Consider the following 57,671-nt stretch of genomic DNA (forward strand, 5'->3'; position numbering starts at 1 on the left):
AAACGTTCACAGGCGGTCACCGAACAGGAATTCCGCCGCCCGGTCCAGCCGGATATGGGGCGGCCCCTCGCCCGGACGCAAGGTCAGGGGCTGCGGCGCGAACCGCATCGCGGCATAGCTGCCGTCAAGCCAGCGTTCTGCCCCCTGTCGCGCCGGTGTCAGCAGTTGGCTCGGATCCTCGGGCAATCGGCCCGGATACAAGGCCGCCGGTCGCTGGGTGTCGGCCAGAAGGCCCCGCACACAGGGAAGATCCTCGCCGTTGTGCGTCCGCATTTCCTCGGTTGTGGCCCGCAGTGACGCAAGCGACAGCGCCGCCGTCTGCGCACCGGCAAAGCGTGCACGATCCCGCGCGTCCTGCGTCAGCGCCTCTATGATCGCTGTCATTTGCGGGTGTTGCTGGTGGTGCAGGTGATCCGCCTTGGTGGCGGCAAACAGAATTTTCTCCACCCGCTTGCCGCGCAACAGCCGGTTGAGGAAGCCATTGGTGCCGGGCCGGAAGGCGGCAAGGATATCCCCCATGGCGCGGCGCAGGTCCTCCATCGCCGGGGGGCCGGAATGAAGCGCGCCGAGCGCATCCACCAGCACCACCTGCCGGTCGATACGGGCAAAATGGTCGCGAAAGAAGGGGCGCACGACCTGTGCCTTGTAGGCCTCGAACCGGCGGGCCATCTCGCGGGCCATACTGCCACGCGGGGCAGCGCTTTCGGGCAGTGGGGCAAAGGTCAGCACCGGCGACCCCGCCAGATCGCCGGGCAGCAAGAACCGGCCCGGCGTGCAATCGGAGTATCCCTCGGCGCGGGCCGCCTGCAGATACGCAGCAAAAGCCTTGGCCAGGGCCTGCGCCACAGGTTCTGCGTGGGGGGCATCGGGATCGGCCTCGTCCAGCGCCGCCAGAAACCCGGCCGCCGCGCTGCGCGATTTGATCCGGCGCAGCACATCCGCCGACCAATCGGCATAGTCCTTGTCCAGAAGCGCCAGATCCAACAACCATTCGCCGGGATAGTCGATGATATCGAGATGCAGGATGCGCGGACCGGTCAGCCCGCCGAACATCCCCGCCGGACGTATCCGCAGGCTCAGCCGCAGTTCCGACACCGCGCGGGTGCTGTCGGGCCAATGCGGCGCCGGGCCGGTCAGCGCGCCAAGGTGGTTTTCAAACTCGAACCGGGGCACTGTGTCGTCTGGCTGCGGCTGCAGATAGGCGGCTTCGATCCGGCCTTCCCGCGCGGCGCTGAGCTGCGTCATACGCCCCCGCTGCATCAGGTTTGCCACCAGCGACGTGATGAAAACCGTCTTGCCCGCCCGCGCCAGACCGGTCACCCCTAGCCGCAGGGTCGGTTCCGAAAACGGGCTGGCGACCACGCCGCCCAGGGTCTCTGCGCTGCGCAGCACACCTTCGGCCACGTCGGCGGCCAATCCCGTTACCCCTGAACCTCGCGCCACGTTCTGCCTCACTTCTGTCGATGTCTTTGGTTTCGTTTCGATCTTCGTGCCATCGCCTGCCGGGTCAACATAGGCATCAGAGGGCCCTGTTGCCAGCCCGGTGGCGCGACATCCTGCATCCGGGGGCTTGCCAGTTTCAGCGCGCCGCGCTACGCCGCGCCTCATGCCGCGCATCGCTTTGAAAGTCGAATATAACGGAAAACCCTTTGCCGGCTGGCAAAGGCAAAAAGATCAGCCTTCCGTGCAGGGCGCGATCGAGGCCGCCTTGGCGCGCCTTGAGCCGGGCGAACACACAATCGCCGCCGCCGGGCGCACCGATACTGGCGTTCACGGGTTGGGTCAGGTGGCCCATTGCGACCTGCAAAAAGACTGGGATCCCTTCCGGCTGAGCGAGGCCCTGAACTATCATCTGAAACCCTTGCCGGTTGCCATCGTCAACGCCGCCCGGGTCGATGACGACTGGCACGCCCGCTTCAGCGCGGTGGAGCGGCAATATCTGTTCCGCATCCTGATGCGCCGCGCGCCCTCGGCCCATGAGGCAGGACAAGTCTGGCAGATCAATCACCAGCTTGATGTCGAGGCGATGCAGGCCGGGGCGAACTATCTGCTGGGGCAGCATGATTTCACCACCTTCCGCTCCTCCATCTGTCAGGCCGCCAGCCCGGTCAAAACCCTGGACGCACTGCGGGTGGAGCGGGTGCAGGGACTGTCCGGCCCAGAAATCCAGTTCCACGTCCGCGCCCGCAGTTTCCTGCACAATCAGGTTCGCAGCTTTGTCGGCACGCTGGAACGGGTGGGCACCGGGGCCTGGTCGCCCGAAGACGTGCGCGACGCGCTTGCCGCGCAGGATCGCGCCCGCTGTGGCCCGGTCTGTCCCGGACATGGGCTTTATCTGGCACGGGTTGTCTATCCCTCGGCCGTTTTTGCCAGCGACCCGGACTGAGGTCGCCGCCCCTAGCCCGCCGGAAACAGCGATAAGGTCTGCAGCGCGGTGCCAACCGGCCCCTCGGTGTCAAACAACACCGCCTGAGACATACCGATCCCGTTGGAATGCCAATGCGAGATCGCATCGGAGGCATGCCATCCCGGTTTCGGTGCCCGGTGGATCTGCAGCGTCAGATCGGTGTTCATAAACCCCATCTCGGTCGCCGGCAGGTTCCACGATATGCCATTGCCACAGTCCGCCAGCGCGCAAATGCCCTGGATGGGCGAGGTTTCCTCCCCCGCCACCAGATCCGGGGTCCGCAGCCAGATCATCTTGGGCCCCGGACCAAAGCCATGCCCCGGCGGGTACCGCGTTTCCAAGAGCCGGGCAAAATTCGGCAGATCGTGCCGCGCCGCGCCGATGGCAAATTCCCCCGGCGTCGCCTCGTCAAATGCGGGCGACGGCAGCATCGGCGACGGCAGCGGCCCAAGGTCGCGTTCGGCCAGATGCATGGTGGTGGCCTGCACCAACAGCGTATCCTCGAGGTCATGCACAGTGACCCGGGTGGCCGCGACGGATCTTGTGTGGCGCGTGGTTTCCGCCGCCACCCGCACGCCTTCGACCGGCACCGGGCGCAGCACATCCATCGTCAGCCGGGTCAGCATCTTCTCCGGTCCGACCTCGACCTCGGCGGCGCGGGCCACCAGCCCGGCCACCGGCCCCGCGTGGCAATGATCTGGCGACCAGGGGCCACGGGCGGCATCATTGCCCACAAAAACGCCGTCGGCCCGTTGATGAAAGAAAGCAGCGAGAGGCTCTGTCACGTGTTCTCCTGTGTGTAGCGTTTGAGTTCCGCCCGCGCCACCTGCCGCCGGTGCACCGCATCCGGCCCGTCCGCCAGCCGCAATGTCCGCACATGGGTCCAGGCCCGCGCCAGCGGCGTTTCCTGGCTGATGCCAGCGCCGCCATGCATCTGAACAGCCTCGTCAATCACCTTGAGCGCGACGCGCGGCGCGACCACCTTGATCTGGCTGATCCAGGGGGCGGCCGCCCGCGCGTCGCCCTGATCCATGTACCACGCCGCCTTGAGGCACAGCAGCCGCGCCATTTCGATCTCCATCCGGCATTCGGCGATGATGTCGTAGTTCGCCCCCAGCTGCGCCAGCGGCTTGCCAAAGGCCTCCCGCGCCAGGGACCGGCGGCACATCAGCTCCAGCGCCGCCTCGGCCTGACCGATGGCGCGCATGCAGTGGTGAATGCGGCCGGGGCCCAGCCGCCCCTGGGCGATCTCGAACCCGCGCCCCTCGCCCAGCAGCATATCCGCCGCCGGCACCCGCACGTCGGTGAACCGCAAATGCATGTGGCCATGGGGGGCGTCGTCGTGACCATAGACCTGCATCGGGCGCAGCACTTCGATGCCGGTGGCCTCTGCCGGGACCACGATCATGGAATGTCGCCGGTGTTTCGGCACCTCCGCGTCGCCGGTGCGCACCATGGTGATATAGACCCGACAGCGCGGATCGCCGGCCCCGGAAATCCACCATTTTTCACCGTTGAGCACATAGTCATCGCCGTCGCGCACGCAGGACATTTCGATGTTTGTCGCGTCAGAGCTCGCCACCTCTGGTTCGGTCATCAGATAGGCGGAGCGGATCTCCCCCGCCAACAACGGCTTCAGCCAGCGCTCCTTCATCGCGTCGGTGCCATAGCGTTCGAACACTTCCATATTGCCGGTGTCGGGCGCCGAGCAGTTGAACACCTCGGCCCCCAGCGGCGTTTTCCCCATTTCTTCGGCGAAATAGGCGTATTCGACCGTGCTCAGGCCAATGCCACGTTCCGAATCGGTCAGCCAGAAATTCCACAACCCCTCGGCCTTGGCGCGGGTCTTCAGCCCTTCGAGGATCTCCGCCTGGCGTGGCGTATAAGCCCAGCGATCGCCCTTGCCGATCTCGGCGTGATACTCGGCTTCCAGCGGCGTGATCTCATCGCGCACCATCGCCGCCACCCGGTCGAGCAACACACGCACCTCCGGCTTCAGTCCCAAGTTCATGTCCATGGCCGTTCTCCCTCTTTCGTCGCGCAGCATGGCTTGGCAAAGCGCGCCCTGTCCAGCACAGTGACGGCACGTAACTGACATAGGCAACGGAGCATCAAATGGCATTGCTGATCGAGATCGGGCACAACGGCTGGTATAGCGAAGAAGAGCTGGCGGCCGAGTTGCTGAAACTCGACCCCAAGGCCGATATCCGCACCATGGCCGACCCTGGCGATCTGGCGGAGGTGACGATGATGGCGGTGTCCACCCTGAAATCGGACCTGCCGACGCGGTTGCCGAACCTGCAGCTGGTCCAGAAACTGGGCGCGGGCGTGGAAACCATCGTCGCCCATCCCGCATTGGGCCCGGATGTCCGCGTCGCCCGGCTGAAACCCGAAGAGCCCGCGCGCGAGATTGCCCAGTATTGCCTGGCCTATGTGCTGCGTGGCACCCGCAATATGCGGTATCATGAAACCGCACAGGCCCGCGCGATCTGGGATCCGGTGGCGCCGCGCCGCCCGCAAGACATCAGCGTCGGCGTGCTGGGGCTGGGGCATATCGGTGGGCTGACGGCGGCGTTGATGCGCGACATGGGCTTCGACACCTATGGCTGGAGCCGCACCCAAAAGGACATCGACGGCGTGACCTGCCTGACAGGCGACCATGGCCTGAACGGCGTGCTGGCCTCCTGTGACTACGTCTGCGCCATCCTGCCCTCCACCGATGACACCCGCGACCTGCTGAATGGCGACAGGCTGGCCCGGATGAAAGAGGGCGCGACCCTGATCAACGCCGGGCGCGGTGATCTGATCGACGAGGCGGCGCTGATCTCGGCGCTGTACCAGCGACGCCCGGGCCACGCGGTGCTGGATGTGCTGCGCAAAGAACCGTTGCCAGCTGACAATCCCCTGTGGAAACACCCCTGCGTGACGATCACGCCGCATGTCTCCGGCTGGCATCTGGGCGACGCGCTTGGTGATGTGGTTGAAAACCTGCGCCGCCTGCAGGCCGGCAGCCCGCTGTTGCACGAAGTTGACCGCGCGCGCGGATACTGATCCCGGGGCGGCGATGGATCCGGCGCCCCGGCGTTTCTTTGCACCCCCTGTCCGGTCAACTCAGGTTGCGGCCAAAGAACTCCATCGTGCGCGCCCAGGCCAGCGCGGCGGCGGCCTCGTCAAAGCGGGGGGTGGTGTCATTGTGAAAGCCGTGGTTCACATCCGGGTAGAAATGCACCGAGAACGCTTTTTGATGCGCTTGCAGTGCCTCGGAATAGGCCGGCCAGCCTGCGTTGATCCGGTCATCGAGACCGGCATAATGGATCATCAGCGGCGCCTCGATTGCCGCCACATCGGCAGCGGCCGGCTGGCGACCGTAAAACGGCGCCGAGGCTCCCATCTCCGGATAGGCCACCGCCAGCGCGTTACACACCCCGCCGCCATAGCAAAAGCCGACCGCGCCCACCTTGCCAGTGGATCCGTCGTGATCGCGCAGGAATTCAAAAGCAGCGAAAAAGTCGTTCATCAGCTTTTCACCGTCCATCGAACGCTGCATCTCGCGCCCTTCCTCATCGGTACCCGGATAGCCGCCGAGCGGCGACAGACCGTCCGGGCCAAAGGCGAGATAGCCCGCCTTGGCAGCGCGGCGAACCACGTCTTCGATGTAGGGATTGAGCCCTCGATTTTCGTGCACCACCAGAACGGCAGGCAGTTTTCCAGTGGCCCCGGCCGGTTTGGCCATCAGGCCCTTGATCGTGCCATGGCCCGCCGGGCTTTGGTAGTCCGCCACCATCGTTTCAATCTCGGGATCATCAGGCGCGACCTGCTGCGCCAGGGCGTAATCCGGTTTCAGCTGATCCAGCAACATTGCCCCGGTCACACCCGCAGCGGCATAGCGCCCCGCCTGGGTCATGAATTCGCGCTTGGAGATCTTGCCATGCACATAGCCGTCAAAAATCTCAAGGATGCGCGGATCGAAATCCTTTGCCGTTTTCCGGCCCGTTGTCGGTGTCTTGGTCATCCTGTGGTTCCCCTGCTGTTGACGCACACAAGGTAATCCAGAATGCAGGTTGGACAACGACGGAGTGCGCCGCTCCAACAGAATTGAACGCTTCACCAAAAAGGGCCCCCGCTTGCGGGAGCCCCTGGTATCATCAACATCTGGTGGTTTACTCGGCCGCCTCGGCGTAGTCTTCCATCGGCGGGCAGGTGCAGATCAGATTGCGGTCGCCGTAAACATTGTCGACGCGGTTGACCGGCGGCCAGTATTTGTCGACGCGGAAGGCACCGGGCGGAAAACACCCCTGCTCGCGCGTGTAGGGGCGATCCCAGTCCTTGACCAGATCCTCCATCGTGTGCGGCGCGTTCTTCAGCGCGTTGTTCTCGCGCGGCATTTCGCCCGTCTCCACGGCCTTGATCTCGGCGCGGATCGACAACATCGCATCGACAAACCGGTCCAGCTCGGCCTTGGTTTCCGACTCCGTCGGCTCCACCATCAGCGTGCCCGCCACCGGCCAGCTCATGGTGGGCGCGTGAAACCCGCTGTCCATCAGCCGTTTGGCCACATCATCCACGGTCACATCGGCGCTGTCGGCAAAGGGGCGCGTGTCGAGGATGCATTCATGCGCGACCCGGCCCGTCGGCCCTTTGTACAGCACGTCATAGGCCCCCTCAAGCCGCTTGGCGAGGTAGTTGGCCGACAGGATCGCCACCTTGGTCGCCTGCGTCAGCCCGGCCCCGCCCATCATCAGGCAATACGCCCAGGAGATGGTCAGGATCGAGGCAGAGCCAAGCGGTGCGGCAGAGACCGGCCCCTCGACGCCACCGGTTTCCGGATGGCCGGGAAGATGCGCAACCAGATGCGATTTCACCCCGATTGGCCCCATGCCGGGACCGCCGCCGCCATGCGGAATGGCAAAGGTCTTGTGCAGGTTCAGGTGGCTGACGTCACCGCCCAGATCGCCCGGACGGCTGAGGCCGACCATCGCGTTCATATTGGCCCCGTCGATATAGACCTGACCGCCGAACTGATGGGTGATCTTGCAGACCTCATGCACGGTTTCCTCGAACACACCGTGGGTCGAGGGATAGGTGATCATGCAGCCCGCCAGAGCGGCCGCGTGTTTTTCCGCCTTGGCGCGGAAATCCTCAAGGTCGATGTCGCCCTTGTCGTCGGATTTCACCGGCACCACCGTCCAGCCGACCATTTGGGCCGAGGCCGGGTTGGTGCCATGGGCCGACATCGGGATCAGGCAGATGTTGCGATGGCCCTCGCCCTGCGCGCGGTGATAGGCGGCGATGGTCAGAAGACCCGCATATTCCCCCTGCGCGCCCGAATTCGGCTGCATGGAGATCGCGTCATACCCGGTGATATCGCAGAGCTTTGCCGACAGATCCTGCACCATCTCACTATAGCCCGCCTGCTGGTTTGCCGGGGCAAAGGGGTGGATGGTCGAGAATTCGGGCCAGCTGAGCGGCATCATTTCGGCCGCCGCGTTCAGCTTCATCGTGCAGGAGCCAAGCGGGATCATCGCCCGGTCCAGTGCCAGATCGCGATCCGCCAGACGACGCATATAGCGCATCATCTCGGTTTCGGCCCGGTTCATGTGAAAGATCGGGTGGGTCAGATAGTCCGACTTGCGGTGCATGTCCGTCGGCACGCGATAGGCGGGGGTGAAGTTATCATCGGCACGGGTGATGCCAAAGGCCCGCCAGACCGCCTCGATGGTTTCGGGGCGGGTGGTTTCATCCACCGTGATGCCGACGCGGGTTTCCCCGACCTGACGCAGGTTGATGCCCTCATCGACGGCGGATTTCATCACCGCGGCCTGCAATGGGCCGACATCAACGGTGATGGTGTCGAAAAACGCCTGCGGGTCAACCTTGAACCCGGCCTCTTCCAGCCCGGTCGCCAGCCGCACCGCCTTGCGGTGAATGCGCTGCGCGATGGCCTGCAGCCCCTTGGGACCGTGGAACACCGCATACATCGACGCCATCACCGCCAGCAGCGCCTGCGCCGTGCAGACGTTGGAGGTCGCTTTTTCACGGCGGATGTGCTGTTCGCGGGTTTGCAGCGACAGGCGGTAGGCCTTGTTGCCATGGGCATCGACGGACACGCCGACAATGCGGCCCGGCATGTTGCGTTTGAAGGCATCCTTGGTCGCCATATAGGCCGCATGCGGCCCGCCGGCCCCGACCGGAACGCCAAAACGCTGGGTCGAGCCAACGGCGATATCCGCCCCCATCGCGCCCGGCTCTTTCAGCAGGGTCAGCGACAATGGGTCGGCAGACACAACGGCAATGCCCTTGTGCGCATGCAGTTTTTCGATGTGATCGGTAAAGTCGCGAACGTGACCATAGGTGCCGGGATACTGGAACAGCGCGCCAAAGACGGCCTCCGCGTCCATCTTGTCGGGGTTGCCGACGATCACCTCGATGCCGAGCGGTTCGGCGCGGGTTTTCACCACCGCAATGTTCTGCGGATGGCAGTCCCGGTCGACAAAAAACGCCTTGGCCTTGGATTTCGACACCCGCTGCGCCATGGTCATCGCTTCGGCGCAGGCGGTGGCCTCGTCCAGCAGCGACGCATTGGCGATCTCCAGCCCGGTCAGGTCAGAAATCATCGTCTGGAAGTTCAGCAGCGCCTCAAGGCGGCCCTGGGAAATCTCTGGCTGATAGGGCGTATAGGCGGTGTACCAGGCCGGGTTCTCCAGGATATTGCGCTGGATCGCCGGCGGCGTCACCGTGCCGTGATAGCCCTGCCCGATCAGCGAGGTCATCACCATGTTCTTCTTGGCCACTTCGCGCATGTGGAACAGCAGTTCGCGTTCGGACATCGGACGGCCGAAATCCAGCGGCTTTGCCTGACGGATCGACTGCGGCACCGTGTCGTCGATCAGCGCATCGAGGCTGTCGAACCCGACAACCTTCAGCATCTGCGCCATTTCCTCTGGAGAAGGCCCGATATGGCGCCGGTTGGCAAAATCATAGGGGAGGTAATCTGTCGGTTCGAAAGGCATGAGGCGCCTCCTTCAGGGTAATCGGATGCAGGTCGACGACGCGCAGGCACAGGGCGGGCGAGCCCGGTTTTGCCGCGCGTGGAAAGGAATGGCCCGCGCCGGATGGCAACGGGCCCTGATCATCAGCCGATGAAGTTCTTGTAGCCGGCTTCGTCCATATAGTCGTCCATTGGCGACATGTCCGACACCTTCAGCTTGAAGAACCATGCCTCGCCCTCCGGGTCGTCGTTGACCTTGGAAGGTTCGTTGACGATGGCATCGTTCACCTCGACCACTTCACCATCCAGCGGTGCCAGAATGTCCGAGGCGGCCTTGACCGACTCGATCACCACGATTTCCTCGTCCAGGGTCACTTCGGTGCCCACCTCGGGCAGTTCGACAAAGACCACATCGCCCAGCTGTTCAGCCGCGTGGGCGGTGATGCCCACGGTTACGATGTCGCCTTCAACCTGCAACCATTCGTGTTCTTCGGTATATTTCATGGGAGTCTTTTCCTGTGTTGAACCGTCTGCTGGGCACGACGTTAGCGTTTGAAGTTCGCGGCCACAAAGGGCAGCGGCGCAATTGTGACAGGCATACGCTTGCCGCGCAGCTCGCCGAAAATCTGTGTGTCCACGGCGGCCTGCTCGGCCGCGACATAGCCCATTGCGACAGGTCCGCCAACCGTCGGGCCAAAGCCCCCGGAAGTGACACGTCCGATGGGTTCCCCGCCTTCTGCGGTGGCGAAGAGTTCGACCCCTTCGCGCATCGGCGCGCGCCCCTCGGGCAGCAGGCCCACCCGCTTGCGCGGCGCCGCGCCACCCAGATCGCCAAACACCGCCTCAGCGCCGGGAAAGCCGCCTGCGCGGGCGCCGCCGGGGCGGCGCACCTTCTGGATGGCCCAGCCCAATGCTGCTTCAAGCGGGCGGGTTTCACCGTCAATATCATGACCATAAAGGCACAGACCGCCCTCAAGCCGCAGCGAATCCCGCGCACCAAGGCCAATGGGTTCGACATCCGGATGGGCCAGGATCGCCTTGGCGAACCCGTCTGCCGCCGTCTCCGGCACGGAGATTTCATAGCCGTCTTCGCCGGTGTAGCCCGACCGCGAAATCCAAAGCTCGGCCCCCTCATATGCAAAGGTGGCAACATCCATGAACCGCATCGCAGCAACGCCCGGCACCAGCGCCTCCAGCGCCGCTTCGGCCGCCGGGCCCTGTAGCGCAACCAATGCCCGGTCGGTGACAGGTGTGACCGCGATTTCGGGTTCCAGCGCCGCCTTGATCCGGGCGATATCGGCGTCCTTGCAGGCCGCATTGACCACCACGAACAGATGATCGCCGCGATTGGCAAACATCAGGTCGTCCTCGATGCCGCCGGCCTCGTTTGTGAACAGACCATAGCGCTGGCGCCCCTCGGGCAGGCCGAGCACATCCATCGGCACCAGCCGTTCAAACGCCGCCGCGACCATTTCGTAACTGTCGGCGCGCAGGATCACCTGCCCCATATGGCTGACATCAAACAATCCGGCCTTGGCGCGGGTGTGGAGATGTTCTTTCATGATGCCCATCGGGTATTGCACCGGCATCGAATAGCCGGCAAAGGGCACCATCTTGGCGCCCAGGCTCTGGTGCAATTCGGTCAGGGGCGTGGTCTTCAGATCCGACATTTCGGCCTGCTTTCTACGTCTGCAGCCGGTGCGGTCAGGTCACAATATGTCAACGCGTCAATATGCATCCGGCATCCAAGGTTTTATGCAGACTACTCCTGCACGCTTCGATGCCCCCTCTGTCCTTTGCGCCTGAGATCGTTATCCCTTCGGCGTCCCGGATAGGCCGGGATCTCTCCAGAGTAGTGTCCCGCACACGGTCCCTTTGGCCTGAGAGTTTCCGGGGCGGTTGCTCCTTCGGCACCGGTTCCCCACGCAAGGCGTCGGGGGCGGTTCTCCCATGTGCTGCGCGGACGCTAGCAGCGGCCCCAAAACAGTGCAAGACGGAATCATGACAGGAAGGGTCGCAAATGGCTCGAAATCGCAACAGCGGTCAATTGTATCAAGGTCGCCCAAGAATTGTGCGGGTGGATTGCCGGAGCGGATCGCCGGTGCCATAGCTTTGCGCATGAAGATAGCGATCAATGGATTCGGCCGTATTGGCCGTACGATTTTGCGTCAGATCCTGACCACCGCCCGCGGCTCAGGGATCCAGGTTCTTTGCATCAACGACATCGCCGAACCGGAGATGTGCGCCTATCTTTTCCAATACGACAGCACCTTTGGCCCCTTTCCGGGGCAGGTGGCACTGGAGACCGGCGCCCTGGTGGTCGACGGTCGGCGCATTCCGCTGCACCAGCAGGCCAATGTCACCGCGCTGGATCTGTCCGGCGCCGATGTGCTGCTGGATTGCACCGGCATCGCGCGCTCTACCGATCTGGCGGAACGCGGCCTGAGTGCCGGTGCGACCAAGGTCCTGATCTCCGGCCCGTCTCCGGCGGCAGAGGCTACGGTCGTCTACGGCGTCAACACCAAAGACATCAAAGGCGCGCGGATCGTGTCCAATGCCTCCTGCACCACCAATGCGGTGGCCGCACTGGTGCAGCTGGTGGATCAGGTCGCCGGCATCGACAGCGGCCATATGACGACCATCCACTGTTATACCAATTCGCAACCGATGGTGGACGCGCCGCGCGGTGATTTTGCCCGCTCCCGCGGCGGTGCACAGTCGATGGTCCCGACCACCACCTCTGCCATGCATCTGATTGACGTTGTCCTGCCACATCTGCGGGGGCGCATTTCCGGCGCCGCTGTCCGGGTGCCAACGGCCAGCGTGTCGGCAGTTGACCTAGTAGCACGACTGAACACCCCGTTGGCAGAAGCGGACCTGATGGTCGCGCTGCGCGCAGCCGCAGATCGCTCGCCGGTGCTGGGGTGGACGGATCAGCCGCTGGTGTCGTCCGACCTGCGGGCAAGACCGGAATCCCTCGTCATCGCCGCGCCGGAGACCCGGATAGTTGACAGCCGTCAACTTCGCATTTTCGGCTGGTACGACAACGAATGGGGCTTTTCCGCCCGCATGCTCGACGTTGCGGCAAAAATGGCCGAAGCCGACTGATCGGCGGCTTCTCGCTGTCGCTGCAACACGAGCCATAATCCGTGCCCCGCCACCCGTCGAAGTGGTTTTCTCACCGGCATCAAGCGTGTAGCGTCGACTTTGCGGCGTCACAGGCTATTTGCCTCTCTCGACACTGACGACGCATCACAAGACCGCCCGCTGCCGGAGTACACATGACCAGCCTTTCCCATCCGCGCCGGATTGCGCGCCCTGACTTGCGCCCTTTTCGCTCCTTCTGGATGACTGTTTCGCTGGCTGCCACCTGCTGGTTGGGGGCCGCCCCCGCGCAGGCGCTGACCACATCGCTGACGGCGCCAGGCGCCACGGCTGATCTGTCCGATGATCTGGAAAATGCCAGCGTATCCCTGTCCCTGGGCGACGAGGCCGGAGTGCAAGAAACGCTGGCCGCCGCGCTTTCGGATTACCTCACTCTGGTTCAGGTTCTCTACGACGCGGGCCACTTTGCCCCGGTCGTCAATATCACACTGGATGGGCGCGAGGCGGCGCAGATCAACCTGCTGACACCGCCCCGCAGCATCGACAACATCGTCATCACCGTTGATCCGGGGCCGAAATTCACCTTTGGGCAGGCCGTGGTCACCCCCCTGCCCGAGCGCCCGGCGGCAAACCTGCCGGACGATTTCGCCGCCGGTCGTCCCGCCAGCACCGGCGCCATCCAGGCTGCGGCGACCGCAGGTCTTGCGGCCTGGGACCGGGCTGGCCACGCCAAGGTGAAACTGGCATCCCAAGACATCACCGCAGACGCGGTCCAGCAACGGCTTGATGCGACCCTGCGGATTGCGCCCGGCCCCCGGCTGCGGCTCGGGAAGATGACAATCGAAGGCCAGTCGGATGTGCGCCGCGCCGCTATTCAGCAGATTGCGGGCTTTGCCAGCGGCAAGGTCTACCACCCGGATCTGGTCTCCAAATCATCGGCCCGACTGCGCCGCACGGGGGCGTTTTCCTCCGTCACGCTGCGGCAGGCAGAGACGCCAAACCCGGACGGTACCCTGGATTTTGTCGCCTCGGTCGAAGACTTGCCCAAGCGCCGGTTCACCTTCGGGGTGGAGATTTCCTCCTCCGAAGCGTTGGAGGTCAGCACCAGCTGGATGCACCGGAACCTCTTTGGCGGCGCAGAACGGCTGAAGATCGACCTCTCCCTGCGCGGCCTGGGCAGCAGCGACGTCGATGGCACCGTTTCCGCACGGCTTGACCGCCCGGCGGCCCTGGGCACGGATGAGACGCTGTTTTACTCCGGCGCGCTGGAAAAGGCCGAGGAGGAGCACTACTCCGCCACCAGTATTTTGGGCGAGGTCGGCCTGCGGCGCATCGTATCCGACACCACCTTCGTCGAAGGGTCGGTCGGCCTCTATCTGGTCAAGGCGGATGACGCCTACGGCGCGGGCCGGGACTTCAACTACCTCTCCGCCCGCCTGCGCGGCGAACGCGACAAGCGCAACATCAAGACCGATGCCTCTGCCGGGTATTACCTGGACGGCGAAGTCATTCCCTTTGTCGGACTGGACGGGCGCGATCCGGGTCTGAAAATCAACCTTGATGCCCGGGGCTATAAATCGCTCGGCAGCACCGGGCGGGTCGTTCTGGCCGGCCGGGTGCAAGTGGGGTCTGTGATCGGGCCGGAGGCAAGCGACGTGTCGCCGACCCTCTTGTATTTCTCTGGCGGTGCCGGGTCCGTGCGGGGGCAGGAATACCAATCGCTTGGGGTCGATGTCGGCGGCGATGTGGCGGGCGGGCGCAGCTATCTTGCGCTGTCCGGCGAGGTGCGCGGCCGCATCACCGATGCGATCTCGCTCGTGGGCTTTTACGATGTCGGATTTGTTGACGCCGGCAGCTTTGTCAGCAGCGACAGCGAACATCACGCCGGCGCCGGGATCGGGCTTCGCTACAATGTCACCGGCATTGGCCCGATCCGGCTGGATCTGGCAGTGCCCGTCTCCGGCGACGACGCCGACGGGCTACAGTTTTACATTGGCATAGGACAGGCGTTTTGAAACACAACGCAGGCACCCTCGCATTTCTCGCCACTCTCACCGCGACCACCGCCCTGGTTCCGGTCACCACGCAGGCCCAACAGGACGCATCGGAGTCCGGTGGCCTTCTGGTGTCCTTTCTCGAAGACACGCTGTCCAGCGAAAGCCGCCAGATCGACGTCCAAGGACTGGAGGGCGCGTTTTCCTCTCAGGCCAAGATCGCCCGGCTCACGGTGTCGGACGAAGACGGCATCTGGCTGACGGTCGAAGGTGCCGAACTGGACTGGAACCGGCTCGCGCTGGTGCGCGGCACGTTTTCGGTCAACCTGCTGAAGGCCGACCGCATCATCGTCGAGCGCAGCCCGAAGGCCCTGCCGACCGACCCGGAGCTGCCAACGCCCGAGGCCACCCCCTTTGCCCTGCCGGACCTGCCGGTTGCGCTGGAAATCGGTGAGATCTCGGCCGGTGAAATCGTCCTGGGTCAAGCACTTGTCGGCCAGCAAGCCACGCTGTCTGTCGATGGTGCCCTGCGTCTGGCGGAGGGCGCCCTGGATACCAGCCTGCGGGTGGCGCGGCGCGACCGGCCCGGCGATGTGCTGACCCTCGCCGCCGCCTATGCCAATGCCACGGAACAGCTGACACTGGATGTGCTGCTGAACGAGGCGGCAGGCGGGCTGGCGGCGACCGCGCTGGATCTGCCGGGGCGGCCGGATCTCAGCCTGGCGATCACGGGCGACGGGCCGCTTGCGGATTTCACCGCTGACATCGGGTTTGCCACCAATGGCACCGACCGGATCAGCGGCACGGTTTCGCTGTCCGGGCTGGGCGATGTCACGGCTGGGGCGGCTGGCGGGCTGGCGTTTGCCGCCGACCTTGGCGGCGATATCGACCCGCTGCTGCGCCCGGATTTTCGCCCCTTCTTCGGTCCCGGCCTACGGGCAACCGTGAAGGGGCAGACAGATCCCGATGGCGGGTTGGAGCTGGAAAGCCTCGCCCTGCGCACCCGCGCGTTGCAGCTGACGGGGGCGCTGGCGCTCAACAACGGTGTCCTGGACACCGCCAATCTGACGGCGCGGATCACCCCACCCGATGGCCAGGCGGCGGTGATCCTGCCGGTGCCCGGCGCCGACACAACCGTGGCCGCCGTGAACCTGACGCTGCAAAAACCCGAAGGGGCCGAGGCGGAATGGCAGATCAACGGGGCGCTGGATCGCCTGCGCACGCCCGACGTTGCCATCCAGCGTGCGGTCATCAACGCCGCCGGACGTCTGGATCAGACGGCGGGCTTTGCCGTGGACGGGGCGCTGGATGCGCAACTCAGCGGGTTTGTCCCCGCCGACCCCGCGCTGGCCGCCGCCACTGGCCGCGATGTGACACTGAGCACCCGGCTCACCTCGACCGAGGACAATGCCGATTTCCTGATCCGCGATCTTGATCTGCAAGGCGACGACTACGCGGCGCGCGGCGAAATCCGGTTCAACGGAGTAGAGAACGACCTGCGCATTGCAACCCAGCTTGTTATTGAATTACAGGAACTTGGCCGATTCTCCGCGCTTGCGGGGCAGGATCTGACAGGCGCCGCCACCGGCGAGGTGACCGGCCATTTCCAACCGCTCAGCGGGGCCTTTGGCGTGGATCTCTTGCTGAATGGCCAGGACCTTGGGATTGGGCACCCGGATCTGGACCCGCTGCTTGTCGGTGACAGCGATCTGAAACTGGTTGCGGCACGGGATGCTTCGGGCCTGCGGATCGAGACTTTTGATCTGCGGACGGCCGAGGTCAGCGCCACTGGCCAGGGCACCTTGAACAGCGCCGATGGCGCGCTGACGCTCGACGCCCGGCTGGAGCGTCTGGACCGGTTTGTGCCAGAGCTGCGCGGCCCCTTGACCCTGAGTGCCAATTTTGACCGCTCTGGCGATCGGTTGACGGGCACGGCGCAGATGCGCGGTCCCCGCGACATCGCGCTGGACCTTGACGGCGCGCTCACCCTGGATGGCACGGCGGATTTCAACTTCGACGCCCATGTCGGCGCGCCAGAGGCCTTTGCCCCGCAATTGGCAGGCGCGCCCCTGACCGCCACTGGCAAGGCGACACGGCGGGACGGAACCTGGTCCGCGCAAGCAGACCTCGCCGCGGCCGGCGGTGCGCAGGCGCGTCTCACCGGCGGTTTCGGCGAGGCCGATGGCGCTGTCGATCTCGACCTCTCTGCCCTTATTGCACAGCTGGACCATTTTGTCCCAAGCGTCAGCGGGCAGGCCACCACCACGCTCTCGGCGACCCGCCGTGAGGGCCGCTGGCAGGGCACAGGCCGCCTGACCGGCCCCGGTGACAGCACCGCGGAGTTTGCGGGCAGCTTTATTGAGACCTCTGGCGACGTGGATCTCGACCTGGATGCCCGGATCGCAGAGGTACGCCGGTTTGCGCCATCCGTCAGCGGCACCGCCTCTGCCGACCTCAGCGCCACCCGGCGCGCCGGTACCTGGGAGGGGCGTGGCACCGTGACCGGTCCGGCCGGTGCAACGGCAGATGTCAGCGGCCGCTTTGACGAAGCCGACGGCGCGGTTGCCCTGCAATTTGACGCCGTGGTCCGGCAGCTGCAGCAGGTTGTCCCAGGCCTGAACGGTGTCCTCACCGCCAAGGGCGAAGCCAGCCGCGCCGATGGCGTCTGGACGCTGGAGACCACCGCGGACGGGCCGCTCGGGATCGACTCCCGGATTGCCGGCACCTGGGACGAAGCCCGGGCCGAGGCAGACGTCACCGCCAAGGGGTCGCTGCGGCTGGAAGGCGCGAATGCCTTCCTGAAGCCGAACCTGCTGAAGGGTCTTGCCCGGTTCGACCTTGCCCTGCGCGGTCCAACCGCGCTGAGTTCGCTCACCGGCACCATCACCACGCAGGATGCACAGCTGGTGCTGCCACAAGCCGCGCAGGCGCTGGATGGCATCGACACCCGGATTTCCCTGAACAACGGCACCGCGACGATTTCGCTCGCAGCTGGCCCGCGCGATGGTGGCAGGATCGAGGTCAACGGCCCTGTCAATCTGACCGCCCCCTATCGCGGCGATCTTCGGATCAGCCTGTCAGAGGTCGTGCTGACCGACAACCTGTCCTATGACACCTCCCTGGGGGGGGCGCTGCGGTTCTCCGGCGCGCTGGCGGGCAACAGCAGCCTGTCGGGCCGGATTGATGTGGGCGAGACCAACATCAACCTCAACACCGCTGGCGGCGCGGTCTCTGCCGCGCCAATCCCGCCGATCCGGCATCGCGGCCAGAGCCGTGCCCAGACCGCCACGCGGGCGCGGGCCGGATTGATCGAGACCGGATCTGGTGGCGCCAGCACCAGCCGCATTGCGCTGGATGTGGTGGTCAGCGCCCCGAACCGGATCTTTGCCCGTGGGCGCGGCCTGAATGCCGAGCTGGGCGGAGCCATCACCCTGCGCGGAACCACATCGAACCCGGCGCCCTCCGGCCAGATCGGTCTCATCCGGGGGACCTTTGATATCCTCGGCAGCCGCCTGACCCTCGACGAGGGCCGGATCACGCTGTTGGGCGATCTGAAACCCTATCTGGAGCTGCGCTCCATCGCCAATACCGAACAGGGCACCGCCACGCTGGAGATTTCCGGCCGCGTTGACAGCCCCAAGATCCAGGTGACCTCCGACCCGGCCCGGCCCAGCGAAGAGGCGCTGGCGCTGCTTTTGTTCGGCGACAACATTCAGGACATCTCGCCATTGGCGCTGGCGCGGCTTGCCGGCTCCGTTCTGACCCTCAGTGGCCGGGGCGGCGGCGCGCAAAAGGCGCTGCGCAATGCGACGGGAGCCAACAATGTGGACTTCGGCACCGATAACCTTGGCGTCGGACAGTTGGGGTTGGGCGGCTATATCGCCGAGAATGTCTATACGGACCTCAACGTCACCGCAGAAGGCGACAGCGAAGTGACGATCAACCTCGATCTGAGCAAATCGCTGACCGTGACCGGCACCGCCGACAGCGCCGGGACAACGGGTCTGGGGGTCTTTTTCAAACGGGACTATTGATCGGCTTTGCCGTTTCCTGCGGTCGGCGGCTAGGTTAGGCTGCGGCACGCAACAACCTGACAGGCCCCATGACCCAGCGCCCTCCCCCTCTCGCGACGCCCGTTGGTGGAGCTGTTGTCGATGCTGTTGTCATCGGACGCAACGAAGGGGCGCGGCTTCTGGCCTGTCTGGACAGTCTTGCGGGGCAGCAGGTCCGCCACATCGTCTATGTCGACAGCGGGTCCAGCGATGGGTCTGTCGCGGCGGCCCGAAATCGCGGCGCGGAGGTTGTCGCGCTGGATGTTGACCTCCCCTTCACCGCCGCGCGGGCGCGCAATGCCGGGCTGGACCGTTTGGCGCAGCTTGCGCCGGGGGACCTTGACCCATTGGTCCAGCTGGTCGATGGCGATTGTACGGTGGCAGAGGGATGGCTGCGCGATGCGGTGCGGTTTTTGCAGGAGCGGCCCGAGGTGGCGGTGGTCTGCGGTCGGCGACGCGAGCAGTTCCCCGAGGCCAGCCCCTACAACCGCCTGTGCGATCTGGAATGGGATACGCCGCCGGGCAAGGCCCTGGCCTGTGGTGGCGATGCCCTGATGCGCCGTCACGCGGTCGCGGCGGTCGGCGGGTACTGCGACACGTTGATTGCGGGCGAAGAACCGGAATTGTGCCTCAGGCTGCGCCAGGCGGGGTGGGTGATCTGGCGTCTTGGGGCGGAGATGACCCAACATGATGCCAAGATCACCCGCTTCGCGCAGTGGTGGAAACGGACACGGCGGGCCGGGCACGCCTTTGCCGAAGGGGCGTTTTTGCATGGCGCTCCGCCCGAGCGTCACTGGGTCAGGGAAACCCGACGGGCGGTGATCTGGGGGCTGGCCTTGCCGGCTGGCCTGATCCTTGCGGCGCTTGTCGCCCCACCGGCTGCGGTCATTCTGGGGCTGGCCTACCCGGCACAGTTTCTGCGTCTCGCCCGGCGCGACGGGGCGCTGCGTGCGGGGTTTTCGATCCTCGGGAAGTTCGCCGAAGCACAGGGCGTTGCCGAATTCCACCTCAACCGGGTTTTACGACGCCACCGGGGATTGATCGAATACAGGTAGGTCAGCCCTTTGCCGCGCGGCCTTTGGCCTGATACCGAAGCCGCAGCGCGCCCGCGATATGTCCCGGCAGTACCGCGAAACAGCGGGCATAGCGTGGCAACAGGCGCTGCGGGTGGCTCAGCATGCGCCAGAGCCATTCCAGTGCCACGGCCCGAACCCAACGCGGCGCCCGGCGCTGGTGGCCGGCAACGAAATCCAGCCCCGCCCCGATGGACGCAAAACCGACAGATGGCGACAGCTGACGGCCCAACTGCGCGAATTGTTCCTGCTTTGGCGCCCCCAAAGCAACGAAACACAGGGCAATTCCCGCGGTTTCCAGCTCTGCCAGGATCGCGCGCGCGTCTTCGCCTGCCGGATCAAAACCCTGACTCGGGGCACGAAGATATGTGACCTGCAGGCCATCGACGCTGGAGACCAGCCGGGCGGCAGACCGGTCCAGCACGGGTTGGGAGGAGCCGACAAACGCCACCTTCCCCCCTTCCGCCGCCGCCAGCCTGCACAGTGGCAGGATCAGATCCGATCCGGGCAAAAGCGCCACCCTGCGTCTGGCCAGTCGCGACAGCCAGACAATCGGACGCCCGTCCGCCACAACAAGATCGTGATCCAGATAGGCCGCGAGAAAGGCGCGATCCTGCGCCAGTTTCACCAGATGGTCGAGATTGACCGTCGCAAGGGCAAATCCCTGACCGGTGCGAAATCTATCTACAATTAACGAGGCCAGGCGCCCCCAATCGGGCACATTTACGTCAAGGCGTTGATTGTTGAACAAAAAGTACATATCGATTCGATGCGCCATTTGGGCAGGACGTCGGTTTCTGGCTCGGCTGAGCATGGTTTGATTCAGCTGTTTCGGGTATCTCTAGAGTTGGAATTGGGTCGAAGTAGGGCGGGAATTCGTGCCAAACGCAATCGCGTATATGATGCTTCTGGTCTGGCCTGTCGCCACCTTGGTCTTTTTTCAAAGGTTGCCAGTGGCGCGCGCGATCCTGCTGTGCCTGATGGGTGGCTACCTGTTGCTGCCGCCGCTGGCGTCCTTTGCCCTGCCGCTGGTGCCCAATCTGGACAAATTCTCGATCAGCTCAATCATGGCGCTTGTCGGCTGCCTGTTTGTCGCCCGAGCCCCGGTGCCTGCCCTGCCCAGACACGGGTTCATGCGGGTGATGGTCTGTCTGTTTGTGCTCTGTGCCCTGCCCACGGTCCTGACCAACAGAGACGGTATCATATTCGAATCAACGCCAAATGCCGGGCCGATCGTGTTCTTTGTCGATCAGCTCCCCGGGCTGAGGCTGCGCGATCTGGCCTCTGTCGTGATGGAACAGCTGATCATTCTGATCCCGTTTTTCATCGCGCGGAGACATCTGTCGACCCCAGAGGCACATCGGGATCTGTTGTTCGCCTTTTTCCTCGGCGGCATGATCTATTCCATCCCGTCGTTGATCGAAATCCGCGTCAGCCCGCAGATCAACGTCTGGATCTACGGCTTCTTCCAGCATGATTTTGCGCAGATGATACGCAATGGCGGGTACCGGGCGATCGTGTTTCTGCCGCATGCGCTCTGGCTGGCACTGTTCATGCTGAGCGCGCTTCTGGCGACCACGGCGCTGGCGCGGGTCCAGACGGGCAACAGCAAAGTGCGCTTTGGCCTCGCTGCATTCTATCTGTTTGCGGTGCTCGTCCTGTGCAAGAGCCTGGCGTCGCTGGCCTATGGGCTGGCGTTCACGCCGCTGGTGGCGCTCGCGCCGTTCCGGTTCCAGATCAAGGTGGCGCTGGGGATCGCGCTGATCGGCTGTATCTACCCGATGCTGCGCAACACCGGCATCATTCCGACCGATGCGATTGTGGCCTATGTCGAAAGCTTCAGCCCGGCGCGGGCGCAATCGCTCGGCTATCGGTTTGACAATGAACAGATGCTGCTGGAGCGGGCCGCCGAGAAGCCGCTGTTCGGCTGGGGCGGCTGGGGACGAAATCTGATCCGGGAGGCCCAGTCGGGCCGTATCCTGTCTATTCCCGACGGTCACTGGATCATCGCATTCGGCACCTTTGGCTGGATCGGGTATCTGGCAGAGATGGGGATTCTGGCAGGGTCACTGGCTTTGCTGCATCTTGCGCTGCGCAAGACGCCCCAGGACGAGATTTCTCCCTACATCTCTTGTATTTCGCTGATACTTGGGGCGACGATGGTGGATATGCTGGTGAACGATACATTGGTGCCCGTGACCTGGATGTGCGCCGGGGCGATTTTGGGCTATGCGGAACGCATCCTTTATCCAGACCTCTTTGCGCCCCGGCCGCGACTGTTCGGCGGGCAACAGGCGCTCGCCCCCAGCTCTGCGGGTGCCCGGCTGACATCGCTGATGAAATAGTCCATTTAACGCTTTGGACAGGCAATAGACCGTATTTTGGCCACAATAGCTCCTCTTGCCCGCCCAAGATTATCGCAAAAAGTGGCATGTGTTCGGGATCCAGTGCTGCTTGACCACCGCAACACGCAGCCTGGTTCACACACAACCGGAAAGATCATAGCGGCCCGGATCTCTGACGGACCTGAGTAAAGACGAAGGAACACGCGCGAAATGGGACATTCTGAACAGGCGTTCGGCACGGCCATCGGCCCTGATGACATCGCTGTCGTCGGCATGTCTGTCAGCTTGCCCGGCGCCGCCTCGGTAGAGGCCTTCTGGACCAACCTGCGCGACGGCGTCGAATCCATCGAAATCCTCGACGAGGACAGCCTGTTGCAGGCTGGCGAGCGGCCAGATGTCCTGCGTGCGCCGAACTATGTCGCCGCCGCCGCCCCCCTGCAGGGGTTTGACATGTTTGACGCGGAATTTTTTGGCTTTTCCCCCAAGGAGGCCGCGATCCTCGACCCGCAGCACCGCAAGTTCCTCGAAGTGGCCTGGAGCGCGATGGAGGATGCCGGACATACGCCCGAAAGCCTGAAGGGCCAGGTCGGCGTCTATGCGGGCTGCGGCATGGGGAGCTATTTCTATTTCAACATCTGCTCCAACCCAGATCTGGTTGATGATGTCGGCATGTTCCTGCTGCGCCACACTGGCAACGACAAGGATTTCCTGACCACGCGGGTCAGCCATGTCTTTGACCTGAAGGGGCCATCGGTCAATGTGCAGACCGCCTGTTCCACCTCTCTGGTCGCCATCCACTATGCCGCCGAGGCGCTGCGCAAGGGGGACTGTGACATGGCCCTGGCCGGCGGTGTCACCATCGAACTGCCGCAGGGGCGCGGGTATCTGTTCAAGGAGAACGAGATCCTGTCCCCGTACGGTCATTGCCATGCCTTCGACCATCGCGCACAGGGCACCGTGTTTGGCTCCGGCGCCGGTGCCGTGGCGTTGCGCCGGCTCAGCGATGCCGTCGCGGATGGCGATCATATCTGGGCGGTCATCAAAGGCTCTGCCATCAACAATGACGGCGCGGCAAAGGCTGGCTACCTCGCGCCCTCGGTCGATGGCCAGTCCGAGGCGGTGCGCAAGGCGCTGACCGCCGCCAAGGTCCACCCCGAAAGCATCGATTATGTCGAATGCCATGGCACCGGAACCTTTATCGGTGACCCGATCGAGGTCGCCGCGCTGAGCGAAGCCTACCGCGAACGCACGGATGCGACTGGATATTGCCGCCTTGGGTCGGTCAAAACCAACATCGGCCATCTCGACACCGCCGCCGGTGTCGCCGGTTTTGTCAAGACGGCCCTGTCGCTGACCCACAAAACGCTGCCGCCCTCGCTGGGCTATGAGGCCCCCAACCCCACCATAGATTTCGACGCCTCGCCCTTTCGGGTCAATGACCGGCTCACGCCTTGGGTCTCGCACCGTGGGCCACGCCGGGCCGGGGTCAATGCGCTTGGGGTTGGCGGCACCAATGCCCATGCCATCCTCGAAGAAGCGCCGGTTCGCGCCCCCTCCGAGGAAAGCGATTTCCCGTTTCAGATCCTGTGTGTGTCCGGCCAGTCCAAGGCCGCGCTGGAGGCCAATACCCAGAACCTCGTGGCCTATCTGCGCGCCAATCCGCAGGTCGATCTGGCCGATGTCGCCTACACGCTGAAGGAAGGCCGGCGCGGTTTTGCCAAACGGCGTGTGGTCGTCGCCGAAACCGCGACCGAGGCCGCCGACAGGCTGGAGGCGGCCAATCCGCGCGCGGTCTTTACCCATGATCGCCTCGGTCCCGCACCAGAGGTGGTGTTCATGTTCCCCGGTGGCGGCGCGCAATATGCCGGGATGGCGCGCGATCTATATGAAACAGAACCGGTCTTTGCCGATTGGATGGACCGGGGCCTCGATCACCTGGCGCAAAACCTCGATTTTGATCTGCGCGCGGTCTGGCTGCCTGATCCCGGATCAGAGGCCAGCGCAAATGCGGCCCTGCTGACGCCATCGGTGCAATTGCCGCTGATCATGATCGTCGAATATGCGCTAGCGCAGCTCTGGATCAGCTGGGGCATCAAACCTGCGGCGCTGGTCGGCCACTCGATGGGCGAAAACACCGCCGCGTGTCTTGCCGGTGTCCTCGGGTTTGAGGACTGCATCGACCTTGTGCATCTGCGCGGACAGCTGTTTGACACGGTCGACCCCGGCGGCATGCTGTCGATTTCGCTGCCGCTGGCAGAGGTCGAGGCGCTGATCGGAATGGATCTGGACATCGCCAGCGTGAATGCGCCGGAACTGACGGCCGTGTCCGGCCCCAACGCCGCGCTTGATGCGCTGGCAGAGACCCTGCGGGCGCGCGATGTGGAATTTCAGCGCATTCCGATTGATATTGCGGCGCACAGCCGGATGCTGGAACCGATCCTGACGCAGTATGGCGATTTTCTGCGAAAGCTGGATCTGAAACCCGCAACCCTGCCGGTGATCTCTAACCGCACCGGCCAGCTGCTGAGTGCCGAGCAGGCGACCAGTGCCGACTATTGGGTCGGCCAGCTGCGCAACACTGTGCGGTTTGCCGATTGCATCGACACGCTGTCAGCCACGCCCGGGCGGGTTTATCTGGAGGTCGGGCCCGGCAAGGCCCTGAGCGCATTGGCGCAGATGGCGCCGCAGGTGCGTGCCGGGCAGGTCCTCAGCTCCTTGCGCCACCCGGATCAGGAGGTGGCGGATGATGCGTATTTCTTTGGCGTCATCGGGCGGCTCTGGGCCTGCGGTGTGGAGGCCGACTGGCCGCAGATCTGGGGCGATTCCCGACGTCTGCGCCTGCCCCTGCCGACCTACGCCTTTCAGCGCAGCCGCTATTTCATCGAACCGGGCAAGGCTGCCGCCACCCCGGAACCCGATCTGCCCGCGCGACACGAAGACCTCGCCGATTGGGGCTACCGGCCCGATTGGCGCCCCCGGCTGGCCGATTGCAGCGCCGATCTGGAGGCTGAGCTGCGCCGCACGCCACTGCGCTGGTTGATCTTTGAAGACAGCACCGGTCAGGCCGCGGCCTGCAGCGCGCGACTGGCTGCCGCCGGTCATCAGGTGGTGCGGGTGCGCGCCGGGGATACCTATGCCCAGCTTGCGCCCGACCTGTATCAGCTTGCACCGGAAGAAGGCCGGTTTGGCTATGAGGCGCTGCTGGCTGACCTGGCCGAAGCGGCGCTGCTGCCCGACCGGATCGGGCATTTCTGGCTGGTGACCAACGCGCAAGAGCACCGGCCCGGCTCTTCCTTTTTTGATCGCAACGTCGAAATGGGCCTGCTGTCGCTGACCGGTCTGGGTCAGGCCCTTGCCGAGGCCGATCTGCCGCAGCCCGTGCATATCTGCGTGATGACCACCGGTGCGGCGCAGGTGCGGGACGAGGCGTTGCCAACGCCGGAAAAGGCCATGATTTCCGGCCCCGCCGGGGTGTTGCCGCGTGAGGTGGCGGGCGTGACGGTGGCGATCTGCGACATAGAGCTGCCCGAACCGCCTGCTGGGTTTGCCGCGCTTTTGTCCAGGGCACCAACCACGGATATCAGTCCCCGTTTGCTCCAGGAGCTCCTGGCCGAACCGGCCAACAGCACCGCCGCCTGGCGTGGGAGTGCCCGGTTTGAACTGGCCTATCGCGCGACGAGGCTGCTTGCTCCTGAGCGGCAAGATGTGCCGCTACAACACGGCGGGCACTATCTGCTGACCGGTGGTTACGGCGGGATCGGCCTGACCGTGGCGGAACATCTGATGCGCCACTACGCCGCCCGGGTCACGCTGGTCTCGCGCGAGGCGCTGCCGCTTCAAGCGGATTGGGACAGCTATCTGAACCGTCACAGCCCGCAGGACCGGATGGCCCGCCGGATCCGCGCGGTTCAAAAACTACAGAGCACCGGGGCCGGCGAGGTACTGACCCTGCGCGCCGATGTCTGCAACCTGCAGGACATGCGCGCGGCGGTGGACGCGGCCCAGGCGGCCTTTGGTCCGCTGACAGGCGTGTTCCATGGCGCGGGCCATGTGGCGGATGCGCCGCTTCTGGCCAAGACCGAGAGCCAGATCGCAGCGGTTCTGGCCCCGAAGGTCAGCGGCCTGCGGGTCTTGGATCAGATCTTTCCCGATGGTGCGCTGGCGCTGATGGTTCTGTTTTCCTCCACCTCGACCGTGACGCGCCCGGCGGGGCAGGTCGATTACGTGGCCGCAAACGAATACCTCAACGCCTGGGCCAAGGCGCGGCGCGGCGGCCAGACCCGTGTGATTGCCATCGACTGGGGGATCTGGGCCGAAACCGGCATGGCGGCCGAGGCAATGGCCGCGCGACAGGGCAGGATCACCCTGCCGGACCCCAGCCCCTGCGCCGCCCCCCTCTGGCACAGTCGCGGCTTTGACACAGCTGGCGGTGCGGTGTTTCGCAGCCTGTTTGATGCCCGCACCGACTGGCTGTTGAACGAGCACCGCACCGCAGATGGCGCCGCCTTGATCCCCGGCACGGGATACATCGAACTGATCGCCGAAGCGCTACACTGCCAGGGCACCTCTGCCCCCTTTGAAATTCGCGACCTTTATTTCCTGCAACCGTTTCAGGTCGCGGACACCGCACCGCGCCAGGCGGTTCTGCAACTGGCGGCTTCGGATCCGGGCTATCGCGCCAGGCTGCACGCCGGCACGCCAGAGGGATATGTAACCACGGCCGAAGCGCAGGTTGCCCCGCTGGCGCCCGCGCCCGCGATCGGCGTCGTCTCTCTGGATCAGATCCGTGACCGCTGCAAAAAGCGTTCCGCCGCGCCCGAAGGCGGACGATTGCGGTCGCCGCAAGAGGCCAACCTGCGGTTTGGCCCCCGGTGGCATGTCCTGCAGGAAACGGCATTGGGCGACGGCGAAGGGCTCGCGCATTTGCGGCTTCCTGATCTGGCACAGAAGGATGCCACCCTGCTGCATCCCGGTCTGATGGATCTTGCTACCGGATGGGCGATTTCGCTGGCCCCGGACTATGCGCCCGAAACGCTCTGGGTGCCGGTGTCCTACGGGGCCATCCGGGTGTTCTCTGCGCTGCCACATGAGATCTACAGCCATGTCCGGCTGGTGGCCGAAGATGAAGCGCCAGGAACGGCGCTGTTCGACATCACGCTGACCGACCCCACCGGCCAGGTTCTGGTGGAGATTACACATTTCCGGATGCAGGCGCTGACCGGCGGGTTTGGCCTGCAGCCGGCCCGCACCAGCGTTTCCGCCATCGCGCTGGGGCTTGAGGCAGAGACCGAGATCCAACCGCTCTCGCCGGACGAACGACGCCTGGTCGCCAATCTTGAAAATGGCATCCGCACAGCGGACGCAGGCAACGCGCTGGAGCGGGCGCTGGCCCAGGAAGATCCCCAGATCATCGTGTCATCGCTGGATTTGCCGGACCTGATCCGGCAGGCGCAATCAAGCGGTCAGATCCCCCCCAGCAGCACATCGCAAAGCTTTGAACGACCGGATCTCGATACCGACTATGTCGCACCGCGCACCGCCCTCGAAGAAACGCTGGCCGGGTATTTTGGCGCGCTTCTGGGGCTGTCGCAGATCGGCGTCGAGGACAGTTTCTTTGATCTTGGCGGTCACTCGCTGATCGCGGTGCGGCTGTTTGCGCAGATCAAGCGCGAGCTTGGGCTGGACTGGCCGATGTCGGTACTGTTCGAGGCCCCGAGTGTGGCCTCCCTGGCGGCCCGGATCGAAGCAGAAAGCGACCAGCCCGGTCGCGGAAACAATGGCGTCGCCAGCGAAGAACCCGCGGGCGACGCGCCGGTGTTCAAACATCTGGTGCGGCTCCATCCTGGCAAGGTCCCGGACGCGCGGCCGATGTTCATCGTTGCGGGCATGTTTGGCAATGTGCTCAACCTGCGTCACCTGGCCCAGATCCTCGGCGAGGACCGGCCGGTCTATGGCCTGCAGGCGCGCGGACTTGTCGGCGCGGATGCACCGCATGACCGCATTCCGGACGCCGCGCGCGACTATATCGCGGAGATGCGGCATATTCAGCCGGATGGGCCGTTTCTGGTCGGCGGCTTTTCCGGAGGGGGGATCACCGCCTGGGACATCGCCCAGCAGCTTCGGGCCTCGGGCGATGCGGTGGATGCGCTGGTACTGCTGGACACGCCGCTGCCGGTGCGCCCGTCGCTGACGGCCCCCGACAAGATGCTGATCAAACTGGCAGAATTGCGCGACAAAGGCGCCGGCTTTGTCGCCGAATGGGCGCGCAACCGGGTGGCCTGGGAAATTCACAAGAGGCAGGCACCGCCGACGGATCAGAACACCGGCACCGGCTTCAACAACCGCAAGATCGAACAGGCGTTTCGCACCGCGATTGCAACCTACGCGCCGCAGGTCTGGGACGGTCCGGTCACGCTCTATCGTCCGGCGCTGGATCGCCAGTGGAAGGTCACTGGCGGACGCTGGGTCAGCACGGAACGGGAATATGTCTACCCGGACAACGACTGGACCCGTTTCGCGCCCAACCTCAAGGTGGTCGAAGTGCCCGGCGATCACGATGGCATGGTACTGGATCCCAACGTTAGCGTTCTCGGCAAGGCGATCCGGGCGCTTCTGGCCCAGACCGCGCGCGGGTCGCAAACCGCCCCGGACCGCGCCCGGGCGGCGGAGTAATCCATGAACGACACCACGGTCCTGACCCTGATCCTGAACTTTCGCACCCCGGAGATGACCCTGCGGTCCGCGGCGGCTGCGCTGGCGGCGATGGACGGCCTGCCCGGCGAGGTACTGATCATCGACAATGGCTCTGACGATGGCTCCTTCAAGGCCCTTCAGGCCGGGGCCGAGGCGCGGGGTTGGCTGCAGGGGGGGCGGCTTCGTGTTCAGGCGTCTGCGCGCAATGGCGGCTTTGGCGCGGGGATGAACATCGGCTTTGCCCAGACCCTTTCAACGGGGGAGAGGCCGGATGTCTATTACCTGCTGAATTCGGATGCCTTCCCCGATCCGGACTGCATTCGCCACCTGCGGGATTTCCTGGGCCGCACGCCGCGCGCCGGGCTGGCGGGCTCCTTTGTGCAGGGCGAGGACAGCGTGCCTCATTGCACCCTGTTCCGCTTTCCGACCATCGCCAGCGAATTTGAGGGCGCCGCCCGCACCGGGGTAATTTCACGCCTGCTGCACCATGCAATCGTGCCGCTGCCGATCCCACAGCACCCGCAACAGGTCGATTGGACCGCCGGGGCCAGCCTGATGATCCGGCGGGCTGTGATCGACGAGATTGGCGGCTTTGACGAGCGGTTCTTTCTCTATTTTGAGGAAACCGAACTGTGTCATCGGGCGGCACGGGCCGGGTGGCAGACCTACTACGTTCCGCAAAGCCGGGTCACCCATGTTGGCTCCGTCTCGACCGGGATGAAGACATGGACCCGCACGCCGGACTTCTGGTTCACGTCCCGATTGTATTATTTCACCCGGACCCATGGTGCGCTTTATGCGGCGGTGGCGACCTTTGCCCGGCTGGCCGGGGGCGCGGTCTATGGCCTGCGCCGGTTGCTGAACGGCAAACCCCGCGCCGAGGCGAAGGGATTTTATTTCGACCTGATCCGCCATGGTCTCAGGTCGCTCATCTCTCCCGCCCGCGCGCCCCGACGCGGGACATCCTTGTCGGAGGAGTCCAAGTGACTGCATTTTCCACGATTGTTATTGGCAACGAATCCCTGTTGATCGGCTGCGGCGATAGCCTGCTGGCACGCGGTCACGATGTACGGGCGGTGGTCAGCGACAATCCGGATGTGTTGGCCTGGGCCCGGGACAAGGGGCTTGTGACCCTGTCGGACCCCAAGGACATCACCGGGCCGGTCGATTGGCTTTTTTCCATCGCCAACCTGCGGGTGCTTTCGGCTGCGGTCCTCGGGCAGGCCAGGCTGGGCGCTGTCAATTTTCACGACGGTCCGTTGCCGGAGCGGGCCGGCCTCAACACGCCGAATTGGGCAATCATCGAGGGCGCGACAGAGCACGGCATCACCTGGCACCTGATCGAAGGCGGCGTGGACGAAGGTGACATTCTGGCCCAGCGCCGGTTTGCCCTTGCCCCGGACGAAACCGCGTTCAGCCTCAATTCAAAATGCTATGGCGCGGCTCTGGACAGTTTTGGCGATGTCCTGGACCAGCTTGAAACCGGCGTGCTTGACCGGCAACCGCAGGATCTGAGCCATCGGCGCTATCATGCCCGTGCCGACCGCCCTGCCGGGGGCGGGCTGTTGCGCTTTGACCGCTCGGCGGCGGCGCTGTCGCAATTGGTGCGCGGGCTGGACATGGGCGGCTACTGGAACCCACTGACCACGGCCAAGGTTGACCTCGGCGAGAGCTTGGTGATCGTCGGGAAAGCGGCGCCAACCGTGGATCACGGGCCTGCGGGCCAGGTGCTGGCGGTGACGGAAACCACGCTGACCGTCGCCTGCGCAGAGGGGGCGGTTGTACTGTCGGACATCAGGACGCTGCAGGGCGGGCCTGTCATCGTATCTGATCTGCTCCAGACCGGCACGCAGCTGCCGATCCGGGACGCCGCCCGGTGCGACGCCATTGAAAGCGCACTGCGCACCGTGCAACGCGCCGAACCCTTCTGGCGCCGTCAACTTGCAGAAATGCAGCCCCTGCCCCTGCCGCTCGCCCAGTCGGTGGGCCGGTCGGTGGCTCTGCCGTCGGCCTCCGGTGAAACGGGTTCAAAGGCGCGCATTGCAACAGACATCACCCTGCCCGCTGCCCTGCCCACCGAGACGCTATTGGCGCTGATCCTGACCTGGGCCCTGCGCAGCACGGGCGAGGCCAGCGGCACGATCGCGCTGACCCTCCACGGAGCGGCGGACACCGATCCCGGCGTCATCAATACCTGGGCGCCACTGAATGGCATTCAGTCCGAAACCCTGGCCGATCTCAGAGCCCGGATGGCGCAAGTTATCCGCCACACAGCCGAAGGCGGCGGGTTTGCCACCGATCTGATGGCGCGGGCGCCGGAGGTCTCTCCACAGGCGACACCAGCGATCTCGGTCTGCCTGGAGGCGGATGTGACGCTGCCGGACACGCTCCTTGCGGTGCAGCGCTGCGGTCACCAGCTGCGCCTCTCTGCCAGTGCGGACCATCTGTCAGCCGAGGCGCTCGACCTTCTGGCTGCGCGACTGTCAATGCTGCTGGCCATACCGGCCCCATCCGACGCACAACCGCTGCAGGCGCTGCCCATGCTGCCCGAGGCGGAACGCAAATTGATGCTGGAGGACTGGAATGCGACCGGCGCAGATGCCGCCGCAGATCAGACCATTCACGGCGCGATCAAAGCGCAGGCCCTGCGCACGCCCGCCGCGACTGCAGTGGTGTTCGAAGACCAATCCCTGACCTATGCGGAGCTGGACCGCCGCGCCAATGCGCTGGCTCATCACTTGCACGCGCAGGGGATCAGCTCCGGCAGCCACGTGGGCGTCTACCTCCGCCGGTCAATGGACCTTGTGGTCGCGACCTTGGGCATTCTCAAAGCCGGAGCGGCCTATGTGCCGCTGGACCCCGCCTATCCGGCCGACCGGATCGCCCATTTCGTGACCGACAGCGGGGCCGAGATGGTCATCACACAATCCGGTCTGCTGGCGGACCTGCCCGACAGCGCCGCGCGGAGCCTCTGCATCGACACGCTCGACCTGTCCATGACGGCACCGTCGCCCCTGCCAGCGCAGGCGGGCGGCGACGATCTGGCCTATCTAATTTACACCTCCGGCTCTACCGGGGTGCCAAAGGGCGTGATGGTGCGTCATCGCAACGTGGCCAATTTCTTTGTCGGCATGGATGCCTGCATTCCCCACGCGCCGGGCGACAGCTGGCTTGCGGTCACAAGCCTGTCCTTTGACATTTCGGTGCTGGAGCTGTTCTGGACCCTGGCCCGCGGCTTCAAACTGGTCCTGTCGAGCGATGAGAGCCGGCTGCAGCTGGCCAATGGCCCCATTGCGGTCAGCGACCGGAAAATGGATTTCAACCTGTTTTACTGGGGCAACGACGATGGCGCGGGAGAGCAGAAATATCACCTCCTGCTGGAGGGGGCGAAGTTTGCCGATGCGCATGGGTTCAATGCGGTCTGGACCCCAGAGCGGCATTTCCACGCCTTTGGCGGCCCCTACCCCAACCCCGCGGTCACCGGCGCGGCAGTCGCGGCTGTAACCAACCGGATCGGCGTCCGGGCCGGGTCCTGTGTTGCCCCCCTGCATCATCCGGCCCGCATCGCCGAGGAATGGGCGGTGATTGACAATCTGACCGGCGGCCGCGCGGGCATCGGCTTTGCCTCCGGCTGGCAACCGGATGATTTTGTGCTGCGCCCCGAGAACACCCCGCCTGCCAACAAGGCCGCGCTGTTTGAAACGCTTGAGACGGTGCGCCGGCTGTGGCGTGGCGAGGCGGTCGAATTTGCCCGCCAGGACGGCAGCCCCCACAGCGTTGTGACCCAACCCCGCCCGGTGTCGCCCGAACTTCCTGTCTGGATCACCACGGCGGGCAACCCCGACACCTGGCGCGAGGCGGGCCACGCGGGGGCCAATGTGCTGACCCATCTTCTGGGCCAGAGCATCGAAGAGGTCGGGCAGAAGATCCAGATCTATCACGCCGCCCTGCGTGAGGCGGGCCACGATCCGGCGGACTTTGCCGTCACCTTGATGTTGCACAGCTACCTCGCCGACACCCGCGCCAAAGCCCGCGCCGTCGCGCGCGAACCGATGAAAGACTATCTGCGGTCGGCCGCCGGGTTGATCAAACAATACGCCTGGGCCTTTCCCGCCTTCAAAAAGCCAAAGGGCGTTGAAAACCCGTTCCAGCTCGATCTCGCCAGCCTCGACGCCGAAGAGCTTGAGGCGATCCTTGATTTTGCGTTTGAGCGGTACTTCGAGGAGTCGGGCCTGTTCGGCACCATCGACGATGCGCTGTTGCGCGTGGAGCAGCTGAAACAGATCGGCGTCGACGAGATTGCCTGCCTGATCGACTATGGCATCGCCCCGAACCAGGTGCTGGAGGGGCTGAAACCGCTGGCCGAGGTCTTGCGGATTTCCAACCGCGCACAGGAGCTGGCGCCCGAAGACCACTCCCTGGCTGCGCAAATCCTGCGGCATGGGGTCAGCCATCTGCAGTGCACCCCCTCGATGGCCCGGATGATCGCCACAGACCCGGACGCCGGCCCCGTGCTGGGTCGGCTCCGGCACTTGCTGGTGGGCGGCGAGGCGCTGCCCGGGGATCTGCTGGCCGAGCTGCGCCGCCGCACACCGGCGCAGATCCACAATATGTACGGCCCGACCGAAACCACCATCTGGTCGACGGTCGAAACCTTGACGGAAACGCCCAGCGGTATTGCCCCCATCGGGCGGCCCATTGCCAATACGTCGGTCTACGTTCTGGACCCGCAGGACCAGCCAGTGCCGGTGGGTGCGGCGGGCGAATTGTGCATTGGCGGCGATGGCGTCACCGCAGGGTATTGGCAGCGCGCCGCCCTCACGGCGGAACGGTTCCCCAACGACCCTTTCCGAAAGGGGAGCAAAATGTACCGCACCGGCGATCTGGTCCGCTGGCGCGTCGATGGGCGGCTGGAATTCCTCGGCCGCACGGATCACCAGGTCAAGATCCGGGGCCAGCGGATTGAACTTGGCGAAATCGAAGCCCGGCTTGCCGCGCTTGAGGGGATCACGGCAGCCGTGGTCGTTCCGCGCAGACTTGGCGCCGATGACCAGCTGGTCGCCTATGTGACGGCCAACGCGCCGCTCTCTGAAACCGCGATAAAAGCGCAGCTTTCCAAACAGTTGTCAGATGTCATGGTGCCGACACATGTGGTCACGTTGAAACACTTCCCGCTGACACCCAACAAAAAGATCGACCGCAAGGCGCTGCCGCCGCCGCAACCGCGACAGGCACCGGCTGCTACGAACGCAACGCCCGCCCCTGCGGCCTCCGAGGTGCAGCAGGCCATTGCCGGGATCTGGCAACAGTTGCTTGGTGTTGCGACGGTGCAGCCGACAGACAATTTCTTTGCGCTCGGCGGTCATTCCCTGCTCGCGGTCCAGGCGCATCGTGACATCCGCCGTGCGCTGGCAACGGATGCATTGTCGATCACCGATATCTTCCGCTTCCCCAGCCTCGGCGGTCTTGCCGCCCATGTTGAGCAACTGACGACAGGCGGAGCGACAAAGGCGTCCCCCTCTGCGCCAGCGCCCGCACCAGAAGCCGCCGCAAGCGACAAGTCCGAAACGATGTCCAAACGACGCGCCATGCGGGCCAGCCGCAAAGCCCGCAACGGATGACCGAGTGCCCGCTACAGGATCGCGACCTGACCGAGGCGCGATGGGCGCTGTTGCGTCCGCTGGTGTCCCCCACGGTTGCCATCGCCGCGCAGGACCCGCTGGCGGCACCGCCTGCTCCCTTTGCGGCGGAAGCGGCCTGTCTTTCGCCCAACGCTGTGGAAAAACGCAAACGGGAATTCGCGGCCGGCCGCGCCGCAGCGCACCAGTCGATGCGCGCGTTGGGAAAGCCCCCGGCCCCCATCCCCATCGGCCCGAAACGCGCGCCCCTCTGGCCGGACGGGCTGGTTGGCAGCATCACGCATTGCAGCAACTGCGCGCTGGCCGCGGTTGCAGCCCGCGCCACACATCAGGGGCTGGGCATTGACGTCGAAGAAGACGCCCCTCTGTCGCGCGACCTCTGGCCCGCGATCGCAAGCCCCGACGAACAGGCCTGGATGGCCACGCAGCCGGACCCGGGCCTTGCGGGCAAGGTGTTGTTTTCCGCCAAAGAAGCCGCCTACAAGGCGCAATACGCGCTGTCGCAGCGATATTTCGGATTTGACGGTCTGACGCTGTCCTTCGATTGGGCCAACACCGGATTTGTCGCGTGTTTTAGCCGCGCACAGCCGCCCTTTCTCGCCGGGCAGAGACTTCGGGGTCGATTTGCCATCGGCTCCGGGGTAATCATCACAGCCGTCGAGATCCTGAACAACGAGTCCTGCCCATGATCCGCCGTCTTCTGCACAGCCCCCGCCGCGCCGCCATGGCCCTTGCGGCGATTGTACCCATCGGGGCAATCGGGATCTGGGGACTGATGGATCAGCAGCGCAGCCTGCCGGTTTCTGCACCGGCGCCGCTGGCCCCCCCAACCGCGCCGATGCAGGTCTACCATCTTGGCCATTCTCTGGTTGGCGCCGAGGTGCCGCATATGCTGCAGCAATTTGCAGGCGCCGGGCACAGCTACAATATGCAACGCGGGTCGGGCACATCCTTGCGTGCCCATTGGGACGAGACCGAAGAGATACTTGATTTTGAACAGGTCAACGCCGCCCCCATCTGGCGGGCACCGCGTGCGGCCATTGCCTCTGGCGACTATGACGCCGTGATCCTGACCGAAATGGTCGAACTGCGGGATGCGATCCGATATTTTGACGGCGCGAAATTCCTGCATCTCTGGGCCGAACTGACCCGAAACAGCAATGCTGAAACGCGGCTCTATCTATACGAGACCTGGCACCGGCTCGACGACCCGGCTGGCTGGCTCACCCGAATTGATAGAGATCTGGATGCCCTTTGGCTTGGCCAATTGATGGCAAAGGACGCGCGTGCAGGCGCCGATCACCCCATCTATCTGATCCCCGGCGGGCAGGTGCTCGGCGCGGTGGTGCGCGCGGCTGAGGCCGGGCAGCTTGCGGGCGTTACCCACCGCGAACAGCTCTTTGCGCGCAACGAGGATGGCAGTCTGGACCAGATCCACCTGAGCCCCCTGGGCGCCTATGTTATTGCGATGGCGCATTATGCCGTCCTCTACCACCGTTCGCCCGAAGGGCTGCCGCATCAGGTGACACTGTCCGATGGCACGCCTTTCGCCGCATTTAACTCCGCCGAAGCCGCCGCAGAGACACAGGCCTTGATCTGGCAGGTGGTGACCCGCATCCCCCATACCGGCCTGTCGCCCGCCGCCCCCGCCGGGGCACAGCCGACCAAGGTGGCGTCATGAGCGTCTCCGAGATCCTGAGCGCGATTGTCATGGTGGGCCATTCACTGATCGGGCCGGAAAACCCGCGTATGTTGGCGCAACTGCTGGCGGCGGGTCTGGATCAATCGCCCACCGTCGAGGCCCAGATCATCAATGGCGCGCCCTTGAGCTACAACTGGGCCCACGCGGACAAGGCGCAGGGCATCAATGCCCGCAACCGCCTGGCGCAGGGCCCGGTGGATGCGGTTGTCGTGACCGAAGCAATGCCGCTGACCAATCATCTGCGCTGGAGCGACACCGAAGGCGCGGTTGCGGATTTCTACGAGCTGGCAGCCCAGACCAACCCGAATGTGACCCTGTTCGTTCAGGAAGGCTGGCACAGCCTCCTCAGCGGCACCGGCGTAGACATCCCCTTTGATGAAGGCGGGCGTGTTCCCTGGCGCCAGCGCCTTGACGACGATCTGCCCCGTTGGCAGCGGGTTGTGGACACGGTCGGCGAACGCACTGGCGGGGATATCCGGCTGTTGCCCGTCGGGCAGGCTCTTGCCCGGCTCTCTGACGCGATCGAGGCGGGCACCGTACCTGGTCTTGCGCGGATCGAGGACCTGTTTTCAGACGATATTCATCCAAATGACATCGGGTTCTATTTCATCAGCCTGGTGCAATATGCGGCGCTGACCGGCACCTCGCCCGAAAACCTTCCGCATGTTCTGAGCACGGAATGGGGCACGCCCTATGCCGCGCCGTCCGAGGCGCTCGCCCTGCGTTTGCAGGACATCGCGGTCAAGGCTGCAAATGGGTCGGACCAGCGCTCCGCCCTGCCCCCGGACCCGATTGCCCTGCCCGAAGACCCGCCCAGCGTGGATTTCAACACCGCCCCCCCAGTGCCGGCGGCCCCAATCAGGGCGGCGTCACTGGATGTGCGAAAACAGCCCATCGTCATGAATTTGGCCCCGGTCCGCGACTGGAGCCCTCAGGCGCCGTTTCTGGATCACTTCAAGACAGCGCGCGGCTGGATCGGCCATCTCCCGGGGCAGTGGGGCGGTGTCACCGAAGCAGACCTGCGCCAGGCGGGATATCTTGATGCTGACGGCTGGCCCCTTGGCGTGCCACCCGAACTGGGCTCTGTGGGGACGGTTCTACTGACCGATCTGCCCGACGCGGCGGTCAGCCTGACCGGGCGCTATGTGCTGCTGTTTGATGGCGATGGGATCGTCGAAGTCGCAGGCCGGGCACGCAATGTGCGCTACGGCGACGGCGAGGTGTCCTTCGACTTCAGCCCGGGGAAGGGCGCCGTAGAGGTGCGCATCCAGCGCAGCGACAGAGAGGGCAGCGGGGACTATGTCCGGAATATCGCGGTGGTCCGCGAAGCAGATCTGCAGGCCTATCAGCAGGGCGCGATTTTCAATCCCGACTGGCTGGATCTGATCGAGGGGTTTTCCGCCCTGCGGTTCATGGACTGGATGGACACCAACAACGCAACGCAAGTGGGATGGGAAGACCGCCCCCGACCCAGCGATCACACCTGGACCCAGTCCGGGGTGCCCGCCGAGATCCTGATCGCGCTGGCGAACCGGATCGGCGCGGATCCCTGGTTCTCGCTGCCGCATATGGCGGATGATACCTATGTGCGCAAACTGGCCGAACTGGTCAGCGCGGGCCTCGACCCCGACCTCAAAGCCTATGTGGAATACTCCAATGAGGTCTGGAACTGGCAGTTTCAGCAAGCCCATTGGGCAGACGCGCAAGCCCGCGCAAGATGGGGCGGCGATGGTCACTGGTTGCAATATTATGCCGGGCGGGCAACCGAGGTCGCCGACATCTGGACCGACGTGTTTACCAGGGATCTGGCCGGCGGGGACCTCGCCCAGCGGCTGGTCCGGGTGCTGTCGTCGCAGACCGGTTGGCTCGGCCTGGAGGAGCAGATCCTCACCGCGCCGCTCTGGACCGCGGAGGAGGCCACGCGGCAGGCGCCCTATCGCAGTTTCGATGCCTATGCTGTCACGGGCTATTTCGGCGCGGCGCTCGGGACACCCGAACGCGCTCCGATGGTGCGGGCCTGGATCGCCGACAGCGAGGAGCGCGCCCGCACCGCCGCCACGTCCAAGGGCCTGCGCGGGCGGGCGGCACAGGACTATGTTGCGGCGCACAGGTATGACATCGCAGTCGCCCAGGCAGCTGCCGAATTGCGCGACGGGCTGAACGGGGGCGATCCCGAAGGCACGCTGGGCGATCTTGTGACGCGGGTTCTGCCCTATCACGCGGATGTCGCGTCCCGGCACGACCTGGACCTGATCATGTATGAAGGCGGCACCCATGTGGTCGGACAGGGCCCCTTGGTCGAAGACGAGGCGCTGACAGCGTTTTTCACCCACCTGAACTACACGCAGGAGATGGCAGAGCTGTATCAGCTGCTTCTCAACGCCTGGCCGGATCTGGGCGGCACTTTGTTTGGTGTTTACTCTGATGTTGCGACACCGGGCCGTTGGGGCAGCTGGGGGCACAAGCGTTTCCTGCGGGACGAAACCCCGCGCTGGGATGTTCTGGAAGCCGCCAGATGACGCATCAGATTTCCGTCTTGATCCCGGCTCACAACGAAGCGGACTACATAACCGCCTGTCTGCGCGCCCTCTTTGCCTCCGCCAAACACATACCGCCAGAAATCCCGGTCGAAGTGCTGGTGGCCGCCAATGGCTGCCGCGATGACACCGCAGCACGGGCGCGGGCGCTTTTGCCGCCAGAGGGCTGGCACCTGAGGGTTCTGGAACAAGACCACGGCAGCAAGACCGGCGCCCTGAACCTCGCTGAAGCGGCGGCACGCGGCTCCATACTGGTCTATCTCGACGCCGATGTTCTGATCGAGCCCGCCCTTTTGTCACAAATCGCGGTGGCGCTGGCGACAGATGATGCGCGCTATGTCAGCGGCACCCCGACGGTGACCCCCGCCCGCAGCGCTTTCACCCGGGCCTATGCCGCGTTCTGGACGCAGTTGCCGTTTGTTCGCAACGGCGTGCCGGGTTTTGGCCTGTTTGCAATGACGCGCGCGGGGCGCGCACGATGGGCAGACTGGCCGGACATCATTTCGGATGACACATTTGCCCGCTTGCAGTTCGCTCCGACAGAACGTCTGCGGCTGCCGGGGCGCTATCAGTGGCCGATGGTCGAGGGGCTGCGCAATCTCGTCCGGGTGAGGCGGCGTCAGGATCGGGGGGTCCAGCAGATCGCAACGCTCTACCCTGGCCTGTTTCGCAATGATGACAAGATCCGGGTGACGGCCTTGGGTCTTGCGGCCCTCGCGCGTCGCAGTCCGCTTGGGTTCCTGGCCTATGGCGTGGTCGCACTTTGCGTCCGCAGCCCGTTTTTTGCCAGCCGCGAAGACCGGCGCAAAGACTGGGTCAGAGGGCGCTAGGCTCCTCGGGCTCTTGCCTGCGGGGGGCGATTGCCGCTGCGAAATGCGACCGCAGTTTTTCGGCTTCTATATCGATATCGTGGCGCTCCAGCACCCGTTCCCTTGCCTGTTTTCCCATAGTCGTGAGCCGGTCCTGCGGCACAGCGGCCAGGCGCAACAACGCATTGGTCAGCGCCTCGACATCCCCCGCAGGCACCAGCCAGCCGGTGTCTTCGGGCAGCACCAATTCAGGCGTTCCCGCAACATAGGTGGCCAGAACCGGGCGCCCCGCCGCCATCGCCTCCATCACCACCATCGGCAACCCCTCGGCAAAAGACGGCATCACCAGCGCATGTGACCGCGCCAGGGCCGCGCGCACGTCTGCCTCGGCCAGCCACCCGGTCAGCGTCACCTGTGCAGACAGGCCGTTGGCCGCAATCGCCGCTTCCAGCGCCCCGCGCATCTCGCCATCGCCGACCAGTGTAAGGTGAATGCCGGGCACATCGCGTATGGCATCTGCCAGCGCCTCGATCAGCAGCATCTGGCCTTTCTGCTCCACAAAGCGGCCAATCGCGACCAGTTTCAGCCCGCCGGTCGGCAGCGCCCCAGGCTCCGGGAACTGGTCAGGCTCGATCCCGCAGTGAACCACCTTGATCCGCGACCAGGCCTGAAACGGTGCCCAGCGACACAGCTGGCTCCGCCCGAAGCTTGAGACTGCGACCGCAAAACGCGCCCGCGTCAGCTTCAGCCCGAGGGCCAGCCGATGCGGCGCGTCGAATTCCTCTGGTCCATGGGTTGTGAAACTATAGCCCGGGCCACCCAGCGCGTCACACAACATGGCAACGGCCGCGGCGTTGGTGCCAAAATGCGCGTGCAGATGCGCGACCCGTTCGCGCCGCGAAACACCCAGCACATAGGCCGCTTCCAGAAGATAGATCGCCGGACGGATGATCCCGCCCCCCGCCAGCGCAAGCTGCAGCACCAGCCAGAGCGCGCAACACATGCGATGCGGCGCGCGGAGCGCCGTTGCCACAAGCGCCCACAGAAGACGCGCCGCCCCCGCCTGCAGAACATAGTGGCACCGCCCCGCCTCTTGCACATCGCCCGGATCAACCAACGCCTGCGCCGAGGCGCGCATTGGCAACCGCAGCACCTCAACACCCTGCCGTTCCAGCGCGCGGATCTCCCGGCGAATGAAACTTTGTGAGGGCTGCGGGTAGGTGTTCAAGACATAGGCAATTTTCAAGCGTCGTGATCCCATTGCAGAGCTTCGCCTGAACCCTAGCCTCAGATCAGCGCTTTGCCCAGCGTCCAGCCCGGTGTTCCTCCCGGGTTTGCGGCAAAAATAGATGCCGTACCAGAGATATAGCCTCCGCCGACCACGGCTGACAATTGACCTCGGGGGCGGTCGGACCTAGCCTGCGGCTGATTTGAACTCACCCGTTTTGGACAGACATGAAACTTGCCCTGCACGGCCATAGCCTGATGGCCCGCGTCGTTCGATCAACCTCCTGGATTGTTCTCGGGTTCGGCGCAGCACAGATGCTGCGGCTCGCCTCCAACCTCTTGCTGACGCGGATCCTGTTTCCAGAAGCCTTTGGGCTGATGGCGCTGGTGACGGTGATCACCATCGGGCTTTCGTTGTTTTCCGATATGGGGGTGTCCAATGCGATCGCCCAGAACCCGCGGGGCGACGACCCGGATTTCCTCGATACCGCCTGGACCGTTCAGATCCTGCGTGGTGGCTTGCTCTGGGTCCTGACAGGCGCCTTGGCGATCCCGGCGGCGCTCTTTTATGCCGCGCCAGAGCTTGCCTATTGCCTGCCGATTGCCGGCGCCGGTCTGGCGCTGCAGGGGTTCACCCCGACAAAGGTCGAGACGGCCTATCGCCACCTGCTCGTCGGGCGGGTTACGGCGCTTACCCTGATTTCGCAGATCCTCGGCATCGCCTTTATGGTCGGGCTGGCGCTCTGGACGCAATCGGTGATCGCCCTTGCAATCGGCAGCGCCTTTCAGGAGGCGGTGCGGCTCTTGCTGTCCTATTGGATGCTGCCGGGCCGCCGCAACCGGTTCCGTTGGGAACCTTCCGCGACAAAAGACCTGATCGGTCTGGGCAAATGGATCTTTCTGTCTACGGCGTGTTTTTTTCTGACCACGCAGGGCGACCGCGCGATCCTGGGCAAATATATCTCGTTGGAGGCCATGGGCGTTTACAACATCGCCTTCTTTCTCGCGAGCTTCCCGGTTCAGCTTGGTCAGGCCGTCAACCAACGGCTGATGATCCCCGTCTACCGTGACAAGCCCGCGATCGACAATCCCGCCAACCGGTTGCGACAACGCCAGCTGCGTTTTGCTCTGACCGCAGGCATTCTGTCGATGCTGTGGCTCATGGCATGGGTCGGTCCCTGGCTGGCTGATGTCATGTATGATGACAGATACAAGGCGGCCGGGCCGATCATCGTGCTTCTGGCGGCCAGCCTCGCGCCCTCGATCATCGTACTGACCTATGACCGCGCTTCCCTCGCGGCGGGCGACAGCAGAGGTTTCTTTTTCTACACCGCCACCCGGGCGAGCCTGCAGACCGCGCTGTTCCTATGGGGCATGTCGCAATATGGCCTGGTGGGCGGCATCGCCGCGATGGGCGTTTCGGTCATTCTTGCCTATCCGACATTGATGCGCCAGACGCGCCCCTATCACGCCCAGGACCCGCTCCATGATGTGATCTACAGCGCCGCGAGCGTTCTGATTTGCGGCGGGGCGGTGATCTATCACTCTGCCGAGATCACAACCGCCCTCACCCATTTCTGACCCATGTCGCCCGGACCGACGCCCGGATCGCAAATGCCGGGGCCAGAAGCAGCCTAGCCTAGGCCCTGGCAGAGCCGGTCCCGGCAGCTTTGTCCCGCCGCAACATCCGGCGCAGCAGGCCCGGTCTGCGGGTGTCCAGAACCGGGATTGTCACAACCGGAATAAGCCCGGTTTCCCGGTTCATCTGCGCGCTGGAGCGCAGCGCGGGCGTTTTCAGATCCAACAGGAAGGCCGCAATAATCGCCAGAGCCACGCTGATCATCCCCCCCTTGATCGCCGTGGATTTGCGCCCGCTGCCAACGGCATAGTCCGGCAATGGCGCAGGTTCGATCACGGTGAGCCGTTCGCCCTGACGGGCCGTTTCCAGACGAAAACCGACTTCGGCATCGGCCCGGCGGGCGATGATCATCTGCAATTCAGTCTGCATCTGGTCCATTTTGCGCTCATAGCTCGACAATTGCCGATCCACGTCGGGGGTCAGTTCCAACGATGCCTCAAGCGCGTCGCGACGGTCCTCCAGCAGCTGGCGTTGCGCGGCCAGAGCCTCTCGCTGCGCGTCATATTCTTCCCGCACCCGGCGGGCATATGCCTCGCGTTGCGTCGCCGCCGCCTCTTCTGCAAGCGAGCGCAGTTCAATCTCTTCACGCGCCAGCCCCAGCAGGCTTTCGTTGATGGCGGTGATTTCGGATCCACGCATCTGGATGGCACCGGGCAGGGTCACCGCGTTGTCATGCCGAAAATTGGCGATCTCTTCTTCAAGTGCCGCGATTTCCTTGGCCAGTGCGGCTTCCTTTTCGGTGAAGAACATCAATGTCTCACGCGCCTGGTCAATCCGGGTGGCAACACTCAGTTCGATTGTGCGCCGTGAGAATTCCCTGGCAACAGCCTGCGCCTCTTCGGGGCTCGGCATCCGAGCGGTGATGGTCAGAACGGACATTGACCCATCATCGGTGTAGCCTTCGCGGGCAGCGGCGGTGCCATCGATGGTAATGGAATTGCGCATGATCGGCACGATCTGAGACCCCAGAAGATCGGGCCGGTCCGCAAACAGACCCAGCTGTTCGACAACCTCCAAAATCGTGCCACGCGCCATCAGCCGTTGCTGGATCAGCTGCATCCGCCGCGCAGAAGACCCGTCCACGGTGGATTTTGCCAGCTCGCCGGCGATTTTCGGCCGGCTGATCTGGATGACTTCAGAGCTGGAATAGGTCTGCGTCTGGTTGATCGCATACCAAAGCGATGCCAGACCGCCGAGGACGCTGATCGCGACAATGACCCAGAACCGACGCCGGATCATGTCCAGAAAATCTGCGAGCGAGTAAATCGAACCCATTTGACCGTTTCCATTTCCTCTGCGGCGCTCAATGCGCAGTTGCAAACCCATCGCCCGCTCGGGCCCGGTTCAAGACGACACCCAGCAGTTGGGTGTGACCGGCCAGCATGGCTTCGCAGGCCTTGAGGTGACGCGCGGTGGTCTGGCTGCCGTCTGAAACCAGCAGCACGCCATCCACCTGCGGCAGAAAGGCTGCGAGATCATCCGTTTCCAGGACCGGCGGCAGATCGAACAGGGCCACATCTGCGCGGGTGCGCTGTATCACATTGTCGATGCTGGCCGCGGACCGCATCTCGTGCAGGATTTCCGAGGCATTGTAGCATGGGGTATTGTTCAGCCCCAGCGCAAGCCCGTCCGAGGCCGCAACCAGATGATCTTCGACACGGACCTCGCCGCGCAGCAACCCATGCATGTCACCATTGTAGAGCGCTGCCCGTTCCAGACCCATCGCGCGGGCAATGCCGGGGTTGCGAAGGTTGAGATCCATCAGCACGGTCCGGTTGCCGGGCACCCGTGCCAGGCTGAGCGCAAGGTTGGCTGCGGTAAAGCTGGCGCCGCACCCCGACGTGGGGCTGCAAATCGCGACCCGTTTCCAGCCATGGTCCCGCAGGGTGCGCAGCAGTCGTGTGCGCAGCAGGTCAAACGAACGCGCTGTCGGTGACGACCGAAAGAAATCGACCAGCGGCAAGCGGGTGCGACGCGCGTTCAGATCAGCAAGTTCGACACGGCGCATCACATGCCAGGGGTCCGGCAGCCGCGCGGGCAAGGCGGGCATCGGCTCGACGTCCCAGAATGTCGACGACTTGATTTGGCTGCTCTCAGAACCTGTTGCTGTCTCAAAGCCGGTGCCGCTGTCGTCCAGGCCGACCAGAGGGGGCTGTGATTTCAGCCGTTCAGGCCTGCGCGACGATGCCGAAGACCCCGCGCCTGCCTGCCCTGACGAAGGTTCCGTCGCGGTCGGGCGCGGCTGCACCGCGTCCTGTGCGGCGGGCAATTGCCCTTTCCGCCGCCGGAACTTTCTGAACCGTTCTTCAGCCATTCGTGCCTTACCACCTTCAACCAAATCTAGTGCCGCCCTGCCGCTATGGCTATCGTGATCAAGATAATCTTTCACCCAACACCTCCGGCATTTCGCCGCTTTTTCGTTGCACCCTGCGCCACTGCCGCAACCCGGTCGCGCTCTGGCTCGTCAGTAGCCGGTGCTGCGCAGCACCACAGACACCGTTTTGACCAAGATCCTCAGATCGCCCAGCAGGGTCACGTTCCAACAATAGGATTTGTCGATATCCGCGCGACGAAAAAAGCTTGTCTCGTTGCGGCCACCGACCTGCCAGGGACCGGTCAGGCCCGGGCGCAGGGCGAAATATCCTTCGCTTTTTCCATAAATCTCCAGCTGGCTGACCATGATGGGCCGGGCGCCAACAAGGCTCATCTGACCGGCCAGCACATTCAAGAGCTGCGGCAGCTCATCCAGCGAGGAGGCTCGCAACAACCGCCCGATCGGGGTTGTCCGGGGATCGAACTTCAGCTTCTGGGTTTCGTCCCATTCCTTGCGCAGAGCCGGATCCGCCGCCAGATATTTGTCCAGCAGTTGATCCGCATCCAGCACCATGGTGCGCAGTTTCAGCATGTTGAAGATGCGGCCGCCCTGCCCGACCCGTTTCTGACTGTAGAACGGTCGGCCGCTTTCCATCCACAGCGCCAGCGCAAACAAACCAATAAGCGGCAGCACCACCGGCAGGCTCAGAAGGACCAGAACAACATCCAGAAAACGTTTGCCGACACGCTGGTAGAAGCTGCGGTTCGGGTTTGGACGTGCCTCGAGGTAGGTCGCGCCCAACTCACGTTCGGCAAGCCGCCCGGTGCCGGCAACAGCGACAGACCCACGCTCAACTCTATTCATCTTCAAATCCCCACACGGTATTTCAACACCACCAAAGCCCCGAATTCGGGGAGACGCTCAAGCCAGTTCAATACGACCTGTTTCGTCACAAACTCCGTCACCATAGTTGTGAGGGCGTCCTCTTCCCGGCAGCGGCTCGGAGGGACGGATGTGCCCCCGAACACTTGTCCCAATAGTAGCGTATTTAAGAAAAAATGAATGTATTTCTAACCAAATGGTTACCAACCTGCCCCATTCGGGATAGAAGATGAAAGAACCGGAGACAATGCGCCGCTGCGTACGGCATTGTTCCGAATCCCTAGCACAAACGCTGCTCCGAACCCATTCAAGAATCAGATAGCAGCGGTGTCGCAGACGGATATGTTGCATTCGGTTCGGATGGCCACGCCCGGTTTCCGTTGCCCCAATCCGGTCCGGAGGCAGCTGCCAGATTGAGTTCCAGACAAATACCATGCATCAAAGAGGATCCGTTTTCCTTGGAGGAGGCCTGGATCATGACCCCGAACACCGACGCCTGGATTGCCTATGATCCGCACCACCGGCCGCAGCGCGCCTGGCGGATGGCCGGCAGCGCACCGCAGAGTGCCGCGCTCCGGGTTGACAATGTCGCCGCCGCGCAGGCTCTGGGGCCGGGCGATGCCCTATGGTCCACCGATGCGGGCCAGCAAGCCGCAGTTCCGGTCCCGGCAAAACCTTCTGAACTGCCGGTCCTGACCCAGTCAGATGGTGCCGAAAACATCTTTTCCATGGCAGATCTGGAGCAAGCCCGCCCCTTTGGCCGCCTGGCCGGTGCCGCCTTTCGGATCGAGGGCTTTCTCAGTCTGAACAAGGATTGGGACGGGGTGATCTGCCTGCCGGGCTTTCACGCCACCCATTGGGCGCAGATCAGCGCCGACGAGGTGGTCAGCTTTCTCAGCTTTTCGACCCTGGCGCTGGTCGAAGCGCTGTGTCCTGTCGAAACGGAGGCGGCCACTGTTGATGAGAGCGCATTGACCGCGACGCTGGCCGATGTGCTGTCAACGCCCGAAACTCTGGCGCTGCGCATGGCCGAAACCAAGGCGCGCTGGTCTGTCGGCACATTGTCAGACGACAGTGCCGCCGGTCAGATCTGGGGCGCGGCGCTGGCGGCGGAATTGGCCGCCTCGCGCAGCTATTGGCTGGGCCAGAACCTCGCGTTGATCTCGCCTGCTGCGCTTGCCCGCCCCTATCGCGCCGCCTTGGCAAGCCAGTATGTGCCGGTGACAGAAGCCGACGAGAGCCGGATGACGCTGCATGGTTTGTCGCGCGCGCGGGCGCGCTGGATCAAGGCCCGGTCCTGACCGAGGCCCGATATCGACTACCGGCGACAGGTGGCGCGACGGCCGGACCGGCGAAACATTGCGCCTGCTGCATCCAGCGCCGGGCCGTCCCTGCGGTTGCCTGCAGGTCCGTGTCGGCCAGATTTCGAACCTGGGTCACGACCTGGGCGAATGCCACCGCACTTCCGTCGATCCGATTGTCCTGTTGCGGCGCATTCCAGGTCCAGATCGCGCCAGAGGGGGCTGTCAGCGAAACGTAAGGGGCCGGTTCGGGCACCGGCTGCCCCCTGACCTGAAAGCTCCATCCGAAAGTGGCAACCCCGAGATGGGCAATATTGCGCAAACGGTCCGTGTCCCGACGTGTTTGTCCCAGCAGGTCGAAAATCTCCTGCCCATGGGCCCAGGTTTCCATCTGGCGCGCCGTTATTGCGCTGAGCGCGCTCATCTCTGGCCCCACCCATTTGACGCGCGCCTTGGGGTTGGCCCCCTGATAGGCATCCGCCAGACGCCTCGCCCCGATCTGCCATTCCGCAAAGAGAGCCGCGCCGCTCAGCCCGTCCAGCCAGGGGAACTGCATCGCCAGAATGCTGCCCCCGGCGGCCAGCGCGGCCTGTGCCCCGCTCATCATCCGATCAAAACGGTCCGGTCCAGCCAGGGCCGCTTCGGCTGCCGCGTTGAAGAAATGCAGATGCCCAAGCACATCATTGACAGTCCAGCCATTGAATTGGGTCGGCGCAGCGAAAACCTGCTCTGGCTGGTGCGCCAGCAGCGCGGCAAGCGCCTGACATTCGTCACGGAAATCCTGGGCCTGTTGCATGGGTGTCCTCTCCTGTGGCGCGGCTCTGGCGTGGCGGCGTCCTGCCCAAGCTTCCGCCAAGCCGCGAATCCTTGCAAGCATGGCGCTGTTTCCTGTCGGATTTCCGACGCAACGGAAACAATTCCAGAAAGTCCGCAAAACTGTTCGCGCCCAGGTCCGTAAAAACGACAAATTTGTATATAAATTAAGAAAAAAGTAAGGCTCCCGGATGCGCCTATCTATGCTGATCCTATGCGGACGGCCTGTGTTCTTTGGGTTCAACGGAACCACGGCACGCCAGAGGTCCGCCTGTTGCGTTTGGAAAAAGTAATAAGGGGATGAGTGGCCATGACTTGGGCTTCTTTTGGCTGGGGCGGATCATCGTGGGGTAAATCCTACAGTTTTGGCGGCAAATCGGATTTTGGCGGCAAATTTAGCAGCTGGACTCACAAGGGCTGGACCTACGACTCCTGGTCCGGGTGCTCGGGTAAATCCAAATCCTGGTTTGACAAGGACGATGATCAGGACAAGGACGACGACAAACACGGTTGGGATTTCAACTGGGGTCGCGGCAAGCACAAGGATGACGACGATCGCGATGATCGCGGCAAGGATTGTGACGACGAGGACGACGACGACCGCGGCGGCCGTGGTGGCCATGGCAAGAAATGGTGGGACCGCGATGACGATGACGACCGTGGCGGTCGCGGCAAGAAGTGGTGGGACCGGGACGACGACGACAAAGACGACCGCGACGACAAAGGCTGCGGACGCGACGAAGAGGACGACGACAAAGACGAGGACGACGAAAAGCCGGACACCGGCGAAGAAGACGGCAAGATTACCGTCGACTTCACGCTGGGCGACAGCCAGCAGGTGACCATGGAAGTCAGCCAGACGGCCGAGGGATCGCTGTTTTTCAAGCTGGCCCCGACCTCCTGGGACAGCGAAGTGACCGACATCGACGGCATCTTCATGAACCTGAGCGACGACAGCACGGCAGAGGGGCTGCATATCTACCCCGAGGCCAATGACGACGCCAATGCGATCCCGCTGACAGGCAAGGAAATCGACCCCAACGGCGCCAACTCGCTCTCGGATGGGACAACCCTGTCAGAGACGTTTGATATCGGCCTGCAATTTGGTCAGGTCGATGACAGCTCTGAAGGATTGGTTCAGTCTCTCAACTTTACGCTCTGGTCGGACAACGGCCCGCTGACCCTTGAGGACGTTGACCTGAGCCGCATTGCACTGGTCACCGGGCTCGACAATGACGCCCCGGAGGTGATCGTCGGCGGCCTGCCCGATGCGGCGGGTGCCACACTGGACGACGTGCTGAGCCTGATGACACAGGACGTGCCCGAAGAGGACGAGGAAGAGCCTTCCGTCGAAGAAGACATGCTTGAAATGGCATAAGCTGCTGCTAAGGCGCTGACCGGACCGACTTGAAAAAAGGGGCGCATATGGCGCCCCTTTTTGTTGGTCTGCTCTTGGTGGTGATCAGGTCTTGCGCGTTGCAGAGATGCGCAACGATCAGGGCAGAGCCGCGGTCTGGAACAGGCGCACTTTCAGCCCACCATGGGCAATGGGTGCGCCGAGTGGCAGAAACGGCAGCGCCGTGGCGCGGGCCAATTGCGTATCGCTGGTGACGATCCCCACCCGCCACCCGGAAAACCGCCGCCGCAGCGTATCGCCCAGCGCGCCGTAGACAGCAAACAGCTGTTTTTTATTGCCGATCCGGGCGCCATACGGCGGGTTGACCATCACCAGTCCCGGCGGCCCCTCCGGCCGCTGCAGGTCGCTGACTGACGCGTGGGAGAACCGGCAAATGTCCGACACGCTCGCGCGTTCGGCATTCTGGGCCGCCATCTCGATCACGCCAGCATTCCGATCCGATCCGTAAAACAGCTGCGTGACCGCGCGGGGTGCTGGAATAGCCGCGTGGAGGCCGGCCCAGGCGGCCTCGTCAAAGGTCGCAAGCGTCTGAAAGGCAAAATTCCGGCTGCGGCCAGCGGCCAGGCCGCGCGCCATTTCCGCCGCCTCGATCACGAAGGTCCCAGACCCGCACATCGGGTCCAGAACCGGCTCCTGACCATCATAGCCGCAAGAGTGCAACAACAAGGCCGCAAGCGTTTCGCGCATCGGCGCCTTGCCGACGGCCGCCTTGTGGCCGCGCTTGTGCAGACCCTCACCCGACGTATCGACGCTGAAAATGCAGGTATTGTCGTCGATACGGACCTTGATGGTCACCTCCGCCTCTGGCGAGATCGGCGCACCCAGCTCTTCGGTGATCGCGCGCTCGATCCGTTCGGCGGCGGCCCCGGCGTGGTAGATCTTGGATTTCTTGTTGGTGACAACTTCGACCTTGACCGGCACATCCGGCCGCAGGGTGTCGCCCCAGGGAAACTTGCGCGCCCGCTTGTCGAGCTGGGCAAGATGGAAGGCCCGGAAAGAGCCGATCCGCGCCAGAACCCGCGTCGCGCCACGGAGATGGAGATTGGCCCGCCAGACGTCCGGCCAGCCCCCGTCAAAGCTGACGCCACCGGGCACCTGGCGCGCAGCGGTGAAACCCAAGGCCTGCGCTTCCTGGCAAAGGACGGTTTCCAGGCCCGGCGTCGCGATGAGGAAGATTTCAAAAGGGGATTGATCGGTCATACTGGCTCTCATAGCTGGAAACGTCTGGCACCGGTATCCCCAAAAGCAGCGCGATATATGTCAGGCTTGCAGACATAATTGACGCAATGCAGCATGAGAGGGCCAAGATCTTTCGATAGATGCCCCTACGTCCACCCCGCACTAATAATATTTACTTTCATACACTTACCAGATTACTAAAAAATTAGTTTGACAACCAGACGAGCGATGTGGAACCTCATGCGCAGTTGGATGGCAAACCGTTCGACCTTACAGACCAATAGGGAGGAGAAAGATGCGTAAGTATCTTTTGTCCGCAGTTGCAGCTGGCGCTGTGATCGCGGCAACAGGGGCGTATGCCGATGAGGTAGCGGCCCAGAAATGGATTGACGAGGAGTTTCAGCCCTCGGTCCTGACCAAGGACGAACAGCTGGCCGAGATGCAATGGTTCATCAAGGCGGCCGAGCCCTATGCGGGCATGGAGATCAACGTGCTCTCCGAAGGCATCCCGACCCATTCCTACGAATCCGAGGTTCTGACCAAGGCCTTCGAGGAAATCACCGGCATCAAGGTGAACCACCAGATCCTGGGCGAAGGCGAGGTCGTTCAGGCCGTGCAGACCCAGATGCAGACCAAACGGAACCTCTATGACGCCTATGTCAACGATTCCGACCTGATCGGCACCCACTCGCGCCTGCAGCTCGCCTACAACCTGACCGACATGATGGCAGGCGATTTCAAGGATGTGACCAACCCCGGTCTCGACCTTGATGATTTCATGGGGACCCAGTTCACCACCGGGCCCGATGGCGATCTGTATCAGCTGCCGGATCAGCAGTTCGCGAACCTCTACTGGTTCCGCAAGGACTGGTTTGACCGCGAAGACCTGCAAGCCGCCTTCAAGGAAAAATACGGCTATGATCTGGGCGTTCCGGTCAACTGGTCGGCCTATGAGGACATCGCCGAATTCTTCTCCGAAGACGTGAAGGAAATTGACGGCACCACCATCTACGGTCACATGGATTACGGCAAACGCGCGCCGGATCTTGGCTGGCGGATGACCGACGCCTGGCTCTCCATGGCCGGTGCCGGCTCCAAAGGTGAGCCGAACGGCGTTCCCATCGATGAATGGGGCATCCGGATGGAAGAAGGCTCCTGCAACCCGGCCGGTGCAAGCGTCACCCGTGGTGGGGCTGCCAATGGTCCGGCTGCGGTCTATGCGATCCGCAAGTGGGACGAATGGCTGCGCAAATATGCACCTCCCGGTGCTGCGTCCTATGACTTCTACCAGTCGCTGCCCGCGCTGGCACAGGGCAACGTGGCCCAGCAGATCTTCTGGTACACCGCCTTTACCGCCGACATGGTGAAGCCGAAGTCCGAAGGCAACAACACCGTCGACGACAGCGGCACGCCGCTGTGGCGGATGGCGCCATCGCCGCATGGCCCCTACTGGGAAGAAGGCCAGAAAGTTGGCTATCAGGACGTGGGCTCCTGGACGTTCCTCAACTCCACCCCGCTGGACCGGGCGCAGGCCGCGTGGCTCTATGCTCAGTTCGTGGTGTCGAAAACCGTGGACGTGAAGAAATCCCATGTTGGACTGACCTTCATCCGCGACAGCTCCGTCAACCACGAAAGCTTCTCTGAACGTTCGGAGAAACTGGGCGGGCTGGTCGAGTTCTATCGCTCTCCGGATCGGACAGCCTGGTCGCCGACCGGCATCAACGTGCCTGACTACCCGAAGCTGGCCCAGATCTGGTGGCAGCAGATCGGTGACGTCAACTCCGGCGCCTTCACCCCGCAGGAAGCGATGGACCGTCTGGCCTCTGAAATGGACATCACCATGGGTCGGATGCAGCGCGCCGACGAACAGGCGAATGTCTATGGCGGCTGTGGTCCGCGTCTGAACGAAGAAAAAGACGCGGAGTGGTGGTTCGCCAATGGCGGTGCCAAACCGAAGCTGGAGAACGAGAAACCCGCAGGCCAAACCGTCAACTATGACGAGCTGGTCGCCCGCTGGGCATCGAACTGATCTCCCCGGGGATTGCTCCCTGACGTGCCGGGCCTGACCTTCAGGCCCGGCTCCATCTACCCCGGCCGGTCTGCCCGGCAGAGTGTGGGCCTTGCGGCCGGGGTTCTTCCTTCGACACCACGATTGCCCGATGCGCCGCGACCATTCCGTTGGAAAACGAACCGCGCAGGGCCGGAAAGTTCCAAACCACCATGGCACTCGAACTCAGATCCGTGACCAAACGCGTGGGCGGCGTTCTCCATATCAAGGAGACCTCCCTGACGCTTGAAACCGGTCACTTCAACGTCCTTCTGGGCGCCACCGGGTCGGGAAAGACCTCTCTTATCAAACTGATGGCCGGCCTTGACCCGATTGCCTCAGGCGCGCTTCTGATGGACGGTCAAGACGTGACACGCCTCAGCACGCAAAAGCGCAACATCAGCCTCGTGCATCAGTTTTTCATCAACTATCCGCATATGACCGTCTACGACAACATCGCCTCGCCGCTGAAGGTCGCAGGCATGGCCAAGTCGGAACTGGACGACCGGGTGCAGGACGCCGCAAAGATCATGCAGCTGACACCAATGCTGCACCGTCGCCCGCATGAATTGTCCGGGGGGCAACAGCAGCGGACGGCTCTGGCCCGCGCGATTGCCAAGGAAAGCCGCGCGGTGTTTCTGGACGAACCGCTCGCAAACCTGGACTACAAGCTGCGCGAAGAATTGCGGGACCAGCTGCCTGACCTGTTCGCCGGGCGCGGCGCCGTGGTGGTCTATGCGACCTCCGAACCCGAAGAAGCCCTGCTGCTGGGCGGCAAGACCGCCTTGATGCAGAACGGGCGGGTGACGCAATTCGGCCCCACCGCCGATATTTATCGCAACCCGGAAAACGTCGCAGCGGCACGGGTGTTCTCTGACCCGCCGATCAACACCGCGACCATCACCAAACAGGGCCACGAGGCCCGTCTGGGCACAGATGTCAGCTGGACGCTTGAAGGCGCCGCGGCAGGACTGGCAGATGGCAACTACACCATCGCGATCCGCCCCCACCATGTGGTGCCGGTGGCAAAGGCCGCCGGTCTGGTCAAGCTCAACGGGCGCGTGCAGGTGACCGAACTCTCCGGCTCTGAAAGCTCCGCGCATTTTGATCTCTCACAGAGTGGAGCGGCCAGCTCCTGGGTGTCGCTCAGCCATGGGGTACACCCCTACAAGGTCGGCGAACTGCATGATTTTTATATGGATCCTCGGGCGGCCTATGTCTTTGCCCCTGATGGCTCCCGCGTGGCGTGAGGCGATAAAATGGCCAAGATTACACTGTCCAAGCTGCGGCACAGCTACATGTCAAACCCCAAATCCGACAGTGATTATGCGCTGAAGGAAATCGACCTGGATTGGAACGATGGCGGCGCCTATGCATTGCTCGGCCCATCCGGCTGCGGCAAATCCACCCTGTTGAACATCATCTCCGGCCTTCTTGTGCCCTCTGAAGGTCAGATCCTGTTTGACGGCAAGGACGTCACCCGCCTGCCCCCCGATCAGCGCAACATCGCGCAGGTGTTCCAGTTTCCGGTGATCTACGACACCATGACCGTCTACGATAACCTCGCCTTTCCGCTGCGCAATCGCGGCCGCGACGAGGCCACGGTAGAACGGCGCGTCATGGCCATTGCCGAAATGCTCGAAGTCACCGGCATGCTGAACCAGAAAGCCGCCGGCCTGTCGCCGGACAACAAACAGAAGATCTCCATGGGGCGCGGCCTCGTGCGCGAAGACGTGAATGTGGTGATGTTCGACGAACCGCTGACCGTGATCGACCCGCATCTGAAGTGGAAGCTGCGCTCGAAGCTGAAGGAACTGCACCAGCGGGTGAAGGCGACGATGATCTACGTCACCCACGACCAGACGGAGGCGCTGACGTTCGCCGATCAGGTGGTTGTGATGCAGCAGGGCGAGGTGGTTCAGATCGGCACGCCGGTCGAACTGTTCGACCGCCCCGCGCATACGTTTGTCGGCCATTTCATCGGCTCGCCGGGGATGAACATCCTGCCCTGTACCTATGATGGCACCGCCGATGACATGGCCCGCATCGAAGGCCAGCCCGTCCCGCTGGAGGGCCCGGCCAGATCTGCGCCCACAGGCAAGACCGAAATCGGCATTCGCCCGGAATTTGTCACGCTCGCGGGCAGCGGCCTGCCTGCGACGGTCATCAAAGTCTCTGACGTGGGCCGCCACACGGTGGTGGAATGCGACTGCCTTGGCCACAAGGTCAACGCGGTGATCGACGAAGGCACGACGCTGCAAAAGGGCGATGCCACCCACCTCTCCTTCCGCAAGGACCAGACCCGTCTCTATGTGGACGGCTGGCTTGCCACAGACCCGGAGTGACAACATGAAAACCGAAAATCAAAAAGCCTGGTTCTTCGTGCTGCCGGTACTTCTGCTGGTGGCCTTCAACGCCCTGATCCCGATGATGACAGTTGTCAACTATTCGGTGCAGGAGACCTTTGGCGACAATGTCTTCTTCTGGCAGGGGCTGGACTGGTTCCAGCAGATCCTGCGATCAGACCGCTTTCACGCAGCACTGGGACGGCAGTTCCTGTTCACCTTCCTGATCCTGATCATCGAGGTGCCGCTGGGCATCGCCATCGCGCTGTCGATGCCACGCCAGGGCATCTGGGTGCCGGTCTGCCTGGTACTGATGGCCTTGCCGATGCTGATCCCCTGGAACGTGGTCGGGGCCATGTGGAACATCTTCACCCTGCCCGACATCGGCCTTCTCGGGTATACGCTGAACCACGTGCTTGGCCTCAACTACGATATGACCCAAGATCCGATTGCGGCCTGGGTGACCATTGTCACGATGGATGTCTGGCACTGGACATCGCTGGTGGTCCTGTTGTCCTACGCCGGTCTGGTCTCGATCCCCGACGCCTACTATCAGGCAGCCAAGATCGACGGGGCCTCCAACTGGTCGGTGTTCCGTTATATCCAGTTGCCAAAGATGAAAACCGTGCTGACCATCGCGATCCTGCTGCGGTTCATGGACAGTTTCAACATCTATACCGAGCCTTTCGTGCTGACCGGCGGTGGTCCGGGCAACTCCACCACGCTGTTGTCGATCGACCTGGTGAAAATCGCACTGGGGCAGTTCGACCTCGGCCCCGCCGCCGCCATGTCGCTCATCTATTTCGCAATCACGCTTCTGGTCAGCTGGCTGTTCTACACGCTGATGACCAAAGACGATCAGAATTAAGGGAGGGACCCGATGCAAAAACGTTCCATCGTCCCCATCGTCTATATCCTCTTCCTCATGCTGCCGATCTACTGGCTGGTGGCGATGAGCTTCAAGACAACAAACGAAATCCTTTCCGGCTTTTCTCTGTTTCCACAGACGTTTACGCTGGAAAATTACAAGGTGATCTTTACCGATCCGACCTGGTACTGGGGCTATATCAACTCGATCCTTTACGTGTCGATCAACACGGTGATCTCCGTCTGCGTGGCGCTACCGGCGGCCTATGCCTTCTCGCGCTATCGTTTCCTTGGGGACAAGCAGCTGTTCTTCTGGCTGCTCACCAACCGGATGGCGCCGGCGGCGGTCTTTGCCCTGCCCTTCTTCCAGCTCTATTCCGCTGTTGGGCTCTTTGACACGCATCTCGCGGTGGCGATGGCCCATTGCCTGTTCAACATCCCTCTGGCGGTCTGGATCCTCGAAGGTTTCATGGGAGGCGTGCCCAAAGAGCTGGACGAAACCGCCTATGTGGACGGCTATTCCTTCCCACGCTTTTTTGTGTCGATCTTCCTGCCCGCCATCAAGGCCGGTGTCGGCGTGGCCGCGTTCTTCTGCTTCATGTTCTCATGGGTCGAATTGCTCCTGGCCAAGACCCTGACCGCAGTCGAGGCCAAACCCATCGCCGCCACGATGACCAAAACCGCCTCTTCGGCCGGTTATGAACTGGGCCTGCTGGCGGCAGCAGGAACCCTGACCATCATCCCGGGCGCGATCGTGATCTATTTCGTCCGCAACTACATCGCGAAAGGTTTCGCGATGGGGAGGGTTTGATCATGCTGAGCTGGATGGCCTGGACCTGGCCCACCGCCCTTGTCTTCATCGGCATCTTCTCTGCCATCGGCGTGTTGATTTTCTTGGAAATCCGCACCCCCGGAGGCGATGCCCGCAAAGGGATCCTCGGACTGACCACCACCCGGGGCGACCGCTTGTTCATCACGCTTCTGGGCACCTCCTATATATTTCTGGCCTGGCTGGGGCTGGTGGGAATGCCGCTCTGGATTCCGCTGGGACTGGCCATCGCCTGGGGCGGTTTCAGCTTCTGGAAAGTGTGAGCGAGGCCCGCGGGTCAAGGGGGCCGCATGGCCCCGCCCTAAGGGCGGCTTGCCCTTGACGCGCATCCCTTCACACACTGGAAAACGGCTCTGAGGGCAAATTGGCCCCTCAGAGCCATCTCAGCAAAAGCAGTCGGATCTGCGCCCATCTCGGCGCTCACGGAAAAAACGTCGCCTCCCGCCCAGCAGAATAAACGCGCGCGGTCGCGCACAATGTGACAACCCTGCCCATCCCGGACGCACCTTCTAAAAAAATAGTTTTCGCCGGGATCAAAATCCCCTACCATCGCGACTGATCCCTTGAAGATCACCGCGGCTTCTCCCCCGGTCGCGGCCCGAACAGCAAAGCTTGGACATATGCGCAAGAAACAGGACCACTCCCTTCTGACCGAAGTCGAACTCGAATTCATGACAGTGGTCTGGGATCTGGGTCAGGGATCTGTGCGTGACATCCTCGCCGAACTGAACAAAGTCCAAGAGCGGGCTTATACGTCGGTTGCTACCGTGCTCAAGATCATGGAGCAAAAGGGCTTTTTGACCAGCGAACGGATTGACCGGTCGTTTGTCTACCGTCCTGCCATTCCAAAGGCCGACTATCAGAAAACATCGCTCAAGAACTTGTCGAGCAAACTTTTCAATGGTGCACCCGCTGCCCTGGTGGCGCGGCTCGTCGATGACGAGGACATCACAGACGACATGCTCGAAGAAATGCGTGCCCTTCTCAATGAAAGGCTGGGGGACAATGAAAGCTGATGCTCTTCTGAATGCATATATCGATTTGAACCTTCTGGTTCTGGCCGGGGCAGCGCTCTGGTTCGCGGCCCGCATCGGGTTCCGGCGAACCTCGCTGGCCACGTCATATGGTCCCCAGCTGAAACTGCTGAACGGGATGACTGTTCTGCTGGCCGTCACGCCGGTCCTGGTCGTGCTCGCCAATCTGAGCGGCATCGGCCATCCCCCGACGCTGTCCGACATGTTGGTTTCGCAATATCTGCAAGGCAATGTGAATATGTCTGCCGCGCAGTTCGAGGCCATGATCGGCCTGCGAGAGGATCTGGTGCGCGATCTCAGCGCAGGGCGGGCTCTTTGGAGCCAGGTGGTCGCCCTGCTGTTGGTCAGCGGCGCCGCAATCTCGGCCGTATTGCTGGCCTATGCCATCCTGCGCCTGCATCTCGCCCTGTCCTCCGCCTATGTCTGGAAACGG

Annotated in this window: 40 protein-coding genes and 1 riboswitch (2 of these 41 cut by a window edge); of the genes, 25 read left to right on the forward strand and 15 right to left on the reverse strand. The window is 63.6% G+C overall.

Annotated features, from left to right (window positions below; translation table 11 throughout):
* Together TRIHO_RS13515 and TRIHO_RS13520 are read right to left on the reverse strand one after the other, a co-directional pair.
* Positions 1-10 carry the 5' end (the start) of a GNAT family N-acetyltransferase gene (locus tag TRIHO_RS13515; RefSeq protein ID WP_068244600.1) on the reverse strand. Its footprint begins 461 nt before the window's first position, so only the first 10 of its 471 coding nucleotides appear in the window; the start codon lies at positions 8-10; its stop codon lies beyond the left edge, outside the window.
* The gene (locus TRIHO_RS13520) at positions 7-1,608 is read right to left on the reverse strand and encodes a YcjX family GTP-binding protein (protein ID WP_232367787.1); all 1,602 of its coding nucleotides are present in this window, start codon (positions 1,606-1,608) and stop codon (positions 7-9) included. The genes TRIHO_RS13515 and TRIHO_RS13520 overlap by 4 nt, the downstream gene beginning before the upstream one ends.
* Here TRIHO_RS13520 and truA point away from each other — a divergent pair.
* Positions 1,607-2,386: a tRNA pseudouridine(38-40) synthase TruA gene (gene truA, locus TRIHO_RS13525; RefSeq protein WP_068244601.1), complete on the forward strand. Its 780-nt coding sequence runs from the start codon at positions 1,607-1,609 to the stop codon at positions 2,384-2,386. The genes TRIHO_RS13520 and truA overlap by 2 nt on opposite strands.
* A gap of 11 nt (positions 2,387-2,397) precedes the next feature.
* Here truA and TRIHO_RS13530 read toward each other — a convergent pair whose 3' ends face one another.
* A complete protein-coding gene (locus TRIHO_RS13530) occupies positions 2,398-3,192 on the reverse strand; it encodes a thioesterase family protein (RefSeq protein ID WP_068244604.1) in 795 nt (264 codons plus the stop codon).
* Entirely contained in the window at positions 3,189-4,424 is a 1,236-nt protein-coding gene (locus TRIHO_RS13535; RefSeq protein WP_068244607.1) for an acyl-CoA dehydrogenase family protein, read from the reverse strand. The genes TRIHO_RS13530 and TRIHO_RS13535 overlap by 4 nt, the downstream gene beginning before the upstream one ends.
* A gap of 98 nt (positions 4,425-4,522) precedes the next feature.
* Between TRIHO_RS13535 and TRIHO_RS13540 the strand changes: the two genes are divergently transcribed.
* On the forward strand, positions 4,523-5,458 hold the full coding sequence (locus TRIHO_RS13540) for a 2-hydroxyacid dehydrogenase (RefSeq protein WP_068244609.1): 936 nt from the start codon (positions 4,523-4,525) through the stop codon (positions 5,456-5,458).
* Between the two features lie 55 nt (positions 5,459-5,513).
* Here the strand turns inward: TRIHO_RS13540 and yghX are convergent, their stop codons facing one another.
* The 4 genes from yghX to gcvT all read right to left on the reverse strand — a co-directional run bounded on the left by yghX (position 5,514) and on the right by gcvT (position 11,065).
* Complete coding sequence (yghX, locus tag TRIHO_RS13545; protein ID WP_068244612.1) at positions 5,514-6,419, reverse strand: YghX family hydrolase; 906 nt, start codon at positions 6,417-6,419, stop codon at positions 5,514-5,516.
* A 148-nt stretch (positions 6,420-6,567) separates the two neighbouring features.
* Positions 6,568-9,417: an aminomethyl-transferring glycine dehydrogenase gene (gene gcvP / locus TRIHO_RS13550; protein ID WP_068244614.1), complete on the reverse strand. Its 2,850-nt coding sequence runs from the start codon at positions 9,415-9,417 to the stop codon at positions 6,568-6,570.
* Positions 9,418-9,539: 122 nt separating this feature from the next.
* The gene (gcvH, locus tag TRIHO_RS13555; RefSeq protein WP_068244616.1) at positions 9,540-9,899 is read right to left on the reverse strand and encodes a glycine cleavage system protein GcvH; all 360 of its coding nucleotides are present in this window, start codon (positions 9,897-9,899) and stop codon (positions 9,540-9,542) included.
* 41 nt (positions 9,900-9,940) lie between these two features.
* Entirely contained in the window at positions 9,941-11,065 is a 1,125-nt protein-coding gene (gcvT, locus tag TRIHO_RS13560) for a glycine cleavage system aminomethyltransferase GcvT (protein ID WP_068244618.1), read from the reverse strand.
* 187 nt (positions 11,066-11,252) lie between these two features.
* Positions 11,253-11,356: riboswitch (glycine riboswitch) on the reverse strand.
* 157 nt (positions 11,357-11,513) lie between these two features.
* Between gcvT and TRIHO_RS13565 the strand changes: the two genes are divergently transcribed.
* The 4 genes from TRIHO_RS13565 (at position 11,514) to TRIHO_RS13580 (ending at position 19,601) form a co-directional block, all read left to right on the forward strand.
* A complete protein-coding gene (locus tag TRIHO_RS13565; RefSeq protein WP_082705139.1) occupies positions 11,514-12,503 on the forward strand; it encodes a type I glyceraldehyde-3-phosphate dehydrogenase in 990 nt (329 codons plus the stop codon).
* Between the two features lie 239 nt (positions 12,504-12,742).
* Positions 12,743-14,515, forward strand: a complete 1,773-nt coding sequence (locus TRIHO_RS13570) for an autotransporter assembly complex protein TamA (RefSeq protein WP_106406191.1) — start codon at positions 12,743-12,745, stop codon at positions 14,513-14,515.
* Positions 14,512-18,528, forward strand: coding sequence for a translocation/assembly module TamB domain-containing protein (locus TRIHO_RS13575; protein WP_068244626.1), 4,017 nt, complete (start codon positions 14,512-14,514; stop codon positions 18,526-18,528). Before TRIHO_RS13570 ends, TRIHO_RS13575 begins: the two co-directional genes overlap by 4 nt.
* Positions 18,529-18,596: 68 nt before the next feature.
* A complete protein-coding gene (locus TRIHO_RS13580; protein ID WP_068244629.1) occupies positions 18,597-19,601 on the forward strand; it encodes a glycosyltransferase in 1,005 nt (334 codons plus the stop codon).
* 1 nt (position 19,602) lies between these two features.
* Here the strand turns inward: TRIHO_RS13580 and TRIHO_RS13585 are convergent, their stop codons facing one another.
* On the reverse strand, positions 19,603-20,379 hold the full coding sequence (locus TRIHO_RS13585; RefSeq protein WP_068244805.1) for a WecB/TagA/CpsF family glycosyltransferase: 777 nt from the start codon (positions 20,377-20,379) through the stop codon (positions 19,603-19,605).
* A gap of 118 nt (positions 20,380-20,497) precedes the next feature.
* Between TRIHO_RS13585 and TRIHO_RS13590 the strand changes: the two genes are divergently transcribed.
* The 8 genes from TRIHO_RS13590 to TRIHO_RS13625 all read left to right on the forward strand — a co-directional run bounded on the left by TRIHO_RS13590 (position 20,498) and on the right by TRIHO_RS13625 (position 39,365).
* The gene (locus TRIHO_RS13590) at positions 20,498-21,964 is read left to right on the forward strand and encodes a hypothetical protein (protein ID WP_068244635.1); all 1,467 of its coding nucleotides are present in this window, start codon (positions 20,498-20,500) and stop codon (positions 21,962-21,964) included.
* A 210-nt stretch (positions 21,965-22,174) separates the two neighbouring features.
* Positions 22,175-28,636 carry a type I polyketide synthase gene (locus tag TRIHO_RS13595; protein ID WP_068244647.1) on the forward strand — a complete coding sequence of 2,154 codons (6,462 nt, stop codon included), beginning with the start codon at positions 22,175-22,177 and terminating at the stop codon, positions 28,634-28,636.
* 3 nt (positions 28,637-28,639) lie between these two features.
* Positions 28,640-29,644: a glycosyltransferase family 2 protein gene (locus TRIHO_RS13600; protein WP_068244650.1), complete on the forward strand. Its 1,005-nt coding sequence runs from the start codon at positions 28,640-28,642 to the stop codon at positions 29,642-29,644.
* Positions 29,641-34,278, forward strand: coding sequence for a MupA/Atu3671 family FMN-dependent luciferase-like monooxygenase (locus TRIHO_RS13605; RefSeq protein ID WP_068244653.1), 4,638 nt, complete (start codon positions 29,641-29,643; stop codon positions 34,276-34,278). Before TRIHO_RS13600 ends, TRIHO_RS13605 begins: the two co-directional genes overlap by 4 nt.
* On the forward strand, positions 34,275-34,985 hold the full coding sequence (locus TRIHO_RS13610; RefSeq protein ID WP_068244656.1) for a 4'-phosphopantetheinyl transferase family protein: 711 nt from the start codon (positions 34,275-34,277) through the stop codon (positions 34,983-34,985). Before TRIHO_RS13605 ends, TRIHO_RS13610 begins: the two co-directional genes overlap by 4 nt.
* Complete coding sequence (locus TRIHO_RS13615) at positions 34,982-35,977, forward strand: hypothetical protein (protein WP_068244659.1); 996 nt, start codon at positions 34,982-34,984, stop codon at positions 35,975-35,977. Before TRIHO_RS13610 ends, TRIHO_RS13615 begins: the two co-directional genes overlap by 4 nt.
* The gene (locus tag TRIHO_RS13620; RefSeq protein ID WP_068244662.1) at positions 35,974-38,517 is read left to right on the forward strand and encodes a hypothetical protein; all 2,544 of its coding nucleotides are present in this window, start codon (positions 35,974-35,976) and stop codon (positions 38,515-38,517) included. Before TRIHO_RS13615 ends, TRIHO_RS13620 begins: the two co-directional genes overlap by 4 nt.
* A complete protein-coding gene (locus TRIHO_RS13625; protein ID WP_068244664.1) occupies positions 38,514-39,365 on the forward strand; it encodes a glycosyltransferase family 2 protein in 852 nt (283 codons plus the stop codon). Before TRIHO_RS13620 ends, TRIHO_RS13625 begins: the two co-directional genes overlap by 4 nt.
* Here TRIHO_RS13625 and TRIHO_RS13630 read toward each other — a convergent pair.
* Positions 39,352-40,590: a glycosyltransferase gene (locus TRIHO_RS13630; RefSeq protein WP_068244666.1), complete on the reverse strand. Its 1,239-nt coding sequence runs from the start codon at positions 40,588-40,590 to the stop codon at positions 39,352-39,354. The genes TRIHO_RS13625 and TRIHO_RS13630 overlap by 14 nt on opposite strands.
* A 209-nt stretch (positions 40,591-40,799) precedes the next feature.
* On the opposite strand from TRIHO_RS13630, the gene TRIHO_RS13635 reads away from it, so the two are divergent.
* Positions 40,800-42,152, forward strand: coding sequence for an oligosaccharide flippase family protein (locus TRIHO_RS13635; protein WP_068244671.1), 1,353 nt, complete (start codon positions 40,800-40,802; stop codon positions 42,150-42,152).
* Between the two features lie 58 nt (positions 42,153-42,210).
* Here the strand turns inward: TRIHO_RS13635 and TRIHO_RS13640 are convergent, their stop codons facing one another.
* The 3 genes from TRIHO_RS13640 to TRIHO_RS13650 all read right to left on the reverse strand — a co-directional run bounded on the left by TRIHO_RS13640 (position 42,211) and on the right by TRIHO_RS13650 (position 45,388).
* The gene (locus TRIHO_RS13640; RefSeq protein ID WP_068244673.1) at positions 42,211-43,485 is read right to left on the reverse strand and encodes a Wzz/FepE/Etk N-terminal domain-containing protein; all 1,275 of its coding nucleotides are present in this window, start codon (positions 43,483-43,485) and stop codon (positions 42,211-42,213) included.
* 28 nt (positions 43,486-43,513) lie between these two features.
* Positions 43,514-44,524 (reverse strand): CpsD/CapB family tyrosine-protein kinase, encoded by a 1,011-nt coding sequence (locus TRIHO_RS13645; protein WP_232367788.1) that lies wholly within the window; start codon positions 44,522-44,524, stop codon positions 43,514-43,516.
* A 150-nt stretch (positions 44,525-44,674) separates the two neighbouring features.
* Positions 44,675-45,388: a sugar transferase gene (locus tag TRIHO_RS13650; RefSeq protein ID WP_068244680.1), complete on the reverse strand. Its 714-nt coding sequence runs from the start codon at positions 45,386-45,388 to the stop codon at positions 44,675-44,677.
* Between the two features lie 494 nt (positions 45,389-45,882).
* Here TRIHO_RS13650 and TRIHO_RS13655 point away from each other — a divergent pair, with 494 nt between their 5' ends.
* Entirely contained in the window at positions 45,883-46,707 is an 825-nt protein-coding gene (locus TRIHO_RS13655) for a 2-dehydro-3-deoxygalactonokinase (protein WP_068244811.1), read from the forward strand.
* Here TRIHO_RS13655 and TRIHO_RS13660 read toward each other — a convergent pair.
* On the reverse strand, positions 46,691-47,503 hold the full coding sequence (locus TRIHO_RS13660; protein ID WP_068244683.1) for a TIGR03084 family metal-binding protein: 813 nt from the start codon (positions 47,501-47,503) through the stop codon (positions 46,691-46,693). The two genes, TRIHO_RS13655 and TRIHO_RS13660, sit on opposite strands and share 17 nt — an antisense overlap.
* A 327-nt stretch (positions 47,504-47,830) precedes the next feature.
* Here TRIHO_RS13660 and TRIHO_RS13665 point away from each other — a divergent pair, with 327 nt between their 5' ends.
* Positions 47,831-48,898, forward strand: coding sequence for a hypothetical protein (locus tag TRIHO_RS13665; protein ID WP_068244686.1), 1,068 nt, complete (start codon positions 47,831-47,833; stop codon positions 48,896-48,898).
* A gap of 117 nt (positions 48,899-49,015) precedes the next feature.
* Here the strand turns inward: TRIHO_RS13665 and TRIHO_RS13670 are convergent, their stop codons facing one another.
* Positions 49,016-50,137, reverse strand: a complete 1,122-nt coding sequence (locus TRIHO_RS13670; RefSeq protein WP_068244687.1) for a THUMP domain-containing class I SAM-dependent RNA methyltransferase — start codon at positions 50,135-50,137, stop codon at positions 49,016-49,018.
* 274 nt (positions 50,138-50,411) lie between these two features.
* Between TRIHO_RS13670 and TRIHO_RS13675 the strand changes: the two genes are divergently transcribed.
* The 8 genes from TRIHO_RS13675 to TRIHO_RS13710 all read left to right on the forward strand — a co-directional run.
* Positions 50,412-52,145, forward strand: coding sequence for an ABC transporter substrate-binding protein (locus TRIHO_RS13675; RefSeq protein ID WP_068244688.1), 1,734 nt, complete (start codon positions 50,412-50,414; stop codon positions 52,143-52,145).
* Between the two features lie 191 nt (positions 52,146-52,336).
* Positions 52,337-53,413: an ABC transporter ATP-binding protein gene (locus tag TRIHO_RS13680; RefSeq protein ID WP_068244692.1), complete on the forward strand. Its 1,077-nt coding sequence runs from the start codon at positions 52,337-52,339 to the stop codon at positions 53,411-53,413.
* 9 nt (positions 53,414-53,422) lie between these two features.
* Positions 53,423-54,508 (forward strand): ABC transporter ATP-binding protein, encoded by a 1,086-nt coding sequence (locus TRIHO_RS13685; protein WP_068244695.1) that lies wholly within the window; start codon positions 53,423-53,425, stop codon positions 54,506-54,508.
* A gap of 4 nt (positions 54,509-54,512) precedes the next feature.
* Positions 54,513-55,376, forward strand: coding sequence for a carbohydrate ABC transporter permease (locus TRIHO_RS13690; RefSeq protein ID WP_068244697.1), 864 nt, complete (start codon positions 54,513-54,515; stop codon positions 55,374-55,376).
* Between the two features lie 12 nt (positions 55,377-55,388).
* Positions 55,389-56,186, forward strand: coding sequence for a carbohydrate ABC transporter permease (locus TRIHO_RS13695; RefSeq protein ID WP_068244700.1), 798 nt, complete (start codon positions 55,389-55,391; stop codon positions 56,184-56,186).
* Between the two features lie 2 nt (positions 56,187-56,188).
* On the forward strand, positions 56,189-56,467 hold the full coding sequence (locus TRIHO_RS13700) for a DUF2160 domain-containing protein (RefSeq protein WP_068244702.1): 279 nt from the start codon (positions 56,189-56,191) through the stop codon (positions 56,465-56,467).
* Positions 56,468-56,824: 357 nt separating this feature from the next.
* Entirely contained in the window at positions 56,825-57,220 is a 396-nt protein-coding gene (locus tag TRIHO_RS13705; RefSeq protein ID WP_068244705.1) for a BlaI/MecI/CopY family transcriptional regulator, read from the forward strand.
* Positions 57,210-57,671: the start of a M56 family metallopeptidase gene (locus TRIHO_RS13710; protein WP_068244708.1), read on the forward strand. 678 nt of this gene lie beyond the right edge of the window; the window shows 462 of its 1,140 coding nt (coding positions 1-462); it begins with the start codon at positions 57,210-57,212; the stop codon falls past the right edge of the window. Before TRIHO_RS13705 ends, TRIHO_RS13710 begins: the two co-directional genes overlap by 11 nt.

It is taken from the genome of Tritonibacter horizontis, from assembly GCF_001518015.1.
Classification (GTDB): Bacteria; Pseudomonadota; Alphaproteobacteria; order Rhodobacterales; family Rhodobacteraceae; genus Epibacterium; species Epibacterium horizontis.

Bases quoted from the DNA above. Each gene is read 5' to 3' on its own strand.
- truA (WP_068244601.1), top strand. From the start codon at position 1,607: ATGCCGCGCATCGCTTTGAAAGTCGAATATAACGGAAAACCCTTTGCC.
- TRIHO_RS13520 (WP_232367787.1), bottom strand. From the start codon at position 1,608: ATGAGGCGCGGCGTAGCGCGGCGCGCTGAAACTGGCAAGCCCCCGGAT.
- TRIHO_RS13535 (WP_068244607.1), bottom strand. From the start codon at position 4,424: ATGGACATGAACTTGGGACTGAAGCCGGAGGTGCGTGTGTTGCTCGAC.
- TRIHO_RS13540 (WP_068244609.1), top strand. From the start codon at position 4,523: ATGGCATTGCTGATCGAGATCGGGCACAACGGCTGGTATAGCGAAGAA.
- yghX (WP_068244612.1), bottom strand. From the start codon at position 6,419: ATGACCAAGACACCGACAACGGGCCGGAAAACGGCAAAGGATTTCGAT.
- gcvP (WP_068244614.1), bottom strand. From the start codon at position 9,417: ATGCCTTTCGAACCGACAGATTACCTCCCCTATGATTTTGCCAACCGG.
- gcvH (WP_068244616.1), bottom strand. From the start codon at position 9,899: ATGAAATATACCGAAGAACACGAATGGTTGCAGGTTGAAGGCGACATC.
- gcvT (WP_068244618.1), bottom strand. From the start codon at position 11,065: ATGTCGGATCTGAAGACCACGCCCCTGACCGAATTGCACCAGAGCCTG.
- TRIHO_RS13565 (WP_082705139.1), top strand. From the start codon at position 11,514: ATGAAGATAGCGATCAATGGATTCGGCCGTATTGGCCGTACGATTTTG.
- TRIHO_RS13570 (WP_106406191.1), top strand. From the start codon at position 12,743: ATGACTGTTTCGCTGGCTGCCACCTGCTGGTTGGGGGCCGCCCCCGCG.
- TRIHO_RS13580 (WP_068244629.1), top strand. From the start codon at position 18,597: ATGACCCAGCGCCCTCCCCCTCTCGCGACGCCCGTTGGTGGAGCTGTT.
- TRIHO_RS13585 (WP_068244805.1), bottom strand. From the start codon at position 20,379: ATGTACTTTTTGTTCAACAATCAACGCCTTGACGTAAATGTGCCCGAT.
- TRIHO_RS13595 (WP_068244647.1), top strand. From the start codon at position 22,175: ATGGGACATTCTGAACAGGCGTTCGGCACGGCCATCGGCCCTGATGAC.
- TRIHO_RS13600 (WP_068244650.1), top strand. From the start codon at position 28,640: ATGAACGACACCACGGTCCTGACCCTGATCCTGAACTTTCGCACCCCG.
- TRIHO_RS13610 (WP_068244656.1), top strand. From the start codon at position 34,275: ATGACCGAGTGCCCGCTACAGGATCGCGACCTGACCGAGGCGCGATGG.
- TRIHO_RS13615 (WP_068244659.1), top strand. From the start codon at position 34,982: ATGATCCGCCGTCTTCTGCACAGCCCCCGCCGCGCCGCCATGGCCCTT.
- TRIHO_RS13620 (WP_068244662.1), top strand. From the start codon at position 35,974: ATGAGCGTCTCCGAGATCCTGAGCGCGATTGTCATGGTGGGCCATTCA.
- TRIHO_RS13625 (WP_068244664.1), top strand. From the start codon at position 38,514: ATGACGCATCAGATTTCCGTCTTGATCCCGGCTCACAACGAAGCGGAC.
- TRIHO_RS13635 (WP_068244671.1), top strand. From the start codon at position 40,800: ATGAAACTTGCCCTGCACGGCCATAGCCTGATGGCCCGCGTCGTTCGA.
- TRIHO_RS13640 (WP_068244673.1), bottom strand. From the start codon at position 43,485: ATGGGTTCGATTTACTCGCTCGCAGATTTTCTGGACATGATCCGGCGT.
- TRIHO_RS13645 (WP_232367788.1), bottom strand. From the start codon at position 44,524: ATGGCTGAAGAACGGTTCAGAAAGTTCCGGCGGCGGAAAGGGCAATTG.
- TRIHO_RS13650 (WP_068244680.1), bottom strand. From the start codon at position 45,388: ATGAATAGAGTTGAGCGTGGGTCTGTCGCTGTTGCCGGCACCGGGCGG.
- TRIHO_RS13655 (WP_068244811.1), top strand. From the start codon at position 45,883: ATGACCCCGAACACCGACGCCTGGATTGCCTATGATCCGCACCACCGG.
- TRIHO_RS13660 (WP_068244683.1), bottom strand. From the start codon at position 47,503: ATGCAACAGGCCCAGGATTTCCGTGACGAATGTCAGGCGCTTGCCGCG.
- TRIHO_RS13665 (WP_068244686.1), top strand. From the start codon at position 47,831: ATGACTTGGGCTTCTTTTGGCTGGGGCGGATCATCGTGGGGTAAATCC.
- TRIHO_RS13670 (WP_068244687.1), bottom strand. From the start codon at position 50,137: ATGACCGATCAATCCCCTTTTGAAATCTTCCTCATCGCGACGCCGGGC.
- TRIHO_RS13675 (WP_068244688.1), top strand. From the start codon at position 50,412: ATGCGTAAGTATCTTTTGTCCGCAGTTGCAGCTGGCGCTGTGATCGCG.
- TRIHO_RS13680 (WP_068244692.1), top strand. From the start codon at position 52,337: ATGGCACTCGAACTCAGATCCGTGACCAAACGCGTGGGCGGCGTTCTC.
- TRIHO_RS13685 (WP_068244695.1), top strand. From the start codon at position 53,423: ATGGCCAAGATTACACTGTCCAAGCTGCGGCACAGCTACATGTCAAAC.
- TRIHO_RS13690 (WP_068244697.1), top strand. From the start codon at position 54,513: ATGAAAACCGAAAATCAAAAAGCCTGGTTCTTCGTGCTGCCGGTACTT.
- TRIHO_RS13695 (WP_068244700.1), top strand. From the start codon at position 55,389: ATGCAAAAACGTTCCATCGTCCCCATCGTCTATATCCTCTTCCTCATG.
- TRIHO_RS13700 (WP_068244702.1), top strand. From the start codon at position 56,189: ATGCTGAGCTGGATGGCCTGGACCTGGCCCACCGCCCTTGTCTTCATC.
- TRIHO_RS13705 (WP_068244705.1), top strand. From the start codon at position 56,825: ATGCGCAAGAAACAGGACCACTCCCTTCTGACCGAAGTCGAACTCGAA.